This window comes from Natronolimnobius baerhuensis (assembly GCF_002177135.1).
Taxonomy (GTDB): domain Archaea; phylum Halobacteriota; class Halobacteria; order Halobacteriales; family Natrialbaceae; genus Natronolimnobius; species Natronolimnobius baerhuensis.
This window is the reverse complement of sequence record NZ_MWPH01000002.1, coordinates 341002-394292: the sequence shown is the minus strand read 5'-3', so window position 1 is coordinate 394292 and position 53291 is coordinate 341002. Positions and strand designations below refer to the sequence as shown.

General features: G+C 59.8%; 65 protein-coding genes, 1 tRNA gene and 1 pseudogene (2 of these 67 only partly in view). 43 read left to right on the top strand and 24 right to left on the bottom strand.

Features of this window, described 5'->3' with window-relative positions; translation table 11 throughout:
- The 4 genes from B2G88_RS08295 to mce form a co-directional block, all read left to right on the top strand.
- On the top strand, positions 1-414 hold the final stretch of the coding sequence (locus B2G88_RS08295) for an acyl-CoA mutase large subunit family protein (protein ID WP_087714502.1). 1266 nt of this gene lie to the left of the window's left edge; the window shows 414 of its 1680 coding nt (coding positions 1267-1680); the start codon falls outside the window, past its left edge; the stop codon is at positions 412-414.
- Between the two features lie 106 nt (positions 415-520).
- Complete coding sequence (locus B2G88_RS08290) at positions 521-1360, top strand: aldo/keto reductase (RefSeq protein WP_054863346.1); 840 nt, start codon at positions 521-523, stop codon at positions 1358-1360.
- 160 nt (positions 1361-1520) lie between these two features.
- On the top strand, positions 1521-2423 hold the full coding sequence (locus tag B2G88_RS08285) for a DUF6159 family protein (protein WP_054863345.1): 903 nt from the start codon (positions 1521-1523) through the stop codon (positions 2421-2423).
- A 65-nt stretch (positions 2424-2488) separates the two neighbouring features.
- Positions 2489-2878, top strand: coding sequence for a methylmalonyl-CoA epimerase (gene mce, locus B2G88_RS08280; protein ID WP_054863344.1), 390 nt, complete (start codon positions 2489-2491; stop codon positions 2876-2878).
- 5 nt (positions 2879-2883) lie between these two features.
- Here mce and B2G88_RS08275 read toward each other — a convergent pair whose 3' ends face one another.
- Positions 2884-3291: a hypothetical protein gene (locus B2G88_RS08275; RefSeq protein WP_054863343.1), complete on the bottom strand. Its 408-nt coding sequence runs from the start codon at positions 3289-3291 to the stop codon at positions 2884-2886.
- 78 nt (positions 3292-3369) lie between these two features.
- The gene (locus B2G88_RS08270; RefSeq protein WP_054863342.1) at positions 3370-4041 is read right to left on the bottom strand and encodes an FAD-dependent oxidoreductase; all 672 of its coding nucleotides are present in this window, start codon (positions 4039-4041) and stop codon (positions 3370-3372) included.
- A gap of 158 nt (positions 4042-4199) precedes the next feature.
- Between B2G88_RS08270 and B2G88_RS08265 the strand changes: the two genes are divergently transcribed.
- A complete protein-coding gene (locus B2G88_RS08265) occupies positions 4200-5954 on the top strand; it encodes a 2-oxoacid:acceptor oxidoreductase subunit alpha (protein ID WP_087714501.1) in 1755 nt (584 codons plus the stop codon).
- Complete coding sequence (locus tag B2G88_RS08260; RefSeq protein WP_054863341.1) at positions 5954-6820, top strand: 2-oxoacid:ferredoxin oxidoreductase subunit beta; 867 nt, start codon at positions 5954-5956, stop codon at positions 6818-6820. The genes B2G88_RS08265 and B2G88_RS08260 overlap by 1 nt, the downstream gene beginning before the upstream one ends.
- A gap of 125 nt (positions 6821-6945) precedes the next feature.
- Here B2G88_RS08260 and B2G88_RS08255 read toward each other — a convergent pair whose 3' ends face one another.
- Positions 6946-7152 (bottom strand): FmdB family zinc ribbon protein, encoded by a 207-nt coding sequence (locus B2G88_RS08255; protein WP_054863340.1) that lies wholly within the window; start codon positions 7150-7152, stop codon positions 6946-6948.
- A gap of 9 nt (positions 7153-7161) precedes the next feature.
- Positions 7162-7956: an Lrp/AsnC family transcriptional regulator gene (locus tag B2G88_RS08250; protein ID WP_087714500.1), complete on the bottom strand. Its 795-nt coding sequence runs from the start codon at positions 7954-7956 to the stop codon at positions 7162-7164.
- Positions 7957-8178: 222 nt separating this feature from the next.
- On the opposite strand from B2G88_RS08250, the gene trkA reads away from it, so the two are divergent.
- Complete coding sequence (gene trkA, locus B2G88_RS08245; RefSeq protein ID WP_054863339.1) at positions 8179-9513, top strand: Trk system potassium transporter TrkA; 1335 nt, start codon at positions 8179-8181, stop codon at positions 9511-9513.
- A gap of 7 nt (positions 9514-9520) precedes the next feature.
- Here trkA and B2G88_RS08240 read toward each other — a convergent pair whose 3' ends face one another.
- Entirely contained in the window at positions 9521-9952 is a 432-nt protein-coding gene (locus tag B2G88_RS08240; RefSeq protein ID WP_087714499.1) for a VOC family protein, read from the bottom strand.
- 122 nt (positions 9953-10074) lie between these two features.
- On the opposite strand from B2G88_RS08240, the gene B2G88_RS08235 reads away from it, so the two are divergent.
- Positions 10075-10443, top strand: coding sequence for a methylglyoxal synthase (locus tag B2G88_RS08235; protein WP_054863338.1), 369 nt, complete (start codon positions 10075-10077; stop codon positions 10441-10443).
- A 66-nt stretch (positions 10444-10509) separates the two neighbouring features.
- On the opposite strand, the pseudogene B2G88_RS08230 reads toward B2G88_RS08235, so the two are convergent.
- A pseudogene (locus tag B2G88_RS08230) lies at positions 10510-11900 on the bottom strand (RNA-guided endonuclease InsQ/TnpB family protein).
- Between the two features lie 336 nt (positions 11901-12236).
- Here B2G88_RS08230 and B2G88_RS08220 point away from each other — a divergent pair.
- The 3 genes from B2G88_RS08220 to B2G88_RS08210 all read left to right on the top strand — a co-directional run bounded on the left by B2G88_RS08220 (position 12237) and on the right by B2G88_RS08210 (position 17035).
- A complete protein-coding gene (locus tag B2G88_RS08220; RefSeq protein WP_176393202.1) occupies positions 12237-13472 on the top strand; it encodes an MFS transporter in 1236 nt (411 codons plus the stop codon).
- Between the two features lie 97 nt (positions 13473-13569).
- On the top strand, positions 13570-15342 hold the full coding sequence (locus B2G88_RS08215; RefSeq protein ID WP_087714498.1) for a cation:proton antiporter: 1773 nt from the start codon (positions 13570-13572) through the stop codon (positions 15340-15342).
- Entirely contained in the window at positions 15335-17035 is a 1701-nt protein-coding gene (locus B2G88_RS08210) for a cation:proton antiporter (RefSeq protein ID WP_054863337.1), read from the top strand. Before B2G88_RS08215 ends, B2G88_RS08210 begins: the two co-directional genes overlap by 8 nt.
- 28 nt (positions 17036-17063) lie before the next feature.
- Here B2G88_RS08210 and B2G88_RS08205 read toward each other — a convergent pair whose 3' ends face one another.
- The 4 genes from B2G88_RS08205 to B2G88_RS08190 are packed head-to-tail and all read right to left on the bottom strand — an operon-like array spanning position 17064 to position 21254.
- The gene (locus B2G88_RS08205; protein WP_054863336.1) at positions 17064-17516 is read right to left on the bottom strand and encodes a universal stress protein; all 453 of its coding nucleotides are present in this window, start codon (positions 17514-17516) and stop codon (positions 17064-17066) included.
- A 38-nt stretch (positions 17517-17554) separates the two neighbouring features.
- Complete coding sequence (locus tag B2G88_RS08200; protein WP_054863351.1) at positions 17555-17749, bottom strand: hypothetical protein; 195 nt, start codon at positions 17747-17749, stop codon at positions 17555-17557.
- A 39-nt stretch (positions 17750-17788) separates the two neighbouring features.
- Positions 17789-19495: a cation:proton antiporter domain-containing protein gene (locus B2G88_RS08195; protein WP_054863350.1), complete on the bottom strand. Its 1707-nt coding sequence runs from the start codon at positions 19493-19495 to the stop codon at positions 17789-17791.
- A complete protein-coding gene (locus B2G88_RS08190) occupies positions 19488-21254 on the bottom strand; it encodes a cation:proton antiporter (protein WP_054863335.1) in 1767 nt (588 codons plus the stop codon). The genes B2G88_RS08195 and B2G88_RS08190 overlap by 8 nt, the downstream gene beginning before the upstream one ends.
- A 160-nt stretch (positions 21255-21414) precedes the next feature.
- Here B2G88_RS08190 and B2G88_RS08185 point away from each other — a divergent pair, with 160 nt between their 5' ends.
- Both B2G88_RS08185 and B2G88_RS08180 read left to right on the top strand, forming a co-directional pair.
- Positions 21415-22074 carry an HAD family hydrolase gene (locus B2G88_RS08185; RefSeq protein ID WP_054863334.1) on the top strand — a complete coding sequence of 220 codons (660 nt, stop codon included), beginning with the start codon at positions 21415-21417 and terminating at the stop codon, positions 22072-22074.
- Positions 22075-22166: 92 nt separating this feature from the next.
- The gene (locus tag B2G88_RS08180) at positions 22167-22934 is read left to right on the top strand and encodes a hypothetical protein (RefSeq protein ID WP_087714497.1); all 768 of its coding nucleotides are present in this window, start codon (positions 22167-22169) and stop codon (positions 22932-22934) included.
- 64 nt (positions 22935-22998) lie between these two features.
- Here B2G88_RS08180 and B2G88_RS08175 read toward each other — a convergent pair whose 3' ends face one another.
- Positions 22999-24120, bottom strand: a complete 1122-nt coding sequence (locus tag B2G88_RS08175; RefSeq protein ID WP_087714496.1) for a pyridoxal phosphate-dependent aminotransferase — start codon at positions 24118-24120, stop codon at positions 22999-23001.
- 156 nt (positions 24121-24276) lie between these two features.
- Here B2G88_RS08175 and B2G88_RS08170 point away from each other — a divergent pair, with 156 nt between their 5' ends.
- On the top strand, positions 24277-24930 hold the full coding sequence (locus tag B2G88_RS08170; protein ID WP_087714495.1) for a DUF6517 family protein: 654 nt from the start codon (positions 24277-24279) through the stop codon (positions 24928-24930).
- Positions 24931-25131: 201 nt separating this feature from the next.
- On the opposite strand, the gene B2G88_RS08165 is transcribed toward B2G88_RS08170, so the two are convergent.
- On the bottom strand, positions 25132-25398 hold the full coding sequence (locus B2G88_RS08165) for a hypothetical protein (RefSeq protein ID WP_054863395.1): 267 nt from the start codon (positions 25396-25398) through the stop codon (positions 25132-25134).
- A 211-nt stretch (positions 25399-25609) separates the two neighbouring features.
- Between B2G88_RS08165 and pyrF the strand changes: the two genes are divergently transcribed.
- Complete coding sequence (pyrF, locus tag B2G88_RS08160; RefSeq protein ID WP_087714494.1) at positions 25610-26410, top strand: orotidine-5'-phosphate decarboxylase; 801 nt, start codon at positions 25610-25612, stop codon at positions 26408-26410.
- 350 nt (positions 26411-26760) lie between these two features.
- On the opposite strand, the gene B2G88_RS08155 is transcribed toward pyrF, so the two are convergent.
- Positions 26761-27012, bottom strand: coding sequence for a hypothetical protein (locus B2G88_RS08155; RefSeq protein ID WP_054863396.1), 252 nt, complete (start codon positions 27010-27012; stop codon positions 26761-26763).
- Positions 27013-27014: 2 nt separating this feature from the next.
- On the bottom strand, positions 27015-27227 hold the full coding sequence (locus B2G88_RS08150; protein ID WP_087714493.1) for a hypothetical protein: 213 nt from the start codon (positions 27225-27227) through the stop codon (positions 27015-27017).
- Positions 27228-27368: 141 nt separating this feature from the next.
- Between B2G88_RS08150 and B2G88_RS08145 the strand changes: the two genes are divergently transcribed.
- Positions 27369-28970: a GTPBP1 family GTP-binding protein gene (locus tag B2G88_RS08145; RefSeq protein WP_087714492.1), complete on the top strand. Its 1602-nt coding sequence runs from the start codon at positions 27369-27371 to the stop codon at positions 28968-28970.
- 392 nt (positions 28971-29362) lie between these two features.
- On the opposite strand, the gene mch is transcribed toward B2G88_RS08145, so the two are convergent.
- From mch to B2G88_RS08115, 5 genes are all read right to left on the bottom strand, one after another.
- On the bottom strand, positions 29363-30301 hold the full coding sequence (gene mch / locus B2G88_RS08135) for a methenyltetrahydromethanopterin cyclohydrolase (protein WP_087714491.1): 939 nt from the start codon (positions 30299-30301) through the stop codon (positions 29363-29365).
- A 120-nt stretch (positions 30302-30421) separates the two neighbouring features.
- Positions 30422-30631 (bottom strand): heavy-metal-associated domain-containing protein, encoded by a 210-nt coding sequence (locus B2G88_RS08130; RefSeq protein ID WP_054863398.1) that lies wholly within the window; start codon positions 30629-30631, stop codon positions 30422-30424.
- A 45-nt stretch (positions 30632-30676) separates the two neighbouring features.
- Positions 30677-30988 carry an MTH1187 family thiamine-binding protein gene (locus B2G88_RS08125; protein ID WP_054863399.1) on the bottom strand — a complete coding sequence of 104 codons (312 nt, stop codon included), beginning with the start codon at positions 30986-30988 and terminating at the stop codon, positions 30677-30679.
- A 104-nt stretch (positions 30989-31092) separates the two neighbouring features.
- Positions 31093-31458, bottom strand: a complete 366-nt coding sequence (locus B2G88_RS08120; RefSeq protein ID WP_087714490.1) for a HalOD1 output domain-containing protein — start codon at positions 31456-31458, stop codon at positions 31093-31095.
- 180 nt (positions 31459-31638) lie between these two features.
- Positions 31639-31821, bottom strand: a complete 183-nt coding sequence (locus B2G88_RS08115) for a hypothetical protein (RefSeq protein ID WP_054863427.1) — start codon at positions 31819-31821, stop codon at positions 31639-31641.
- 122 nt (positions 31822-31943) lie between these two features.
- Between B2G88_RS08115 and B2G88_RS08110 the strand changes: the two genes are divergently transcribed.
- Complete coding sequence (locus B2G88_RS08110) at positions 31944-32354, top strand: GNAT family N-acetyltransferase (protein WP_054863400.1); 411 nt, start codon at positions 31944-31946, stop codon at positions 32352-32354.
- Positions 32355-32541: 187 nt separating this feature from the next.
- Here B2G88_RS08110 and B2G88_RS08105 read toward each other — a convergent pair.
- Positions 32542-32612, bottom strand: a tRNA-Gly gene (locus B2G88_RS08105).
- A 292-nt stretch (positions 32613-32904) separates the two neighbouring features.
- Between B2G88_RS08105 and B2G88_RS08100 the strand changes: the two genes are divergently transcribed.
- Genes B2G88_RS08100 through secY form a run of 25 tightly spaced genes read left to right on the top strand, consistent with a single transcriptional unit; the run spans position 32905 to position 47483 of the window.
- On the top strand, positions 32905-33780 hold the full coding sequence (locus B2G88_RS08100) for a putative RNA uridine N3 methyltransferase (RefSeq protein WP_087714489.1): 876 nt from the start codon (positions 32905-32907) through the stop codon (positions 33778-33780).
- Positions 33781-33784: 4 nt separating this feature from the next.
- Positions 33785-34807: a 50S ribosomal protein L3 gene (locus B2G88_RS08095; RefSeq protein ID WP_087714488.1), complete on the top strand. Its 1023-nt coding sequence runs from the start codon at positions 33785-33787 to the stop codon at positions 34805-34807.
- A 3-nt stretch (positions 34808-34810) separates the two neighbouring features.
- Positions 34811-35563, top strand: coding sequence for a 50S ribosomal protein L4 (gene rpl4p, locus B2G88_RS08090; protein WP_054863402.1), 753 nt, complete (start codon positions 34811-34813; stop codon positions 35561-35563).
- Positions 35560-35814: a 50S ribosomal protein L23 gene (locus tag B2G88_RS08085; protein ID WP_054863403.1), complete on the top strand. Its 255-nt coding sequence runs from the start codon at positions 35560-35562 to the stop codon at positions 35812-35814. Before rpl4p ends, B2G88_RS08085 begins: the two co-directional genes overlap by 4 nt.
- A gap of 2 nt (positions 35815-35816) precedes the next feature.
- Positions 35817-36539, top strand: coding sequence for a 50S ribosomal protein L2 (locus B2G88_RS08080; RefSeq protein ID WP_087714487.1), 723 nt, complete (start codon positions 35817-35819; stop codon positions 36537-36539).
- Positions 36536-36961, top strand: coding sequence for a 30S ribosomal protein S19 (locus tag B2G88_RS08075; protein WP_054863404.1), 426 nt, complete (start codon positions 36536-36538; stop codon positions 36959-36961). Before B2G88_RS08080 ends, B2G88_RS08075 begins: the two co-directional genes overlap by 4 nt.
- A gap of 7 nt (positions 36962-36968) precedes the next feature.
- Positions 36969-37448 carry a 50S ribosomal protein L22 gene (locus B2G88_RS08070; RefSeq protein WP_087714486.1) on the top strand — a complete coding sequence of 160 codons (480 nt, stop codon included), beginning with the start codon at positions 36969-36971 and terminating at the stop codon, positions 37446-37448.
- Entirely contained in the window at positions 37448-38434 is a 987-nt protein-coding gene (locus tag B2G88_RS08065; protein WP_087714485.1) for a 30S ribosomal protein S3, read from the top strand. The genes B2G88_RS08070 and B2G88_RS08065 overlap by 1 nt, the downstream gene beginning before the upstream one ends.
- Positions 38434-38646 (top strand): 50S ribosomal protein L29, encoded by a 213-nt coding sequence (gene rpmC / locus B2G88_RS08060; RefSeq protein ID WP_054863407.1) that lies wholly within the window; start codon positions 38434-38436, stop codon positions 38644-38646. Before B2G88_RS08065 ends, rpmC begins: the two co-directional genes overlap by 1 nt.
- 6 nt (positions 38647-38652) lie before the next feature.
- The gene (locus tag B2G88_RS08055; protein ID WP_087714484.1) at positions 38653-39117 is read left to right on the top strand and encodes a ribonuclease P protein component 1; all 465 of its coding nucleotides are present in this window, start codon (positions 38653-38655) and stop codon (positions 39115-39117) included.
- Positions 39108-39554, top strand: a complete 447-nt coding sequence (locus tag B2G88_RS08050) for a 30S ribosomal protein S17 (protein WP_087714483.1) — start codon at positions 39108-39110, stop codon at positions 39552-39554. The genes B2G88_RS08055 and B2G88_RS08050 overlap by 10 nt, the downstream gene beginning before the upstream one ends.
- Positions 39554-39952 (top strand): 50S ribosomal protein L14, encoded by a 399-nt coding sequence (locus tag B2G88_RS08045; protein ID WP_087714482.1) that lies wholly within the window; start codon positions 39554-39556, stop codon positions 39950-39952. Before B2G88_RS08050 ends, B2G88_RS08045 begins: the two co-directional genes overlap by 1 nt.
- 2 nt (positions 39953-39954) lie before the next feature.
- Complete coding sequence (gene rplX, locus B2G88_RS08040) at positions 39955-40323, top strand: 50S ribosomal protein L24 (protein WP_054863410.1); 369 nt, start codon at positions 39955-39957, stop codon at positions 40321-40323.
- Positions 40320-41018 carry a 30S ribosomal protein S4e gene (locus tag B2G88_RS08035; RefSeq protein ID WP_054863411.1) on the top strand — a complete coding sequence of 233 codons (699 nt, stop codon included), beginning with the start codon at positions 40320-40322 and terminating at the stop codon, positions 41016-41018. The genes rplX and B2G88_RS08035 overlap by 4 nt, the downstream gene beginning before the upstream one ends.
- Positions 41015-41551: a 50S ribosomal protein L5 gene (locus B2G88_RS08030; protein WP_087714481.1), complete on the top strand. Its 537-nt coding sequence runs from the start codon at positions 41015-41017 to the stop codon at positions 41549-41551. The genes B2G88_RS08035 and B2G88_RS08030 overlap by 4 nt, the downstream gene beginning before the upstream one ends.
- Positions 41544-41741, top strand: a complete 198-nt coding sequence (locus tag B2G88_RS08025; protein WP_054863413.1) for a 30S ribosomal protein S14 — start codon at positions 41544-41546, stop codon at positions 41739-41741. The genes B2G88_RS08030 and B2G88_RS08025 overlap by 8 nt, the downstream gene beginning before the upstream one ends.
- A gap of 1 nt (position 41742) precedes the next feature.
- On the top strand, positions 41743-42135 hold the full coding sequence (locus B2G88_RS08020) for a 30S ribosomal protein S8 (protein ID WP_054863414.1): 393 nt from the start codon (positions 41743-41745) through the stop codon (positions 42133-42135).
- Between the two features lie 2 nt (positions 42136-42137).
- Positions 42138-42674 carry a 50S ribosomal protein L6 gene (locus B2G88_RS08015; RefSeq protein ID WP_054863415.1) on the top strand — a complete coding sequence of 179 codons (537 nt, stop codon included), beginning with the start codon at positions 42138-42140 and terminating at the stop codon, positions 42672-42674.
- Positions 42675-43403 carry a 50S ribosomal protein L32e gene (locus B2G88_RS08010; protein ID WP_087714480.1) on the top strand — a complete coding sequence of 243 codons (729 nt, stop codon included), beginning with the start codon at positions 42675-42677 and terminating at the stop codon, positions 43401-43403. It abuts the gene before it with no gap.
- A complete protein-coding gene (locus tag B2G88_RS08005) occupies positions 43396-43845 on the top strand; it encodes a 50S ribosomal protein L19e (protein WP_087714479.1) in 450 nt (149 codons plus the stop codon). Before B2G88_RS08010 ends, B2G88_RS08005 begins: the two co-directional genes overlap by 8 nt.
- Positions 43845-44393 carry a 50S ribosomal protein L18 gene (locus tag B2G88_RS08000; protein ID WP_054863418.1) on the top strand — a complete coding sequence of 183 codons (549 nt, stop codon included), beginning with the start codon at positions 43845-43847 and terminating at the stop codon, positions 44391-44393. Before B2G88_RS08005 ends, B2G88_RS08000 begins: the two co-directional genes overlap by 1 nt.
- On the top strand, positions 44390-45046 hold the full coding sequence (locus B2G88_RS07995) for a 30S ribosomal protein S5 (RefSeq protein WP_087714478.1): 657 nt from the start codon (positions 44390-44392) through the stop codon (positions 45044-45046). The genes B2G88_RS08000 and B2G88_RS07995 overlap by 4 nt, the downstream gene beginning before the upstream one ends.
- Positions 45046-45513 (top strand): 50S ribosomal protein L30, encoded by a 468-nt coding sequence (locus B2G88_RS07990; RefSeq protein ID WP_087714477.1) that lies wholly within the window; start codon positions 45046-45048, stop codon positions 45511-45513. Before B2G88_RS07995 ends, B2G88_RS07990 begins: the two co-directional genes overlap by 1 nt.
- Before the next feature lie 2 nt (positions 45514-45515).
- Complete coding sequence (locus B2G88_RS07985; protein WP_087714476.1) at positions 45516-46019, top strand: uL15m family ribosomal protein; 504 nt, start codon at positions 45516-45518, stop codon at positions 46017-46019.
- Positions 46020-46022: 3 nt separating this feature from the next.
- Positions 46023-47483 carry a preprotein translocase subunit SecY gene (gene secY / locus B2G88_RS07980; RefSeq protein ID WP_087714475.1) on the top strand — a complete coding sequence of 487 codons (1461 nt, stop codon included), beginning with the start codon at positions 46023-46025 and terminating at the stop codon, positions 47481-47483.
- A gap of 660 nt (positions 47484-48143) precedes the next feature.
- Here the strand turns inward: secY and B2G88_RS07975 are convergent.
- From B2G88_RS07975 to coxB, 3 genes are all read right to left on the bottom strand, one after another.
- The gene (locus B2G88_RS07975; RefSeq protein ID WP_054863420.1) at positions 48144-48410 is read right to left on the bottom strand and encodes a cytochrome C oxidase subunit IV family protein; all 267 of its coding nucleotides are present in this window, start codon (positions 48408-48410) and stop codon (positions 48144-48146) included.
- A gap of 325 nt (positions 48411-48735) precedes the next feature.
- Positions 48736-51234, bottom strand: a complete 2499-nt coding sequence (locus B2G88_RS07970) for a cbb3-type cytochrome c oxidase subunit I (RefSeq protein WP_087714474.1) — start codon at positions 51232-51234, stop codon at positions 48736-48738.
- A complete protein-coding gene (coxB, locus tag B2G88_RS07965) occupies positions 51231-52250 on the bottom strand; it encodes a cytochrome c oxidase subunit II (RefSeq protein WP_087714936.1) in 1020 nt (339 codons plus the stop codon). Before coxB ends, B2G88_RS07970 begins: the two co-directional genes overlap by 4 nt.
- Before the next feature lie 410 nt (positions 52251-52660).
- On the opposite strand from coxB, the gene B2G88_RS07960 reads away from it, so the two are divergent.
- Complete coding sequence (locus B2G88_RS07960; protein WP_054863421.1) at positions 52661-52951, top strand: amphi-Trp domain-containing protein; 291 nt, start codon at positions 52661-52663, stop codon at positions 52949-52951.
- A 7-nt stretch (positions 52952-52958) separates the two neighbouring features.
- On the opposite strand, the gene B2G88_RS07955 is transcribed toward B2G88_RS07960, so the two are convergent.
- Positions 52959-53291, bottom strand: partial view of a hypothetical protein gene (locus tag B2G88_RS07955; protein ID WP_087714473.1) — the 3' portion only. 126 nt of this gene lie beyond the right edge of the window; the window shows 333 of its 459 coding nt (coding positions 127-459); its start codon lies off the right edge, out of view; the stop codon is at positions 52959-52961.

The window sequence follows — 53291 nt, the reverse complement described above, 5'->3', positions numbered from 1 at the left end:
TACGAGATTCTCGAGGCCGTCGACGACCGCGGCGGGATGCTCGAGGCGGTCGAACAGCAGTGGGTCCAGCGCCAGATTCAGGACACGGCCTTCGACCGCCAGCGAGAGATCGACGAACGCGAGCGCATCATCGTCGGCGTCAACGAGTTCGAAGTCGACGAAGACCCCGAAATGGACGTCGAGGAAGTCACCGACGAGGACCAGCAACGTCAGATTGACCGCCTCGAGTCGGTCAGGGACGACCGCGATGACGAGGCGGTCGACGCGACGCTCGAGGCGCTGCGCGAGGCGGCACAAGGGGACGACAATCTGTTGCCGTACATCGTCGATGCGGTGAAGGCGTACGCGACGGTTGGTGAGATCTGTAACGTCCTGCGCGACGAGTTCGGCGAGTATCAGCCCGGCGCGGTCTGAACCCGGCTTCGATCAGCGCGCGGCTGTCGACCGCGAACAATGTGACTCTCTCGAGAGCGAAACTGCCGCCCGGATGTTCAAGCCCCGCGGGGCCGTGTCTCAGCGCATGGAACTCGGTCCGGACGATCCGACGGCGACCGTTACGGCCGGCGGTGCGGAGATTCCCGCCCTTGGCTTCGGAACCGCACGAATGACCGGCGACGAGTGTCGGCGCGCGGTCGAAACCGCACTCGAGGTCGGCTATCGCCACATCGATACCGCGCAGATGTACGACAACGAGGCGGCAGTCGGCGAGGCCATCGCTGCGAGCGATGTCGACCGCGATGACGTCTTCGTCGTCACCAAGGTCCATCCCGACAACGCCGCCGTCGACGACGTGCTCGAGTCGACTCGCGAGAGCCTCGAGCGCCTCGGGCTGGCAACCGTGGACCTGCTCCTGTTACACGCACCGAGCGAGGAGGCACCGCTCGAGGAGACGCTCGCGGCGATGAACGACCTGCAGACCGACGGCGCGGTCGACCACATCGGCGTCAGCAACTTCTCGGCGAGCCAACTCGCGGACGCGACCGACCACTCGGAGACACCCATCGTCGCGAATCAGGTGAAGTATCACCCGTATTATCACCAGGACGACTTGCTCGAGTTCTGTGCCGAGCACGATATTTGCCTGACGGCCTACAGTCCGCTCGCAGAGGGTGCGGTGCCGGGTGACGACCGACTCGCCGAGATCGGCGATACACACGGCAAGTCCGCGGCGCAGGTCGCGCTGCGCTGGCTGATCCAGCAACCGCCCGTCGCGGCGATTCCCAAGGCCTCGAGTCGAGCACATATCGAGACCAATGCGGACGTGTTCGACTTCGAACTCTCCGACGACGAGATGGAGGCGGTAACTGCGGTCGGCGACGGCGTCTGGAACCAGCTCGCTGCGAAGTTGGGGCTTCGCTGACGGCGGGCTCGAGGGTGGCTCGCGTACAGACTGGTGACGCACTCGAGGTCAACTGGTTGGAGGGACGACCTCGAGCATCGGTCGTCCCAGATCGTCATCTCGATTTCTTCGTCGGAAACTCATCGTATATTTTAACACATGATACCCATATAGAGCACCCATGCTATCGAACGCGAACGGAACGAAAATCGGCTTCTTCGGTCGGCTCAAAACCGGCTGGACGTTGACCAAAGACAGTATCAGTGTGATTCGACACCATCCCCGACTCCTGGTCCTTCCGGCACTCGCAGGTGCCTCGAGCCTGCTCTTTTTCGCGCTCTTCTTTGGCCCGCTGTTGATCGCCGACGCGCTCGGCAGCGGCCTCGAGTACGCCGTCCTCTTCGTCCTGTATCTAGTGACGACGTTCGTCAGTACGTACTGTTCGGCTGCGCTGGTCTACGGGACGAACGAGGCGTTTCACGGGCGCGAACCGGCGGTGCGAAAGTGTCTCAGCGCAGTCAGTGACCGGCTCGGTCCAATCATGGTCTGGTCGGTGATCGCTGCGACCGTCAGCGTGATCCTCAAGAGTCTCGAGGGATCGGACAACCCCGTCGCCTCGCTGCTCGGGGCGTTGTTCGCCGTCGGCTGGTCGATTATGACCTTCTTCATCGTGCCGGTGATCGTCTTCGAAGACGTCTCTATCAAGTCGATGTTCACGCGCAGTGGCTCGACATTTAAGGAGACGTGGGGCGAGACGCTGGGTGCCGGCTTCGGCATCACGCTGATTACGGCGCTCATCGGGTTCGTGTTCGTCGGTGGCGCACTTGCGATTTCGCTCGCCGTCGCCTCCGTCGTCCCCGCACCGGGATTCGTCCTCGCGGTCGTCCTCGTCGGCGGTGCACTCGCGTTCACCTACGTCCTCGGCCAGACGATCTGGGGCGTCGCAAAGACCGCACTGTACGTCTACGCCGTCGAAGGCACCGCTCCCTCCGAGTTCGACAACTTCGACTTCGAGACGCTCGGCGGCCGCACCGAACAGTCGGCGTCGACCGGCTCTCGAGAACTTTCGCCTCGAGCGGACTAACTGCAACTGTTTGCCGAGGGCCGACTCGCCCAGCGATTTTTGAAGGCCGTCCGCGAACGGACAGTATGAACACGCATTTCGATCACGCCGGTGTCGCGACCGACGACGCGGCCGAACTCGCCGATCTGTACGCAGACCTCTTCGGCCTCGAGATCGCCCACGAAGAGGAGTTCGACGGCATGCGCGTCGTCTTTGTAGACTGCGGAAACGGCTACTTCGAACTGCTCGAGCCACTCGAGGACGGGACAATTGCGCAGTATCTCGACTCACACGGTGCGGGGATTCACCACCTCGCGCTCGCGACTGGTGATCTCGAGGGCGCGCTCGAGCGTGCGCGCGCGAGTGATGTTCGATTAATCGACGAGGAGCCACGTCCCGGTGCGTGGGGACACACGGTGGCCTTTCTCCACCCGGCGGATACGGGCGGCGTGTTGCTCGAGTTCGTCGAGTACTGACCGCGCTACTGGGACGTCGAATCGTCTGGGCCGTCGGGACTCCCTTCCTCGATGTTGATACGATGCGGTTCGGGCGGGTCGTCAGGCTCACGTTGTTGCTCGCTGTTTCCCCCGCCGACTGGCAGTTTCGTCCGCAGATCGGCCGCGAACGATTGGACCTGATCGACGAGCGTCGCGACTTCCTCTTCGAACTGCTCGACGGAGCGCTCGACGTAGTGCACTCGCTGGGCGGGGACGCGACGGACGATATCGTGGCCCTCCTCGTCCTCGTCGGTCTTGATTATCCAGTGGTCCTGAAAGTAGGCGATGTGTTCGTTCGGGACTGTCTTTCTGACCGTCCCTTCGTCCGGTTCGTCGTAGACAATCGTTGCCTGGCCGATATCACGCTCGAGTTCGAGGTCGTCATCCACCATGTGGTGATGTACAACGCGTGCGAGCGTAGGTACTGTGCTTGCAAGTATCACGCGGAGACAGGCAAACAACCGAGCAGATTAGCCGAAGTTCTCGATGTGTGCACCGTCGGCGTCGCCGCCAGCGTCCTCAATTGTCTCGGCGACGGTCGTCACGAACGCATCGAAGCCGAACGCGTACACCTGTCCTGCCTCGAGATGCGTCTCGATTGCGTCGGTAAGTGCCTCGCGGTCGTCGCCCGCGACGAGTTCGACCGGGACATCATCGTCCGCGAGGGCCTCGAGTCGCTCGCGGTGAGCGGGCGCGTCGTCCTGATAGATCACGACGGCGTCGTGACCGGCGTCGTGGGCGGCTTCGGCGATGGCGATTGCGGGACCGACGCCCGGTCCGCCTGCGATAGCGACGACGTCGCCGTCTTCGTCGCCGTCGTAGGTAATCGTCCCGAACGGGCCGTCGATATGGACGGTTTCGCCGCCCTCGAGGTCGGCGAGCCACGGCGAGAGGTCGCCCTCGGGGTCGACACCGACGGTGATCTCGAAGGTGTCCGCGACGGACGGCGAGGAGAGCGTATAGTGGCGCTCGACGACGTCGTCATCGTCCGGGTCATCGACTGCGCCCTCGCCGGGAACCGCGCGCAGCAAGACGAACTGTCCCGGTGCGGCGTCGAACTCAGCTGGCGTCTCGAGGTCGAGTGCGACGGTTTCTGGGCCGACATCGCGTACCGATACAACAGTGACTGGCGTTCCGTCCATGGCTTCGGATTCGGCTGCTGTGCGAAAAGGCGTTCCGTTCCGGTTGTTGGAAACGCGGGTGCCGTATGTCCACACACGGGGATCGATGGCACAACGCAGGTGACCTGGTAGGGGTTTCAGAAGCCTTTTCATTTACTGGGGGCAAGGTCCGGCATAACATGGCTGAGGACCTCAACTGGGCGGTCGGAGGCGAAGCCGGAGACGGCATCGACTCGACCGGAAAAATCTTCGCACAGGCGCTCTCGCGTGCCGGCCGACACGTGTTCACGTCGAAAGACTTCGCGTCGCGAATCCGCGGCGGTTACACTGCCTACAAGATTCGAACATCTGTCGATGATATTCAAAGTGTTGTCGACCGACTCGACATTCTCGTTGCGCTGACGCAGCGAACAATCGACGAGAATCTGGATGAACTCCACGAGGGTAGTGCCGTCATCTACGACGGTGAGCGCTCGTGGGAAGCCGAAATCCCCGACGAGATCACCGCCGTCGACGTACCACTGAAATCGCTCGCCGAAGACGCCGGCGGCGCAATCATGCGCAACGTCGTCGCACTCGGTGCGGCGTGTGAAATCGCCAACTTCGATGTCGAGTACCTCGACGAATCCCTCGAGAAACGCTTCGGCGGCAAAGGCTCGAAAATCGTCGAGAACAACAAGGAAGCCGCTCGACTCGGCCAGGAATACGTCCAGGAGAACTACGATCTGGACCACCTCGGCTACAGTCTCGAGACGACGGACAACGATTACGTCCTCTTGAACGGCAACGAAGCGATTGGCATGGGTGCCATCGCCGCTGGCTGTCGCTTCTACGCCGGCTACCCGATCACGCCCGCAACCTCCATCATGGAGTATCTGACGGGCCGAATCGAAGAGTACGGCGGGCACGTCGTGCAGGCAGAAGACGAACTCTCGGCGATCAACATGGCGCTTGGTGGTGCACGCGCTGGCGCGCGCTCGATGACCGCAACCTCCGGTGCTGGGATTGACCTCATGACCGAGACGTTCGGCCTCGTTGCAACCAGCGAGACACCGCTTGTCATCACTGACGTCCAGCGTTCCGGTCCATCGACCGGGATGCCGACGAAACAGGAACAGGGCGATCTCAACATGGCGCTGTACGGTGGCCACGGTGAGGTGCCACGCTTCGTCGTCGCGCCGACGACGATCACCGAGTGCTTCTGGAAGACCATCGAGGCGTTCAACCTCGCCGAAAAGTACCAGACGCCGGTGTTCCTGATCTCCGATCTGGCAATGTCCGTCACCGAACAGACGTTCCCACCGGAAGCGTTCGACATGGACGACGTCGAGATCGACCGCGGCAAACTCGTCGACGACGACACCGTCGACCAGTGGCTCGACTCGCAGGGTCGGTTCCGCGCACACGCTGCCACCGAAGACGGCGTCAGCCCCCGTGCCATCCCCGGCACAACCGACGGCGCACACATGTCCACCGGCTTAGAGCACGACGAACTCGGTCGCCGAACCGAAGAAACCGACGTGCGCGTCCAGCAGGTCGACAAACGAAATCGAAAGGTCGAGACCGCCAAAGAAGAAGAAGGCTGGGAGTACCGTGAGTTCGGGAACCCTGACTCCGAGAACCTCATCCTCTCGTGGGGATCGAACGAAGGTGCACTCGTCGAAGCCCTCGAGTATCTCGAGGAAGACGATGTTGATCTGCGCGTGATTTCGGTGCCGTACATCTTCCCGCGTCCGGATCTGACCGACGAGATCGAGGCGGCCGAGGAAGTCATCGTTGTCGAGTGTAACGCAACGGGACAGTTCGCGGATCTGATCGAACACGACGCCCTTACCCGCGTCAAACGCATCAACAAGTACACCGGTATCCGCTTCAAGGCGGACGAACTCGCCGAACAGATCACCGAAAAACTCTCCGCAGAGGTGCCAGCATAATGAGCTCCGACGTTCGATTCACAGACTTCAAATCCGACAAGCAGCCAACGTGGTGTCCCGGTTGCGGTGACTTCGGGACGATGAACGGTATGATGAAAGCCCTCGCCGAAACCGGAAACGACCCGGACAACACGTTCGTGGTCGCTGGAATTGGTTGTTCCGGCAAGATCGGGACCTACATGCACAGCTACGCCCTTCACGGGGTCCACGGCCGTGCGCTTCCGGTCGGACAGGGTGTCAAGATGTCCCGCCCCGACATCGAAGTGATGGTCGCCGGCGGTGACGGTGACGGCTACTCAATCGGTGCCGGTCACTTCGTCCACGCCGTCCGCCGAAACGTCGACATGTCCTACGTCGTCATGGACAACCGCATTTACGGACTGACGAAAGGGCAGGCCTCGCCAACGTCGCGGTCTGACTTCGAAACCTCGACGACCCCAGAAGGACCAAAACAGCCGCCGGTGAACCCACTCGCACTCGCACTCGCCTCCGGCGCGTCCTTTATCGCCCAGTCGTTCGCTTCCGACGCCCTGCGCCACCAGGAGATCGTCCAGGAAGCCATCGAACACGACGGCTTCGGCTTCGTCAACGTCTTCAGCCCGTGTGTCACGTTCAACGACGTCGACACCTACGACTACTTCCGCGACAACCTCGTCGACCTGCAGGAAGACGAAGACCACGACCCGACCGATTACGAGGCAGCCAAGGAAGTCATCCTCGACAGCGACAAGGAGTATCAAGGTGTGATGTATCAGGACGACGAGTCCGTGCCGTACCACGAACAACACGGCGTCACCGAGAACATGTCCGAGATTCCAGACGGTGCGCCTGAGGACGCGATGGACCTCGTCCGCGAGTTCTACTAACCTACCGACCGCCTTTCGGTTGCAGTGTTGTTTTTGTTTGCAGTTTTCACTGATAGCGTCGAGGTACTCCGCTCTCACTCGAGGTCGGTCGACCGGGGACCCGTCTCGAGGCAAGCGTGACTGTCTTACTCCGCGTCGTCCGTGAGTTCAGCGCCAGTATCGAACGTGTACGTCGCAATTTCTGTCGACTCACAGACTGGGCAATGATCTAAGTCTTCGTCAAAGTCAGTTCCGCAGTGACGGCACTCGTAGATGATCGTCGCGTTCGGGTCCGCCTCACGCTCGTCGTCATCCCCCTGCAGGAACTCGGGAAGATATTTACTGAGTGACATGGATGCCAATTACTGCTGTCGCGTCCGCAGGTCTGGCTCTCTGTCAGGGCCGTGAAAGCCCTGAACGGTCGGCCCGTCGGTCTCGTTCGGTGCAAACACGGTCACGATATCGTGGGCGTGAATTTCTGTATCGCCGTGTGGTGTGATCACGTCGTCGTCGCGCTCGATTGCAATCACCAGCGTCCGATCATCGAGCAGTCCCTCCGCCGCTGCCTCCTCGAGTGTACAGTCGGCGATTGGGGCGTCCTCGTGGACGTTCACTTCGACGACTTCCGCGCCGCCGGTGAGGCTGATGTGATCGGTCAACTGCTCTCGAGGCTGCCCATCGGCGGGTCCGTAGGGCGTATACGGGAAATCGTGTTCGGTCTGTAAGAGGAACTCGTCTTCGATTTCGACGTCCAGTTTCGCGAGGTCGCGCCCAATGCGGCGTAGATCACTCGTATCGGTTCCGACTGTAAGGACGTGTAAGTTTATGCGACCGCCCATTAACTCTCTGACGTTGATCACGCCGGGGATGGTGCCGATCCGTCTGGCAACACCCTCGATTTCGTCAAACGAGACGTGACAGAGAAAGAGGTTCATCAGCGAGCCATCGGCGTGTTCGAAATCGACAGTCGCGTGATAGCCCTCGATAATCCCGTGTTCCTCGAGTTGTGCGATTCGATTGCGGACCGTCGCGCCGGAGACGCTTACCTGCTCAGCGATAGTCGGTGCCGACGTATTGCGCGCGTCGGCCATCAACGCGTAGATGATCCGACGGTCAATCTCGTCGAGTCGATAGCTGCTGCCGGTCCCGTCTCCCATAGATACCTGTGCGTCATACCGGACTATATATCCTCGGTACTTCGTATTCGATAGTTCTCGAGGGGGTCCTTTCCGAATCGAAAATCACTCGAGCGGTCGGCTATGTCGGGACGGTCCATTTGGACGGTCTCGAGAAGGGATTTGCTACTGGGACCAGAGGGGAGCAATTATTAGCCTGAGTCCAGACACAGTAGACACCAACCAGCAGTTGCGAGCCACTGTATGCACGTAATAATCGTCGGCGCAGGTGACGTTGGACAGGCAATCGCCAGCAACTTAGAGGACTCACACGATGTCGTCGTCATCGACCGCAATCAAGAGATTGTCGAGGAGTTGACTTACTCGATGGATGTCCTCGCGTTGCACGGTGATGGAACCGAACTCAAGACCTTACAAGCCGCGGATGTCGAAGAAGCCAGCCTCGTAATCGCCTGTACGGACAACGACGAAGTAAACGTCGTCGTCTGTGGCGCGGTCAAAACGGCGAGCAACGCCTTTACGATTGCCCGTGTCCGGCGACGAACACTCCTCGAGACCTGGGAGGGGTCACAGGGTGCATTCGGCGTTGATTTCATGGTCTGTACGGATCTGCTGACTGCGCGAACGATTTTCCGTATTTCAGGGCTTCCTGCGACACAAGATGTTGATACCTTTGTTGGCGGTCTCGTCAGAATGGCGGAGTTCGAAATCAACGCCGAAAGCCCCGTTGTCGATATGACCGTCCAGGAGGCCGACTGCTACGATTCGATGACGTTTGCTGGGATCTTCCGCGATGACGAGATGATCGTTGCCACCGGTGATACCGTTATCCGGGCAGGGGACCGGGTCGTCGTTATCGGCAGCCCCGGTTCTGTCGTCGACTTCGCAGAAGACGTTGCGACGCTCGATACCGACGATGCCGACGAAGTCGTCATCGTTGGTGCGAGTGAAATCGGCTTCCAGGCCGCTCGAGAGTTCGAAGAACACGGCTATCGGCCGCGACTGATCGAGCAGGACCACGACCGCGCGCGCGAGGTCGCCGAAGCGCTGCCGAACACGCTCGTGATGGAAAGCGACGCGACTGACGCCGAGTTCCTCGCGCGCGAACACATCGACGAGGCCAACGTCGTCATTGCTGCACTCGATGGCGACGAAAAGAACTTGCTCGTCTCCCTGCTTGCCCGCCGACTTGGCGTCGACCGGACGGTCGCAGTCATCGAGAACCTCCAGTACGCCGAACTGTTCGAAACGGTTGGCATCGATGTCGCAATCAACCCGCGCGAGGAGACCGCAGAAGAGATCGTCCGCTTTACTCGTGCCGGCCACACCGAGAAAGTCGCCATGCTCGAGCACGACCGGGCGGAGGTAATCGAGTTCGAAGTAAACGATAGCAGCGTCTTAGCGGGTGAGACGATTGTCGAAGCAATGAATGACTTACCCGACGGCGTCGTTATCGGCGCAATCTCGCGTGGTGGCGATCTGGTGACGCCACGTGGTGAGACGATGATCTATCCGGGCGATCACATCGTCGTCTTCGTTGATGCTGACGTGTTAGACGAAGTCGTCGAGACGATGTGAGTTTGGCTCACTCGCTAATCTCGAGCACTTCGACCAGATTCTCCTCCGGATCTCGGACGAAGAGAATCGAATTGCCGGTCGCAGTCGTCTGTGGCTCGCTCAGCGTCTCAGCATCGGCTGGCAGGTCCTCGTAGAACGCCTCGAGGTCGTCAACGGTGAAGCCAAAATGCATGCCGCCGGGCTGGTTGAGTTGTACACTCGAAATCTCCTCACCTTCGGGTTCGTACTCAACGAGTTCGATACGCACGCCATGTCCGTCGAGGTGGACAAACGTGCCCGCCGCGTCCGCGACGTCGACAGCGTCCGAAAACGCCTCGCCGGAGACCTCGAACTCGCCGGCGAGTTCGAAGCCGAGAACGTCCTGATAGAACGGCAGGACGGCCTCGAGATCGGCGACGGTGAGTCCAACGTGATGTGCCGTAAGCGATTGTGTAGACATGTCTCGAGTGGGGTGGGCGAGCGGTGATAATGGTTCTGTTGTCCGTCTGCCACTGTGTGCAGTCAGTGCGCTGACGCGCGGAAGTGACACACGCTTATTTTCCCGGCAGCCGACCACTCGGTATGACCCGTGTTGCACTTATCGCCCACGACGAGAAGAAAGCGGATCTAATCGAGTTTGCACAGGCCCACGAACAGCAACTCCAGGAGTACGACCTGCTCGCGACTGGCACCACGGGACAGCGACTGATGGACGAAACCGACCTCGAGGTCGAGCGAAAGCAATCGGGACCGCTTGGTGGCGACCTGATGATCGGCGGCGAGGTCGCAGAAGACATTATTGACGGCATCGTCTTCTTGCGAGACCCACTTCGTGCCCAGCCACACGAGCCGGATATCTCTGCGCTGTTGCGGATCTGTGACGTCCACGACACTGCGCTTGCGACAAACCTTGCTTCTGCGGAATTCCTCATCGAGGGCCTCGCAGATTGACATCCTCCCCGCGCTGAAGCGCGAGGATTCCCACGGCACCGCGCCGCTGGGTTGGGATATTGTGGTTTACGACGTGACTTGTTCTTGAGGCTCGAATGCGCCAGTTTCCTTGTCAAACAGGTACGTCGATGGCTGTGCCAACCAGCCGTTACTCCTATCTCCCCCATCGCAGGCAAGACTCGGAGATACTTTTTGTCGAATGTTCTCAGCACCGTTCACATCAGCGTTCGCCACCGTCCCGCAGTCATCGCACACGTACAACCCGCGTTCAACACGGTTCGCGTCACGCTTTCGTCCACAGCACGAACACGACTTCGACGTATCACGCTCAGATACCTCCTCAACCGTGATGCCTTCCATCTCGGCCTTATATTCGAGCAGATTGGTGAACCGGTCGAATGCCCACGAGTGTAGGTCGAGGTTGCCGTGTGTGCCCCAGTTCTCCGCTTCACCGCTCTCCTCATCCTCGCGGACACCGGAGAGATCGCCTACCACAATCGTGCCAACTCCTTCGTCCACACACCGTTGAACGATGTGTTTTGAGAGTGTGTGGAAATAATGGGTGCGGCGAGCCGACTTTTTTTGGTTCAACTGCGTGGCTTGCTTGGAGTCGGAGTCGTCACACCGGGCGATCCGCTTGCTGAAGTAGTAGTCGTCCTGCTTCAGACAGTTCAACGGATACAGTTCGCTGTGGCCATCTTGGTAGGCGAGGGCGGCGAAGTTGTTGATACCGAGATCAATACCCACCGTCTTCTCGCCGGGAGAGTCGACCACCTCAATCTCGACTTTGCACACGAAGTGCAACTCCCACTCCTCTCCCGTCCACACCGCTCGAACCTGTTGGACGCTCTCCACGCTGGAGAGGTCAACGTCGGGGCGGGTCTGGTACTTACAGAGGATGAAGTCCGACCAGTAGTCCTTGAGGTTTGAGCCTTGGGAGAACCGGACGCGGTTGTACTGGGTGTCGAGTTTGAAGCCAGCGGCTTTGAACGTGACCGTACTTCGTGGGTGGTTGTCGTTGTGTTTGCGGTAGCCGGGCGGGTTTGCTTGTGTGTCTCCGTTGCGTCGTTTGCCGTACCAGCCGTTGAACGCCTCAGCGAGTTCTTGAAGGACTCGCTGTGCTCAATGAGCGAAGCTCATTGGCATCACGAGACGGCTCGCCGTCTCGAACGAACTTGACTGAGAATGCAGGTCATCGTAGCGTTCGTGCGACTTCAGGTAGGCGGTGAGTTCGTCGTGTTCTGGGATGTAGTCGATTTCATCCCAGACGCGACTGATTGTCCACCGTCCGACGCTCACAAGAGCGGAGCTCTTGTGCAGCCCATCAGAAATCTTCGATTTCTGAGGACGTTCCAGAGTTTACTGGCAGTGAACCCGAGCGAATCGAGGTCGTCAGACACCTGTGGCTGGTTCCTGATGGAAGCAGTGTAGGTGCGCGTAACGACCTGTTTCGCCATACGTAATCTATGTTGACAAACCTACTTGGAGGTATGGATTATGCAGCGTGGAATATCCTGCCGTGGCATGAACGGTGGTTTGTGAAGGGGAGTGTCGGATTCATCCCCGCCCTGAAGGGACGGGGCTTTCTCCTTGACTCTCCGTAAGCCCATTACTGCCTCGAGACCTGCTGCGGTCTCCTGTCAGTCAGTAGCGCCGGACTCAGCCGACAGCTCTCGAGTGCGGTGGGGCACAGTTACAACAGCCCCGAACCGCTCGAGCGAAAGCGGAAAGCGCTGTGGGAGACGCGAGGCGATAAGGCCGCCCGACGATGAGGTAGTGCTAGCGAGTACTGAATGGCAGTGTGGACTCTCTTACGGCAGGAAGCGACGGCGTTGTGGGGTGGCGGCAAAGGGATTTCACTGATCGCCGTTGCGACGACCTGGGGGTTGTTGGTCGGGGCGCGGATGATCTACCCCGTCATCCTCCCGTATCTACAGAGCGATTACGGACTGAGCCTGACGGTTGCTGGCTCGCTCGTGAGCGTCCTCTGGCTGTTCGGCTCGATTGGCCAACTTCCCGGGGGGATTCTTGCGGACCGGTACAACGAGCGGACGCTGCTGGGCCTCAGCGCACTCGGCGTGGCAGTGGCACTCGGAATCGTCGTCACCTCCTCGTCGGCGATCATCCTGTTCGCTGCGACCGCACTCTGGGGGCTTGCCCACTCGCTGTATCCCATCGCTCGAATCACGTTCCTCTCGAAACGGTACGAGGAGCGCCTCGGAAGTGCCCTCGGCGTGACGATGGCGACGGGCGATATTGGCCAGACCGTGTTACCGCCCATTGCGACCGTGATCGCGGCTGGCGTCGCTTGGCAGGCCGGACTCGGCTTCGTCGCGCCCCTCCTGTTGGTCGCCGGGATCGTGATTTTCATCGCCGTGCCACCGCTGCGAACGTCGACCGGTGAGACGAGCGAGACGGGCGAAACAGACGAGACGGACGATCCTATCTCACTCCGTGACACACTTGGCGTGTTTCGAACGCTCCGGCGACCGGAGATGGCGATGATGTCGCTTATCCTATTTCTCTACATCTTCATCTGGCAATCGTTTACGGCGTTTTACCCGACGTATCTGACCAGCGTGAAAGAGATCGATCCGGCGATTGCGAGCCTGCTGTTCGGGTTTTTCTTCGCAGTTGGCGTCATCGTCAAACCCGTCGGCGGCGCAGCGTACGACCGAATCGGCATGCGTGGCTCGCTCGTCGGCGTCTTGCTCCCACCAGTCGCCGGCTTCCTGCTCTTGCCGCTGGTCGACCAGCTCTGGGCGCTCGTCGTCATCACTGCCCTGATCAGTACGATGCTCGGCTCCGGTGCGATCACACAGTCGTATCTCGCTGACTCGTTTTCCGATGCGATGCAGGGAACGGGCCTCGGCGTGATTCGAACGACGACCGCGACGCTCGGCGCAGGCGGCCCGCTCGTCTTCGGAATCGTCGCCGATTATGGCTACTTCAACGAGGGCTACATCGTACTGGCTGTAATCATGGCGACGGTTATCCTGCTGACACTGCGGATGCCACAGACGTCGTAGCCCTCGAGCGTCGAGACAGGTCGATTCGAATCCTCGAGTTCCGAGAAGCCAACGTATAAACGCGAGATGGGGCAAAACAAGAGTACCTACATCGCCGATGAGTGAAATTGCTCTCGCGGCCGACTTTGCGATTATCGTCGTCGTTGCGACCATAATCGGTCTCATTGCCCGTCAGACAGGGCAACCGACGATTATCGCCTACATTCTGACAGGGATTATCCTCGGCCCGGTTGCGTTCGATATCGTGACCAACGAGGGACTTGTCGAGTTGATGGGCGATCTCGGGTTTGCGTTCTTGCTGTTCTTGCTCGGGCTGAAGATGCGTTTCGAAGACATTCGCGAGATTCTTCCCTCCGTTACGAACATCGCGTTCGGGCAGACGGTGATGCAGACCGCGCTGGCGTTTCTGGTTGCGCTGGCGCTTGGCTTTGGCACGACTGAAATTCTCGTCATCTCGCTTGCGACCGTCTTCGGTGCGACGCCGATCATCGTCAAAATTCTCACCGACAAAGACGAGATCACCAGCCTCCCGGGCAAAATCGACGTCGGCGTCCTCATCGTGCAGGACATCTATCTCGTCATCGTCCTTGCACTGTTTACCGCCGACGAACTCGGTAACGCAAGCGAGATCGCGTCCACGCTCGCCGTGATCCTCGTCATGATGTCCTTTATCGGCATCTTCTCGCTGTTTTCCTCGCGATACATTCTGCCAGGACTCTTCCGGCGTATCGCAGACAACAAAGACGTCTTCCTCATCGTTGCTATCGCCTGGGCGTTCCTGTTCGTCGCCATCGCAGAGGGCGCTGACCTTGATCCGAAAGTCGGTGCATTCCTGGCCGGCATCAGCCTCGCCCAACTCCCCTACAGCAAGGAACTCGAGGATCGGATCACGCCGATCACCGACTTCTTTATCCTCGTCTTCTTCGCCACGATTGGGCTCCAGATCGACGGCCTCTCGAGTCTGCTTGCCTACTGGTGGCAAGCAATCGTCGCCTCGATCATCCTCATGGTTGGGAACTTCTGGATCATGTTCTACCTGATCGACCGCGAAGGGTTCGACGTCGAAACCTCCTTCCTCGGCTCGATCAACATGGTTCAGGTTAGTGAGTTCTCACTGATTGTCGGCGCGCTCGCAATCGATCAGGAACTCATCGGTCCAGACGTACTCGGCTACCTGAGTCTGATGGCGCTGCTGACGATGAGTCTCTCGACGTACATCATCGCGTACAATCACGCACTCTACGAGCGCCTCGAGCCGTGGTTCCGGCGGTTCGAATCCGACGACGAGAAAGACGCCGACATTAGCAAGTATGAGAATCACGCGATTGCCATCGGCTACGACGAAATTACCGAGCGTGCGCTCCCGCTTCTCGAGGAGCACTTCGAGGAGGTGGTGATCATCGATAGACAAACCGATCACATTGAAGAACTCGAGGAAGAAGGCCGTTACGAGTATGTCTTCGGCGATTTCAGACACACCGAAGTTCGGAAGGAATCAAACCTGAAAGGCGCGGAGTTCGTGTTGAGTTCGAGTGTCGAACGCGAGGTCAACAAGGCGCTGCTGGCAGAGGTAAATGAGGACGCGACGGTGTTCGTCGAGGCCGAGCGAATCGATGATGCACGCACACTCTACGACCGCGGAGCGACCTACGTCATCATGACATCCCATCTCGCCGCCGAGAAGCTAAGCGAGTACGTCGAGTTGTACGTCACCGACCAGACGTCCTTCGACGAGGCAATCAGCCGCGATATCGACGCGATTGAAGCGCGCCAACACCGGGCAGTCAGACGATTCGAGGACGACTCCGATGACGACACCGAGCCACTCGAGGACCCCAATCGGCGCCACGGAGGTGAGTCCGATGGCTGAGGAACTCGTCATTACGCTGGCGGTCGTTTTCGTTTCCGCTGGCGTGCTCTCGCTAATCGCGAATCACTTCGGCCTCTCGCCGATTCCGTTTTACATCATCGCCGGATTGATCGCTGGTAGCTTCGAGTCTGTAACGCAATCTGAAATAATCGTTCTCGCACAGTGGGGAATCGCGTTCCTCGTGTTCGTCTTTGCGATTCGCATCGATTTCGGCGACCTCGAGTCGGTACTCCGAGATGCAGAAATCGCAGCACTGACACAGCTGATCATCGTCGCGCCGATTGCATTTGCTGTTGGCTATCTGTTTGGCGACCTGTTCGGCTTCGACTACCAACTTCGAAACGCGGCGTACTTCGCCGCGGCCGTCGTTCTGAGTTCGTCGCTCGTCGGCGGCGTCTTGCTTGGCTCTGAAAGTCGGGCGAACCTCGTTCACGGTCGGCTCGCGTCGTCGATTCACTTTTTCGACGATCTGGTCGCGATTGCGCTCCTGTTGATCCTCAGTACCGAAGTCGTCACAGCCGACGGCATCGCTGCACAAATCGGCTACGGCGTGTTGTTCGTCGTCGCGGGACTGGTGATCTACCGCCATGGCTTCCCGCTCCTCGTTCGACTCGCTGACGGAGACGGCGAACTCATACTCGTCGGCAGTATCTCGATTCTGATCGCGTTCATCGCTGCAGCAGAGTACGTTGGCCTCTCGCTCGTCATCGGTGCGTTCGCCGCCGGCATCTCGATCCGAAGCGACGGGACACAGGCCCTCGAGGTGCAAAACGGAATTAGTTCGATCACCGATTTCTTCGTTGCGATCTTCTTCGTCACTGTCGGTGCGCTCGTTGCGATTCCGTCACTCGAGGTCCTCGTCATCGCGGGTACGATTACGCTGCTCGTGCTTGTGGTAAACCCGGTCGTGCACATCATCTCGTTCATCTACGAAGGCTACGATGCTCGAACGGCGTTTCTGGCTGGCTCGAGTCTCAATCAGGTCAGTGAGTTTGCACTCATCATCGCGATTCAGGCGCTGTTGATGCAAACGATAGCCGATGCGCTGTTCGACGCGATCATCCTCGCTGCTGCGGCAACGATGCTGTTGACGTTCCTCGGCCGACGAACCGAAGACGTCGTCTACCGGGTCGTCGTCGCACGGCTGTTTCGGAGCCAACGAACGCGGAAAGTCGACGACCGAAGCAGTGTCGGCGACCTCGAGGACCACATCATCATCGTCGGCTACGGCCGAATCGGTCGCCAACTCGTCGAAACGCTCGAGACACTCGATCACCCGTACGTCGTCATCGAAAACGACCCGGTCCTCTGGGACGAACTCGATACCGCCTGTCAACACTACGTGCTGGGCGACGCGTTAGCAGACTATCCGTGGGAGAAAGCACAGGTCGAAAACGCCGCGCTCGTCTGTTCGACGGTCGACCATCAGGGCGTCTCAGAGGCACTCCTCGAGCGCGAGAGTGACGCCGATATCGTCCTTCGAGCAGAGTCGACCGGCGATGCAGAATCGTATCTCGAGGCGGGCGCAACGCACGTTGCTGTGCCGAACGTCCTCGCGGGCGAACAACTCGTTTCAACTGTCGAGGCGCTGGCGGCCGGTGAGACGGATCCCGAAACGCTTGAGCAAGAGCACATGGCGTACTTCCAAACGCTCGAGCAGGACGGGTTTGCGAGTCGTGACGAGCGGATATAACCTGTGTCTGTTGGGTCCGCAAGGCGGACTACGAGTCTGCGTCCGATGGTACCTCGTCTCTCGTTGGGAGAGCAATGACGGGGCGGTTGGCACCGGTGACGAGTTTCCGTGAGCGGTCACCCGAGAGAAACTGAACCACACGATTCCCGCCGCGCGGGCGGAACGCGATAGCGCTGGCATCGAGTTCGTCTGCGGCCTCGAAAATTGCATCGACAACGCGACGTGCGTACTTGACCCGCTCATCGGCGTCGGGAAACACGGTTCCTATCGCCGCAAACGAGTCCGCAGCGATTGCTTCGGATTGCTCGACTGGTGTTTTGTCTGGGGCACCGTCGGCTTTTTCGACAATGTGGATCGCCGTGACGTGAACGGGATCGTACGGCTCGAGCGCGAGTGCGGTTTGCGTGGCGTCGTCTTCGTGTGCCACCGGAACCAGAACGTGATCGAGTATGTCTCGAGAGTGTGGTGTTGGAGCGTCCATACTCCCGCTAGTGAGACCACGGACAAAATAGATGCCCCTCAGACTGGGCCATCGAAATACTCGTGGACGACGAGGACGAGGGCAAGCCCAACGACAAACAGTGGGACTGCAACGAGCGCCTCGAGTTCGATGGCGTCTGCAAGTCCAAGTGCGGCGACGATTAACAGTCCAACACCAACGGTGTAGACGACGAGGTTTCGTCCAATTCGAAGCACTTGCCCGAGTTCAAACACAGCAAGTTCTTCGCACAGACAGACCAAAGACTTGCTGATTCACTGTAAGTGCGGCTGCGTTGCATCCGCCTGTAGCTCCAGATCCTGCTGGCGCGCTGCTCGAAGTTGTTCGGCAGTCAGGTCACCCTCGAGCAAGTCTTCGACGTGTTCGACAAGTTGCTGGCCGGCGAGGAGTTCGGGGACACCGACGTACAACGCACCTGCCTCGAGCAACTCGAGCGCCGTTTCCTGCTCGCTCGCACGGACGATACAATCAGCGTTGAAATCGGCGGAGAGAATCTGTCTCGAGACGGAATCGGATTCAATCGTCGAGAAGACCAGCCGCGCTTGCTCGACGGTTGCTTTCTCCCACGTGTACTGTTCCATCGCGTCGCCGACGACGAGTGCGTTACACTCCTTGCGGACTGTTTCTCGACGAGCGGGATCGTTTTCGATGACGACGTAGGGGTGGTCGAGTTCCTCGCAGGTTTCGACCAGTCGCTTCCCCTGTCGCCCGTAGCCGACGATGACGACGTGGTCAGAGAGGTCCGTTGGCACGTCGCTCCACGCATCAATCTTGCCGTGTGCACGTGGGAGGAGCCCTCGGTTGACCAGCCCGCGATACAGCTGTTCGTCGTAGCGTTGACTCAGACTCGAGGTGATCATCGTGACGGCTGCAGCGAGGATGATCGCGTCGAACACCGTCTCGGAGATTGCACCGATCAACAGCGCCTGAATCGCGATGATGAGCGCGAACTCGCTGACCTGATCGATGCTGAGGCCGGTCAGCGTTGCCGTGCGTCGCTCATAGCCTTTCGCCAGCAAGATCGCCGTCGTAAGCGCTGGTTTCACGACGACTGTGAGCACAACGAGACCGCCGGCAATCAGCACCTTCTCGACGGACTCGGCATGCCCCGTCTCGAGGAATGGGAACGTGATGAGCGCGCCAATGGTTACGAAGAAGATCGCGACAAAGAAGTCCCTGATCGACTCGAGGCCGTTGAACAGACCGAGATACTCGATTGGATCGTGTCGAACCGCGAGACCGGCGGCAAATGCGCCGACGACAATCGAGACGCCAGCGAACTCGGCAGCACCAATAAATGCCGCGAGCAAGGAGACGACGCCCAGAATCATGAGTTCGTCCGACCCATCGGCGAGTCGACCAATGATGTCGAACAGGTATCGGTTGACGAGGAACGCGAGGGCGATCAAGGCCAGCCCGTAGCCAATAGCGGCCGCGACTGGGCCGAGTTCGAGCGTTCCCGTCCCCAGGATGAGCACGAAGACAATAGCGAGTAGGTCCTGGACGAACTGGATCGTACTCGCCAGTCGACCACGGATCAGCCGCAGATCGATCTCGGTCTGTAACAGCGCTCGGCCGACGATTGTCGAGGAGAGTGCGGCCGCAATCCCCAGATAGATCGCTTCAGTGGGGGCAACACCGAGGACGATGCTGATCCCGATGCCGAGCGAGCCAACGATGAAAATCTGGCCAAGTGCTGCGATTTCGCTGTCGCCGAGCACCGACCGAACGGCAGCGAAATCGATTCCAACGCCGAACGAGAACACGAGCAGCGCAATCCCGTACTGAGCTATCTCGAGGGTCAGTTCCTCGTCGAGGCCAAAGCCGTCCATCGCGAATCCGGCGATAACGCCCGCGAGGATGAAAAACGGCACTGTCGGGAGGTCGTACCGGTTTGCCGCCAGCAAGAGCGGTCCGGTGATGATGAACATGATCGAGACAGCGGTGAGTAACTCACTCATCGAGACCACCTCCGAATCCACCGTCGTGGTCCGGGAACGGCTCATCAGTGGCCAGCAACTCGATGTCCGACTCGAGCGTTCGCTCGAGTCGGTCCGTAACGCGACCGTCCTCGAGATACGTGTGCAGGTACGCAGCAAGTCTGTCCGCGGCGAGGTATGGGGTCATCAGTACACAGTGGACGCCGCTATCGTAGAGGGTACGTGCGTCTTCGATTCGATCCGCCTCGACGAGGACCGTCGCGTCCTCGCTGACTGACTCGAGCAACACCGAGTTGACCGCCGGGTCGACCGACGACGAGAGGACGAAATCCGCTCGTTTTGCGGCGACATCCTTCCGGATCGTTGCGTTTCGGAAGTCACCGTAGACGGCGTCGTACCCCTCTTCCTCGAGCGTTTCGACGTGTTCGACGGTTCGGTCGACGACGACAACATCCTCGTAGTGATCCGCGAGCAACGGCAGGACGTTTCGCGTCACGTCGTCGTAGCCGATGACGACTGCATGATCGCGGTACTCCTGTTTGTCACCCTCGAACGACCCCTCGCCGGCGAATCGCGTGATCGGCGACTCGAATCGCTCGAACAGCGTATGGCTGAACTCGATGAAGTACACCGAGACGGCCATCGTGAAGATTGCAAGCAGCGTCATGAAGCCGAGCACCTCGGCCTCGATGAACCCGCCTGTGACCGCGACGGCAGTGACGATAATCCCGAACTCGCTGACCTGTATCATGTTGAGACTCCCGAGGAACGTCGTTTCGGACCCGAAACCCTGCCAGTCGAGCAGGTAGAAGAAGATCAGGAACTTTACTGGCATCAACACCAGCGCAGCGATGAGTGCCTCCTGGGTGTACGCAAACAGTTGCGCGGCCTCGAGGTCGAGTGCGACCGAGACGAAAAAGACCATGACGAACAGATCAGTCAGCGGATTGACCCGGTCTTGCAACTCCTTGCTGTAGGGGAGTTGGGCGATGGCGACGCCGGCCATGAACGCACCCATCTCAATCGAGAGGTACGCCTCGATGCCAAACGGCTCGAGAAAGAGGTTGATGTTGTCGGAGACGAAGACGAACAGAAACGCCCACGAGATAGCGACGAGGAAGAAGATTTCCTTGTTATCTGCGATCCGACGGAAGACAATCGGGAGGACCGTTCGGGAGGCAACAAGCGCTGCGACCGTCACGAGCGCAACGAGGACGAGCACGACGGCGAGCGTCGTCGCGACCTCTGTGAAACTCTCCGGCTGTCCGGCTGCGAGCACGGCCAGAATAATGACGACGACGACGTCCTGTACGAGCAGGATGCCAACATCGATTTTGCCGTGCAATGAGGTTGCTTCGTCCTTGTCGTTTAACATCTTGATGACGACGGCCGTCGAACTATACATTACTGCAAGGCCGATGAGAAACGCCTCGAGCAGACCGAACGGGGGAAGCGCATACGCGATTCCCGCCCCCGCGAGAAAGACGAGCGCCATCTGCGGGAGCGCAATTTTGACGATTGGTGAGAGGACGTGTTGAATCTCTTCGAGACGCATTTTGATCCCGAGCAAGAACAGCAAGAACGCGAGACCGAGTTCCGAGAGCAACTCGGTTAGTTCGCTGACCTCGACGATGCCAAGCACTGCCGGTCCGATCACGACGCCGGCGAGAATGTACGCGATGATCGTCGGTTGGCCAGTCTGTTTGGCGAGGAATCCTGCAAATGTCGCACAGAACAAAATAACAGCGAGATCAACAGTAAGCGCTGTTTCGGTAACCATCTGCCCGAATCTTCCTAGGCGACTGAATTAACGGTGTCGGAACCCGGCATCGATACGTCGTGGTGTCGTCAGAACTGACTCCCACGCGAGGCGACATCACTGGGTGATCGGTGTATCCAGAAGGGATAGTTTCAACCCCCTCGAGTCCGCCTTGACTGCTATGACACAGGCGGTCGTCTTCGACCTCGATTATACGCTTGCGGTTCCGACGCGGGACCGCGAAACGCTGTTACAGGAGGCCGTCGACACTGCTGACGCGCCGGCACTCACGCGCGAGGACTATCTCGAGGCCCATGGAAACCACCTCACCCAGCGCTCGCGCGAGCCGATTTTCATCGACTTGCTCGCCGAGTACGATACCACAGCCGATCCGGCCGCCGTTGCCACGGCCTACCGCGAGGCAATCGCAGACGCACTCGAGGCGCTGCCCGGTGTCGAATCCATGCTCGAGGATCTCAAAGCCGACTACCGAGTTGGGCTGTTGACCAACGGGCCAGTTCGGGCCCAGCGGGACAAACTCGAGACGCTCGGCTGGGAGGACCGCTTTGATGCCGCCCTCGTCACGGGCGAACTCGAGGCGGGCAAACCCGACCCGCGTGCGTTCGAAGCGATTGCAACTGAACTGGACGTCGAACCGGCGGAAACGGTCTACGTTGGCGACGACGTCGACGCCGACGTCTACGGCGCGAGCAACGCCGGAATGGCGGTCATACAGGTACTCCTCGAGGGCGGCCCTGAGCCCGATTCGCGGGCTGTGGCCCACGTCGAGCAGGCCGACATTGCAACGGCGCTGCCGGAGATTCTCGCTGGCCTCGAGTGAGCGAGTAAGGCTGCAACGGCCCATCGAGACGGTGCTGGCTGTAGTTGTACCTGACGACTAACAAAGCCGACTGCGGGTGAGCATCGGGCATAATGTCTGCTGGAGAGTCGCCCGAGAAGCGACCGGAATCGGAGGCTGCACCTGGTCCGGACGCAGGCCCAGACCCACGCGCGAATACGGGAGACAGTGCAGATCCTGGCCCGTCTGGCGTTCAGGTGCTCGGGCTGGTCGTTCTGATTGCGGCTGCGATGCTTGCGATGACATGGCTCCTGACACCGGAGATGATCCTCGGTGGCAGTGCCGGCCCCGGCGAAGACACCGATGGAGAGACCGCGCTCGAGGAGTTTGGAGACGACGTTGCAGCCGAGGCCAACGAGAGCGACAGCGAGAGCGGCGACGATGACGAGGGCGAATCCGACGATGACGAGGACGATGAAAGCGATGGTGATGCCGACGAGTTTGACGACGAAAGTGAGGGCGAGGACGACGCCGAGCCCGACGACGATAGTGCCGACGAGTTTGACGACGAAAGTGAGGGCGAGGACGACGCCGAGCCCGACGACGATAGTGCCGACGAGTTTGACGACGAAAGTGAGGGCGAGGACGACGCCGACTCTGACGATGAGAGCGATGGCGGTGAAGGCGCTGAGTCCGACGACGAAAGTGAAAGCGATGACGACACCGAATCAGACGACGATATTGGGGACGATGGTGACTCTGCGTCACCAGTTGACGATCCCGGCTGGCCGTTCGATGACGGCTCACCAGCCGATGACGCTGGTCCGCCGGACGATATCCCAGGATTAGATGATGATGGCGATGACGATTCCGTCGATATTGATATCGATATCGGGGAGTGAACATCCCACTCCAAAATATGACTGCCTCGAGTGACACTCCACCCCGTCGAAGACGGGCAATAGATCAGCGAAGCGCTGCCGTCGCGTCGGCCATGATCTCGAGTGCCTCTTTCAGTTCCTCCATGCCGGTCGCGTACGACAGTCGGGCATAGCCCGCGCCGTTCGCGCCGAAGGCGTCGCCGGGGACGACGACCACACCGCGGTCGATCACTTCGTCACACCAGCCGTCGGGTACCTTCGGCATCGCGTAGAACGCACCCGAGGGCGTCGGCACCTCGAGTCCGGCGTCCTCGAGGCCGTCGACGACGACATCGCGGCGGTCCTCGAACGCGGTGACCATCTCCGAAACGGGGTCTTGCGGTCCGGTGAGGGCGGCCTCGGCGGCGTACTGGGCGGGCGCGGAGGCACAGGCCTGGCCGTACTGATGGACGCGCAGCATGCGTTCGATGCGTCGGTTTGAACCAGTCACCCAGCCGAGTCGCCAGCCAGTCATCGAGTAGGTCTTCGAGCAGGCGCTGACGACGACGACGTTGTCCGACTCGGCGAACTCGAGCGGCGAGCGGTGTTCGCCCTCGAAGACGATTTTCTCGTAGACTTCGTCGGAGACACAGAGCACGTCGTGTTCGTCGGCTATGCGTGCGAACTCGCGCATGTCTTCTTCGCTCTGGACGGCTCCGGTGGGGTTGGCCGGGCTGTTGACGATGAAGACAGCGGTGTCGTCGGTAATTGCCTCCTCGACTGTTGCTGGATCGAGCGTGAGATCGTCGCGAAGCCCGACCGGCTTGGGCGTCCCGTCGGCGAGTTTCGTCAGCGCGTCGTAGGAGACAAAGCCCGGATCGGGGAAGATGACCTCCTGTCCGGGATCGACGTGGGCCTCGAGTGCGATATGCAGGGCTTCGCTGCCGCCCGAGGTGGCGATGACGTCGGCCGGATCGATCTCGAGGCCGTAGTCACGGTCGTACTTCGTGGCGATAGCTTCGCGGAGGGTTTCGGTGCCTTTGTTCGACGTGTAGGCGTCGGTGTGACCGTTTTCGATGGCCTCGATTGCGCCGCGGCGGGCGTGTGCCGGCGTTGGAAAGTCCGGTTGGCCGAGTCCAAGATTGATCGCGTCGTCACTGGCGGCTTCGAACACTTCGCGAATGCCACTGATCGACACCTGTTCGACCCGCTGTGAGAACTCTGTCATGGCTGTATGAGGGCAGCCAATCCGGATAACTCTTGATGGTTCTCCGACTCCCACGAAAGTCCCATCTCGACTGAACAGTCAGTCCGGACAGACGCTCTTGTCTCCGAAATTGAACGATCCGCAACTAATATACGGGTCCTGTCGAACTATGCAGTGATGACTCTCTCTCGGCGGTCGCTCCTTGGTGCGGGGGCAACTGGGGCAGTTGCACTGACAGCCGGCTGTCTCGACTTCGTGAGGGGCGAGGGCCCACTCGAGTTCGAGGCCAATCAGGTCGTTCCGAGCGCGTCCGCGCTCGCAGAAACCGGGTACGAAGAAGACGAGATTGAACACAAAGAAATCGACGAGGAAGTCGATATCGGGGTCGAACGAGAAATCCGAGCCTCGCTGTGGGCAGGCCTCTACACGAAAGAGCGGGAACTGCAGGGCCAGACACAGGATGCCGGCCTCTTCGCAGCGGTTTCGATCCCCGGCATCGAAGTCCTTGGCCGCTCGTTCAACCCACTTGCAGACCTAAGCGGCGAGGAACTCCTTGAGGAACTTATGTCCCAACTTGATGGCGAACAGGACATCGACAACATCAGCCACGAGGACTCCTTTGGCCTCGAGATTCTGGGCGAGGGCCGCGAAGTCACTATTTTCGGCGGCGAAGCCGAATACGGCGATGAGGTTCTCGAGGTCGAAATCGCGTTGACATCCTTTATTCACGAGGACGATCTGCTCGTCTTACTTGGGACACATCCCCGCCTGCTGGCCGGCGAAGCGGCGAACATCGAGCGCTTGATGGAATCTGTCGAACACCCTGTGTGAGCGGCCGCCGCTGATTCTATCGTAACAACTGACACTGTGTACGCACCAATCGCATAGCTGTCGTGTGATTGGGTGTGCACTGACGTTCAGTGGCTACTCTACTTGTACTCGACTCTCAAGTACGATTCCCAGAACGTAGACCGTGGTTCTGTCAAACAGTTTTGACTCTCCAGTACTACCTTCGCTGTCGACCTCGAGTTGTTACCGACAGGAGAGCGTCGACCGAACCTGCTCGACGTCGGTTTCACACGTCGTACAGGATTGTTTTGCTGTGGCGATGTAGACGACACCACAACTCGAGCAGTGAAAGAGATTTCCTGAGGCGTCCGTTTGCCCGGTGGCGTCATCGCGGTCTCGAACAGATTTGGGAGCCTCTTGAGGAGCGTGTGAGAGGCCGAGTGCTGACCGGACCTGCTGTCCGACCGTTCCGAAATCAAATCGTTCTCGCAGTTGATATCGAATGCTCATACACAGGCCAACAACGATACGTGAAAAGTAGATACTCTCTAATATATTTGGATGTCAGTATCACAAGAATTAGGTCGATATCGACCGATTTGCTGTCCGAGCGCTCCCACAGCGTCCGACCTGCTCGCACTTGTTACGGGTGCGTGAGTGCGTTCGAGTTTCAGTGGTGACGATAGCAACCTTTTCGACAGTTGCGGCGTCACTCGTGTCCATGAACTTCTTTGATCGGTTGCACGACCGCATTCGGATGGTCAACAGCGTCGTTAGCGTCGGACTCGACCCGGATCCCGCCCGTATCCCGAACCATTTGTCGGACTACGACCTGCCGCGATGGGCGTTCAATCGGCGGATCATCGACGCGACACACGAACACGCTGCGGTCTACAAACCCAATGCAGCCTTCTATGAGGACCCAGACGGGTGGGCCGCCCTCGAGGAAACCATCGCGTACGCCCACGGGAAGGACGTTCCCGTCCTCTTGGATGCCAAACGCGCCGATATCGGCAACACAACCCGCCAGTACGCCCAGATTCTCGAGACCGTCGATGCGATCACGGTCAACCCCTACATGGGCCGGGACTCGTTGCAGCCGTTCCTGTCGAACGAGGAGGCTGGTGTCTTCATCCTCTGTCGAACCTCGAACCCTGGTGGCGAGGATCTGCAGGATCTCGAACTCGAGAGTGGCGAACAAGTCTACGAGCGCATTGCCGCACTGGCGGACCTCTGGAACGATAACGACAACGTCGGCCTCGTCGTCGGCGCAACGAAAGCCGAAGAACTCGAGGAATTACGCGAACAGGTACCGGACCTCCCCTTCCTTGTCCCCGGCGTGGGCGCACAGGGTGGCGACGCGGAGGCTGCAGTTGAGTACGGGCTCTCGGGAGAAGTCGGGCTTATCAACTCCTCGCGCGGGATCATCTTCGCTGGCGAAAATCAGGGTACTGAGTTCGCAACGGCAAGCGAACAGGCAGCCAAACGGCTCAAGAAACGACTCAATCAGTATCGGGAATAACGAACACGTGTTCTCATTCAGACGGTTTCCTGTCCGTCAGTTCCGGCGCAACCGCCAACAGGTCGTGGTTATGCCGGTACAGCGGTACAGCAATCCGTCTCAGTCGAACAGTTCGCTGTTGAGTCCGGTGTCATCGTCCCAGTACCAGCGGAGATACGAGTAGCCGACGCCGAAGAGAGCCACGATGGCGATGACTGTTCCAAGTGATCCCATACGGTGAGTTGACGACCCGAGGTGATAAATCACCACCAGACCACCATCTGAGACGGTTGTTGTTCTGATGGTCCGACTCACTTGATAGAAGACAGAGTGACCGAATATGGCGTATACCAGTCCGCATGACGGCGGATTTACGCTGACTCAACGATGCGTCCCGCAACGCGTCCATCGACCACTTCCCCGATAATTTCGACCGCTACTGGTTCGGTCGGCGGCCACTCCTCGAGTAACTCCTCGCCGTCGACAATGACGATATCCAGTGGACTGCTCTCTCGAGGATGAGCCGCGACGAGAGCCTCGCCGTCGTCGGTCTGCTCGAGTTTGACCGGTACTGTCTCGCCGATTGCCAGCGATTCGGCGAGCAGATCGCGCAGTGAGGTCACGATTAGAACCGATTGACGTCGACGTCGTCGTGACTCGTATCGACGTTTGGCTCGGATTCACTGTCGCCCATTCCAGGCTGCGCTTGCGTCGCGCAGTCAGCACACAGCCCCATCGCCCGCTCGTAGTGTTGTTCACAGGCGAGCGTCCCACAGTTCTCACAGCGCTCCTCGGCCGGCCGGGACTCACAGATCTGACAGAGGCCACTGACGCTCATACAGGTTGTAGGCGCTCGAGCGTCTTGAAACCGGGGTGGGAAGACACACGGTAGCATGGCACACGTAGTTGGCACCAGTACTGTGTTCCGAGTTATCATGTGACGAGAAAGCTTTTGCTGCGTGAGGCGCTATCGATGTGTATGAGCCGTGACCGGGCTCTCCTCGAGCGAGCCCTGGACCGTGGCGAACAGGACGGAGGCAACGTCGAATTCAAAGAGCGGCTGTCACGTGATGTCCACCTCGAGGGTGGACGACGCGAGAGTCTGGCAGCCCAACTTCGACATCGCTTGCTGTCTGGCGACGGTGAAGCGACCTACGTCGTCGGCGTCACTGACAGTGGTGGCCTCGCTGGCATCGACCCTGATACCTTTTCGGAGACGATGGACGTTCTTTCCTTGCTCGCTGAGGAAGCCGACGCCCACATCGACGACGTCCAGACCTGGGGCGTCAACGACGGGTTAGTGGGTGTCGCGTTGGTCCACGAAGGCAGCGTCCTCGAGACCGATGATGAACACGTCGTCGTCGGGACGGCAGGCCACGTCGATCACGGCAAGAGTACGCTCGTGGGCTCACTTGTGACTGGCCAGGCCGACGACGGCAACGGCGCGACCCGGTCGTTCCTTGACGTCCAGCCCCACGAAGTCGAACGCGGGCTTTCAGCGGATCTCTCGTATGCCGTCTACGGCTTCGATGACGACGGTCCCGTTCGCGTGCGAAATCCGAACCGGAAAGCAGACCGTGCAGCCGTCGTCGAGGAAGCCGACCGACTCGTCTCGTTCGTCGACACCGTCGGCCACGAACCCTGGTTGCGCACCACGATCCGCGGCCTCGTCGGCCAGAAACTCGACTATGGCATGCTCGTCGTTGCCGCCGATGACGGCCCCACGCGGACCACGCGCGAACACCTCGGCGTCTTGCTCGCGACGGAACTACCGACCATTGTTGCGATCACGAAAACTGACGCCGTCAGCGACGACCGCGTCGAAGAAGTCGAACGCGAAGTCGAAGCCCTCCTCCGGGAAGTCGATAAATCGCCGCTGCGGGTCGCCCGCCACGGCGTCGACGCCGCCATCGAGGAAATCGGCGAGCGCGTCGTCCCCATCGTCGAAACCAGCGCGATCACCATGGATGGCCTCGAGACGCTGGACGAACTGTTCGACCGGCTGCCGAAAACGTCCCAGGATATGGGCGAGTTCCGGATGTACGTCGACCGCAGCTACTCCGTGACCGGCGTGGGCGCGGTTGCCTCGGGGACCGTCATGTCCGGAGAAGTCGAAGCCGGCGACGAACTCCTACTCGGGCCGATGCCAGACGGGCGATTTCAGGAGGTCGAAGTGCGCTCGATTGAGATGCACTACCACCGCGTCGACCAAGCTCAGGCGGGCCGAATCGTCGGTATCGCCCTGAAAGGAATCAAAGAGAGCGCCATCGAGCGCGGCATGGTCTTGCTCCCGCGGGAGGCAGATCCCCAACCTGTCCGCGAGTTCGAAGCCGAAGTGATGGTACTCAATCATCCCACCAGAATCGGCGACGGCTACGAACCCGTCGTCCACTTAGAGACCATCGGCGAAGCCGCCGCCTTCCATCCCGAAGACGGTCGTCTTCTGCCCGGTGACACCGGCGAAACCACCGTTCGGTTCAAGTTCCGCCCGTATCTCGTCGAGGAAGGCCAAAAGTTCGTCTTCCGTGAGGGCCACTCCAAGGGCGTCGGCACGGTTACCGATGTCCACCCGATGGAGTAACGCTCTCTCGGTGCATTCGTCACTTCGGTAGAATTTTACTCGAGAGGGACTTTCTGCTGCTCGATGATCCCTGAATCCCCGCAGGGCCGCTTTCGGTGGGCGTTGTCGGAATCGCTTATCCTCGTTGGCATCTTTGCTGCTTGGGCCGTGATTACCGCCCTCGTTGGTATACTCTCTCAACTGTCACTTGCGCTTTTACGACCCGTTCTCTCACTGCCACATCCTCTGTTTGAACTGCTACAAGCAACTGGAGGAGTATGGCGTATCGCGTTCTCAGTTGCAACACTCACTGCCTGTCTCTCCGTCCTCGTTCGCGCTGGTACGCTCATCGTCTCCCACTACGTCGAAACCACTGAACGAACCACACCATCCGAGACCCAGACCCTCGAGGGTTAGAGATTGAACGACTCTGCGACCAGTTCCTCGTCAGTCTCGCCGTAGACGTACGTTGGCCCACCGAGGACGTCGATTGTGATGGTCGCTGGCGCGAACAGATCCGACGGAACTTCCGAAAAGTCCCACTCGAGGTCGTCGAAGACCTCGCCGAACGGCCGGCCGTGGTCCTCGGCCGCTGTCGATGGTACTGACTCGAAGACCTCCGTGTCGGCATCCTCGCGGACCGTCACATGTGCGGTGCCTCCGTAGGCAATCGCATCGTTGGTCCGGGCAATCGCAGTCTGTTCGTCGTCTGCAACCGGCGCAACCGGCGCACGACCCGTTGCGGAGACAATATCGAGCGGGTCGTAGCCGAGTTCAACCAGCCGGAAGGTTGCGAGTTCGGCGACGCGTGCAGCGTTCGTGATACTTCCGACGAGGCTCGCCGTCTGATACGCGAGCAAGAAAACGCTGCTCGTCTCGACTTCCGCGAGATCAGCGACCTGCTCGGCTGCTGCCTCGGTCGGATGGACGTCCGTTTCGACCGCCAGCGCAGTCAGATCGAACGCATCCGTGTAGCCGACGCGCCGGAACTCCTCTTCTTCGGCGACGAGCGCCCGTGCGGGGCCGCTTCCCAGTCCCTCGAAATCCTCAGTCGTCAGCTCCCAGCCTGCCTTCTGGGAGCACAACAGCGAGAGTGCCGGCTGGTCGGTCGTGAGTTCGACGTGTGGAATCGGAACCCCATCGACGTCGCCGAGTTCATGGCTCGGCGTCGCCAATCCCGCCGTCTGAATCTCCGTCAGCAACAGTCCCGCTTCGACGCCACCGTCGAACTCGAGGCCGAAATCAAGCACCGTCGCCTCGTTTTCGAGATCGTAGCCGCCGACGTTAAGCTCCTCGGCGTAGTCGAGGGCCTCGTCGACCAACTCGATAGCCATGCGATTGAGACTTTCCATACCCCCAGTTCAGCCTCCGGCGTAAAACAGTTTGTCAGTTCGTGTCAGACGTGCGTCTGACTCGAGCAGCTGTTCGGTGATTTCACCTTCGATATCGAAGTCGCGTCTGCCGACTGTCGATCAGATCGCTGGCTCGTAGCCGGCGTCCGCGACCGTCGTTGCAATCGTCTCCTCGTCAATGGTCTCCCCATCGTGTTCGACGCGGACCTCGTCGTCCTCGTGGCTTGCCCGTGCCGCCGAGACGCCCGATAGCGCCTCGAGTGCCTCAGTGACGTTTTTCTCGCAGCCGCCACAGGACATGCCGGTGACCTCGAGTGTGGTCTGTTCCATACGAGCGCTTTGGGCTCGAGGGAAGTGAGCGTTGTGCTCGCCGTCTTACTCGTCGCTTCGGGCAGGTCGCCCTAAGGCGTCTTCGACGGCGTCGACTTTCCGGTCGGCCGACTGCTCTTGGCCACGTTTGTCGTCGATTTTCAACACCGTACTCACGCGGTCGCCGTCGACTGCCTCGTGGGCTGCCTGGGCGGCCGCGAACAGCTCGTCAGTGTCGTCGGCTTCGATCACCGTCCCCATCGGGTTCGTCTCGTAAGTCACGTCGTATGCCTCGAGGGCGTCGACTGCCTTCGCGACTTCCGACGCCATGCTGTCTTCGATAACCGGTGCGACGCTCAATAGTGCGATAACCGTCATACCGACACCGATGGCCGGGAGCTACCTAAACTCGAGGGCTGTCGGTACTGGAGCGTGAACGCCTCGCAGGAGACAGCGACGGAAAATACCGGACGGACTCGCCGTCAGTTCGACTGACGATGGCGACCGCGACCCGGACTAGTCTCTGACGGTGGGTAAATGATGACGTCGCCGTTCGCGTAGACGAACACCTCGTACTCGAGGGCGGTAAACGCGACGTGGCCCCCAGTTCGCTCGGTGCCGTCTGCTTTCGGACGGAAGAGTCGGTCAAGCGCATCGGGGTCGATGCTATCGTAGAGCGAGAACTCGCCCTGGGAGACGTCGGTCTCTGCAATCGACGCTAGCGCGTGGACGATGGTGGTCGTAATCGTCGCCGTCCCATCGACGTCGTGGTGGAAGACATAGCGGTCATTGGTCTGGTCATATTGTGGCTCGTCCGTCTCTGTGGCGTGTGAGGTTTCCGTTTGCATTGCTATCTCTCGTCGGTCAATCGTCTATTGACGCATAGTAATCCCTGCTATAAAAGTAAACCGCCACCCCTATTAGTTCACATTCGTGAATTACGGATTCTGGAACCAGTCGTCAAACGAATTGGATACAAGACTCCCTCGAGAGCCTTCCCTCGGGACCCACAGGCACTGTTTCAGCACTCACTTCTTCTGCTCCCGGTCGCGATCTTCTGCGTGCTCGCTCAGTCGCTCGAGTTCCCGATCCGCCTCGAGCGAGCGGCGATGCTGCGGTGAGACAATGGCCTCACCGGAGCCGTCGATTCGCTCGTCTGGGTCCGCAATGGAAACCCATTCGCGCACGCGGGCGAGGAAACGGCGAAACATACGCTGGTGTTCTCGCTCGAGGACCAAAAGTCGTTGTCCGGCTCCCACTATCGCAAACCGGCGTTGATCTCTCCCACCTGGCTCGCCAGCACACATTTGTAGCTGGTCTAACAGTATTTCATATGGATATTCGACACCTCTCCAGTGACGCTGACCGACGCCTGGCAGTCCCGATTCTCCAGCAGTTGTGGACCGACACGTCCCCGGCGGAGATTATGGCCTGGACAGCTCAGGAGGAGTACACGCTTATTGGCGGATTCCTCGAGGATGAGCTGGTCGCCGTCGCCGGCGTCAGAATCGATGACTTTCTGCATCACACCCGCCACGCCTGGCTCTATGATTTCGTCGTCAACGAACCCCATCGAGGCGAGGGCTACGGAACAGCACTCTTGGAATACGTCGAGGAGTGGGCGTCGTCGAACGAGTGCGACGTCATTGGACTGGCCTCGCCGCTGGCCAAATCGCAGGTGCACCAGTACTACACTGCCCGTGGATACGAACAGTGGGGCTACATCCTCGAGAAGGAAGTCTAATTGTGGGGTGCTCGAGGGTGTTGAGTACGCGCTGGCTGGGATTTGAACAACGCGAAGACATTCCAGCTCGCTCACTGCGTTCGCTCTCGGGCTGTGACTTCTCTCGTTCAAATCCAGTGCGACTTCACGACTCACGGATGACGAGCACACGCTACGCGGTGCTCGTCGAAGTTGTTCGTCGTAGAAGTGCGCTGGCTGGGATTTGAACCCAGGTTGTGACCATGGCAAGGTCACGTGATACCACTACACTACCAGCGCCCTGTTGCATTCATACCTACTGCCGGGTGGATATATAAGGCCTACGAATTGTTCCGGCATCGCCATACGGCACCACGGTGGGTGCCCCCATCACGAATACACACTGCCGGCAACTCTGTCTGTATTCAGCGACTGTCACTCGTTTCTGATCAACGCTCGAGAGTGTGTGTCTGTAACACACGAATTCGAGGGTGTGAGAGCGTCACAGCCGGGATCGAATCCGCTATCCTTTTAAGACCTTGTCCGCAACAAAACGCTACAGTCTAGTGACGCGGCGCCGAAGCGTTTCGGCATGACCGTCAACGTACTCGTGCCGTCGTCACTCTCCCGTGAAGCCGAGGACAAACGCGAGGCAACTCGCAAACTTGGATACGTCGCCCGCGCGGCGACGATCTTCCGGGCGGATCGCCTCATCGTCTACCCAGATCGGGACGGCGAAACCGGGCGATTCGATGATGGGTTCGTCAGTACCGTTCTGCGGTACGCCGCAACCCCACCATACCTCCGCAACGAGGCATGGGGGATGCGAGACGAACTAGAGTACGTTGGGGTCTTGCCACCGCTGCGCGCGGTGTCACAGACCGGCTCCGAATCGAACGGTTCGGGGTCGACAAGACAAGGAATCGTGACCGAGGTCGGACCTGAAGGGCGCGTCCGGGTCAATTGCGGCTTGCAACACCCGATCTCCCTCAATACGCCTCCATCGATGGAGGTCGCCGAGGGGGAGCGCGTGACCGTCAGGATCTCTTCGCGACGACCGGTCCGGGCGAAACTCGTCGACGGCCCCCTTCCGGGGCTCAGCGTCGAGCGGACGGACCTTTCGACAGCTCTCGGCCGTGAGGACGCCGGCGTTTGTATCGCGTCGTCTCGCCATGGTGCGGAACTTACCGTGGGACGACTCGAGACGCTGGCCGGACGCGTCGACCGTGACGGAATGACCGTTGCGTTCGGTGCGCCCGAGAGAGGGCTGCCGGAAATCCTCGGAATCGAGGCATCCGACGTTGTGGCTGCGTACGACGCAGCTGACGTGGATGACAGAGTCGACGTCGAACCCACCGATCTAGGGTTCGACCTCTGGCTGAATACGGTTCCGAACCAGGGCAGCAAGGTGGTACGAACGGAAGAAGCTCTGTTCGCCACCCTCGCTCCCCTCTCACTGCAAGAGTGATAGAATGCCACAAGCAAATTCACCACGCAAAGGCTCACTCGGTTTCGGCCCACGAAAGCGTGCGACCAGCGAGGTCCCACGCTTCAATTCGTGGCCGGAAGACGATGGACAGCCGACGCTCCAGGGTTTCGCGGGCTATAAGGCCGGCATGACCCACGTCGTTATGGTCGACGATAAAGCGAACTCGCCGACCGAAGGGATGGAACAGACCGTCCCTGTAACGATCGTGGAGACGCCGCCAATGCGCGCCGTTGCTCTGCGTGCGTACGAAGACACGCCGTACGGAAAACAGCCGGTTACCGAGGTCTGGACCGACGAGTTCGTTTCCGAACTCGACCGTGTTCTCGACCTTCCCGGTGACGACTACAACACCGACGCATCCGCAGACGAACTCCGTGGCCTTCTCGAGGAAGGTCGCGTTGACGACGTCCGCGTCATCACGCATACGGTTCCGGGGGACCTTCCCTCGATGCCGAAGAAGAAACCGGACGTGATGGAGACGCGCGTTGGCGGTGGCTCGATTTCCGACCGCGTCGACTACGGCCTCGAACTGCTCGAGGAAGACGGTGGCGAACACGTCATGAACGACATGTTCCGCGCCGGCGAGTACGTCGACGCAAGCGGCGTCACGAAAGGGAAAGGGACTCAAGGACCCGTCAAGCGATGGGGCGTCCAGAAACGAAAGGGCAAGCACGCCCGGCAGGGATGGCGCCGCCGCATCGGGAACCTTGGCCCCTGGAATCCGTCCCGTGTTCGGTCGACGGTCCCACAGCAGGGACAGACCGGGTATCACCAGCGGACGGAACTGAACAAGCGCCTCGTCGATATCGGCGATGGCGCAGACGCGACGGTCGACGGCGGTTTCGTCAACTACGGCGAAGTCGACGGCCCGCACGCGTTGATCAAGGGCTCGCTCCCCGGGCCAAACAAGCGCCTCGTGCGCTTCCGCCCGGCGATCCGACCTGGAGACCAGCCACGCCTCGATCCCGAGGTTCGGTACGTCTCCACCGCATCTAACCAGGGATAACACATGGAAGCAACAGTACGCGACCTGGACGGCTCCGACGCAGGGTCGGTCGATCTTCCGGCGGTCTTCGAGACCCAGTACCGCCCGGACCTGATCACCCGTGCCGTCAACGTCGCCCAGGCAAACCGGAAACAGGACTACGGTGCCGACGAATTCGCTGGCAAGCGAACGCCAGCCGAATCGTTCGGTAGTGGCCGCGGGATGGCCCACGTCCCACGACAGGACGGACGCGCACGACGCGTTCCCCAGGCTATCAAAGGACGAAAGGCTCACCCGCCAAAGGCCGAGAAAGACCAGTCCGAATCGATCAACACGAAAGCAAAGAAACTGGCCGTCCGCAGCGCCATCGCGGCAACGACGGACGCCGAACTCGTCGCCGAGCGCGGTCACCAGTTCGACGACGACGCCGAGATTCCAGTCGTCGTCTCCGATGAGTTCGAAGACCTCGTCAAAACGCAGGAGGTCGTCTCCTTCCTCGAGGCAGCAGGCCTCGAGGCTGACATCCAGCGTGCAGACGACGGTCGCAACGTCCGATCCGGACAGGGGAAAGCCCGTGGCCGGAAGTACCAGACGCCGACGTCGATTCTGTTCGTCACCTCGAGCGAGTCCGGCCCGTCCCGTGCGGCACGGAACCTCGCTGGTGCGGACGTGACGACGGCTGCAGAGGTCAACGCTGAGGACCTCGCACCTGGCGCACAGCCAGGTCGACTCACCGTCTGGACCGAAAGCGCACTCGAGGAGGTGGCAGACCGATGAGCACGATCATCGAGCACCCACTCGTGACCGAGAAGGCGATGAACGACATGGACTTTGAGAACAAGCTCCAGTTCGTTTGCAACCCGGATGCCTCCAAACCCGAGATTCGGGATATTGTCGAGGAGCGCTTTGATGTCACGGTCGACAACATCAACACGCAGGTAACGATGAAAGGCAAGAAGAAAGCAATCATCAGACTCGCTGAAGAGGACGACGCGCAGGAAGTCGCCTCTCGAATCGGGGTGTTCTGACGATGGGACGACGAATTCAAGGACAGCGTCGTGGTCGCGGTACGTCCACGTTCCGTGCCCCGTCGCACCGATACAAGGCGAAACTCGACCACAAGAAGGCCGAAGACAACGATGTCGTCCGCGGAACGGTCGTCGACATCGAACACGACCCTGCACGCTCCGCACCGATTGCGGCCATCGAGTTCGAGGACGGCGAGCAGCGTCTCGTTCTCGTCCCCGAAGGCGTCGCCGTTGGTGAGGAGATTCAGGTCGGTGTCTCTGCGGAGATCAAGCCGGGGAACACGCTTCCCCTCGCTGAGATCCCCGAAGGGGTTCCGGTCTGTAACGTCGAGTCCAACCCAGGCGATGGCGGCAAGTTCGCCCGTGCCGGGGGGACCAACGCAGACCTGATCACCCACGACCGCTCGGCTGCGGTCGTACAACTCCCAAGTGGCGAGGTCAAGCGCCTCGATCCACAGTGCCGAGCCACCGTCGGCGTCGTCGCCGGCGGCGGACGGACGGAAAAGCCAATGGTCAAAGCAGGGAACAAGTACCACAAAATGAAAGCGCGCGGGACCAAGTGGCCTCGCGTCCGCGGTGTCGCAATGAACGCCGTCGACCACCCATTCGGTGGCGGTGGCCGCCAGCACCCCGGAAAACCAAAATCCGTCTCGCGGGACGCCCCGCCGGGACGCAAAGTCGGTGACATCGCCTCGCGCAGCACCGGCCGAGGTGGAAACAAATGAGCCAAGAGTACCGAACCGGCCGTGAAGGTGAAGACTTCACCTACCGCGGTCATACACTCGACGAGCTGCAGGATCTGGAGCTCGAGGAAGTCGCAGAACTGCTGCCCGCACGCAAGCGGCGAAGTGTCAAGCGCGGCCTCTCCGTTGAGAAGCAAAAGCTTCTCGAGAAGGCCCGCGGCAAAGGCGAAGAGGAGACGGCGAACGCGCCGATCCGAACGCACCTGCGCGACATGCCGGTGCTGCCGGAGTTCGTTGGACTGACCTTCGAGGTCTACAACGGACAGTCATTCGAGCGCGTCCGCATCGATCCCGAGATGATCGGTCATTATCTCGGAGAGTTCCAGCTGACCCGTAACTCCGTCGAGCACGGACAGGCTGGTATCGGTGCAACTCGTTCGTCGAAGTTCGTCCCACTGAAGTGATCATCGTATGGGAATCAACTACTCAGTCGACGCCGACCCGGACACAACCGCGAAAGCGATGCTTCGGGAGCGTCACATGAGCAACAAGCACAGCAAGGAAGTCGCCCGTGCAATCAAAGGCCGCACCGTTGCGGACGCACAGGCGTACCTTCAGGACGTCATCGACGAGGAACAGTCCGTTCCGTTCAAGTCCCACAACTCCGGCGCGGGTCACCGCTCGGACATCGAGGGCTGGGACGCCGGCAAGTACCCCGAGAAGGTCTCGGGTGAATTCCTCGATCTCCTCGAGAACGTCGAGGCCAACGCGGACCAGCAGGGCTTTGACGGTTCGTCGATGGAGATTACCCACGTCGCCGCCCACAAGGTCGGCGAATCGGTCGGCCGCAAGCCCCGTGCAATGGGGCGTGCCTCGGCGTGGAACACGCCACAGGTCGATGTCGAGATCATCGTCGAGGAAGTCGACGAAGAAACGGAGGACGAGAACTAATGGCTGACGAACACCAATTCATCGAAAACGGCCTGCAGCGGTCACAGATCGACGAGTTCTTCCAGGAAGAACTCGGTCGTGCAGGCTACGGTGGCATGGACGTCGCCAAGACGCCGATGGGAACCCAGATCGTCCTCAAGGCCGAAAAGCCCGGGATGGTCATCGGCAAAGGCGGCGAGAACATCCGGAAGGTCACGACGGCCCTCGAAGAGCAGTTCAACCTCGAGGACCCACAGGTCGACGTTCAGGAAGTCGACGAACCGGACCTGAACGCACGAATCGTCGCAGACCGACTGGCTAACGCACTCGAGCGTGGCTGGTACTTCCGGAAAGCTGGTCACACGACGATTGACCGCATCATGGAAGCCGGTGCACTCGGTGCCGAGATCGTCCTCTCCGGAAAGGTGACGGGCGCTCGCTCGCGCGTTGAGAAGTTCAACCGCGGCTACATCAAGCACAACGGCGAGCCCGCCGAAGAGGTCGTCGACCACGGCCAGGGCGTCGCAGTGATGAAACTCGGTACCATCGGGGTTGACGTCAAAATCATCCCGCCAGGAGCCGAGTTGCCCGACGACTTCGGCGTTCACGAAGATCTGGACCCCGAGGAACTCGTCCCTGACGCCGTCGAGGCCAACGAGGCCGAGGGTGTCGAGGAACTGCTCGAGGGCGAACCAGAGGAGGCCGAGGCAACCGCGGAGGGTGTCGAAGCGCCTGCTGAGGACGCCGTCGAGACCGCTGCTGACGACGAGGGCGACCTTGACGAAGAGGTCGTCGAGGAAGTCATCGAAGAAGAAGTCGAGGCTGACGCCGACGACGACTTCGAAGACGTCGAGGTCCCTGAGGAAGACGACGAAATCGAAGAGGAACTCGAGGAACTCGAAGAGGATGTCGAAGCGGAAGCAGAAGAACTCGTCGCGGAGATGGAAGACGAGGACGCTGATGCCGACGCAGACGACGAAGACGCAGACGAGGGAGGTGACGCCTGATGGCAATTCTCCACGTCGCAGAGATCCGCGATATGACGCCTGCCGAACGGGAGGAAGAACTCGAGGAACTCGAGACGGAACTGCTGAACCAGAAGTCCGTCCTCGCAGCTGGTGGTGCTCCGGAGAACCCGGGTCGAATCGGCGAGATTAGCCGCACCATCGCTCGGATCAAGACGATCCAGACGGAAGAAGGCGACTTCGACGACGAATAACACACAATGGCACTGACACCCGAGACCCTACCGCGACACGAACTCAACGGATTGGCGGTCCGCGTCGTCGAGAGTACCGACGATTCGCGGGTCGGCATTTCGGGGCGTGTCGTCATCGAGACGACGAAGACTCTCTCGATAGAGATTCGAACGGATGGCGAATCTCGGGTCGTTACAGTGCCAAAGTCGGGCTCGACGTTCGAGTTCGCGATCACAGATGAAGCCGCCGACTCCGCGAAGGAGTTGGGGACTGCGTCCAAACTGGCCGACACTCAACCTGCATCGGCGGACAAAACGTCCGCTGACGCAGACCGAGCCGACGGCGATGCCGTTGGCTGTCGTGGCGATGGTTCATCTGACCATCACCACGCTGCTGGCGAGGGCGTAGCCTACGTTACGGTCGATGGTTCGCGATTGCTCTCACGACCCGCCCGACGCACGGAAACTAGTGGTGATTCACCATGGCAATAGGATTAGACGTTGAAACCCCTCCGGAACCAGATAATCCGGAGGAATACGACTACGAGAAGTGTCCGTTCTACGGCGAACTCTCCGTTCGAGGGCAGGTCCTCGAGGGGACCGTCGTCTCGACGGGCATGGACAAGACCGTAGTCGTCGAACGAGAGTACGATGTCGCGGTTCCGAAGTACGACCGCTACATGAAACGACGCTCGCGCATCCCGGCACACGTGCCAGGCGTGCTCGAGCCGCTCTCGGTTGGCGACTCGGTCAAAATCGCAGAGACCCGACCACTGTCGAAGACGAAATCGCATGTGGTCGTCGAAATAACTGAAGAGGCAACCGCAGAGGATATCGCCGAGTTGACCGGTCAGGCAGAGCCTGAGCCGGAACTCTCCGCCGATGATCTCGCTGCGGATGACGCAGACACAGCCCAGGGTGAAGAGTAATGGAGGCAATGAAAGCCGACGTCACTCAGGGACTGAAGAAAGGCTCGCTGATCACGTGTGCCGACAACACGGGCGCACGCGAACTCAAAGTCATCAGCGTAGCAGGATACCACGGCACCAAGAGCCGCCAGCCAAAGGCGGGTCTCGGTGACAAAGTGACCGTTTCGGTCACGAAGGGTACCCCGGAGATGCGCCGACAGGTCCTCGAGGCAGTCATCGTTCGTCAGCGGAAATCGGTCCGCCGACCGGATGGCACCCGCCTCAAGTTTGAGGACAACGCGGCGGTCATCATCGACGAGAACGAAGAGCCCCGCGGTACGGAAATCAAAGGGCCAATCGCTCGCGAAGTCGCAGAGCGCTTCGGTGCAATTGCCTCCACCGCGACGATGATCGTCTAACTATGAGCAAGCAACCACACAAACAGCGGATTCAGACGGAGCGCGCACCGCTTCACAAGCGGCAGAAACAGCTCCACGCAACGCTGTCCGACGAACTCCGCGAGGAGTACGACACCCGTCGAACCCGCGTCAACGCGGGCGACACGGTCGAGGTCATGCGTGGGGACTACGCCGGCGACACCGGCGAGGTTCTCAAAGCAATCCTCGAGAACGGCACGATTCACGTTGAGGACGTCACGGTCGAGACGGCCGACGGCGAGGAAGTTCCCCGCCCGGTCGATCCGTCCAACGTCCGCATTACGGAACTCACGCTCGAGGACGAGCGCCGAGAGGCCCGTCTCGAGGGCGAGTCCGAAGGTGATAACGAATGACGAAACACCAGAAACGACTCTCAGTACCAAAGACCTGGCCGGTCGAGCGCAAGACCGACACCTTCACCGTCAAGGCCGGAGCTGGCCCGCACGGTGAGGAAGGCGTGCCACTGGTCGTCCTGCTTCGGGACGTCCTCGAGTACGTCGACTCGACGAAGGAAGCACGGTATGCGCTCTCGGAGGACGCAATTCTCGTCAACGGACAGCCGATCAACGACGAGCAGCGTCCAATCGGGATCTTCGACATTCTGGCGTTCCCCGGCCGCGAAGAATACTATCGCGTCTTCCCTGACGAGGGCGGTCGGCTGTCGCTGACCGAGATCGATGCTGATGCGGCAGACAGCCGCCTCGGCAAGATCGACGGCAAGCAGCAGATTCCGGGTGGCGATACCCAGCTGACGCTGCACGATGGCACGAACGTCATCGTCGACGACGATGAGTACTCCGCGAAAGATTCGATTGTCGTCGACAACGACGACAAGTCGATTGTTGCTCACTTCCCGTACGAAGAGGGCGCACTCGTCACCGCTATCCGTGGTAACCACGGTGGCAAGATTGGCGAGGTCGACGCAATTGACGTGACACTCGGCAGCGGCTCGAACACTGTCACCGTCTCGACTGACGATGACGAGTTCGAAACCGTCGAAGAGTACGTCGTTGTTATCGACGAGAACTTTACGGGTGATGATGAATGAGCGAAGCTGACAGCGGCTTCCACGAGATGCGCGAGCCAACCGTCGAAAAGGTCGTCGTCCACATGGGCGTCGGTCAGGGTGGTCGCGAACTCGGAAAAGCCGAAGACATCATCGAGGAAATCACGTCCCAAGAAAGCGTCCGTACCCAGGCTCAGCGAACTGAGCCTGACTTCGGTATCCGCCAGGGCGACCCAATCGGAACGAAGGTCACCCTCCGTGGCGAGGACGCCGCCGACTTCCTCGAGACAGCACTTCCACTCGCTGAGTTGTCGCTCAGTCAGTTCGACGACACCGGCAACTTCAGTTTCGGCGTCGAGGAACACACCGAGTTCCCAAGCCAAGAGTACGATCCGAGCGTCGGGATCTTCGGGCTGGACGTCACCGTCAACCTGGTGCGTCCGGGCTATCGTATCGCCAAACGCGACAAGGCGACACGCTCGATCCCATCGAATCACCGACTCACGCCCGAGGACGCCGCTTCGTTCCTCGAGTCGACATTCGACGTCACCGTGGAGGACCCTGAGGATGAGTGAAAGCGAAACCGAAACCGAAACTACCGCCGCTGATCGCACGGGTGAGCACACGGCAAAGCGAACTGGCCAGATGGAGCAGTGCCAGCGCTGTGGCCGTAAACAGGGGCTTGTCGGCAAGTACGACATCAACCTCTGTCGCCAGTGCTTCCGTGAAATCGCCCGCGATATGGGATTCAAGAAGTATCGATAACATGACCGGAAATGATCCACTCAGTAACGCGCTTTCGGGACTCGACAACGCCGAAAGTGTCGGACATCTGACTCACGAGGTATCACCCGCCTCGAACGAAATCGGCAGCGTACTCGAGGTCTTCTATGACCGCGGGTACATCGACGGCTTTGACTTCGTCGATGACGGTAAAGCCGGACAGTTCGAGGTTGAACTAACTGGAGCGATCAACGAGTGTGGCCCCGTCAAGCCCCGCTACAGTGCCACTGCCGAGGAGTTCGAGAAATGGGAGAAACGGTTCCTTCCCGCTCGAGACTTCGGTGCGCTCGTCGTCACGACGAGTAACGGCATCATGAGCCACTACGAGGCTCGTGAGCTGGGAATCGGTGGTCAGGTTATCGCATACGTCTACTAACAATGCGAGTCGAACTGGAAATCCCTGACAACGTAACCGTCGAGACAGACCATCTCGATGTGACCGTCGACGGTCCAGAAGGCAGCGTTACCCGCCGCCTCTGGTACCCCGACGTGACCGTCGATGTGGAAGACGACAGTGTGGTAATCGAAAGCGAATCCGAGGACGCAAAGACGAACGCGACCGTCGGAACCTTCGAGAGCCACCTGAGCAACGCTTTCCATGGCGTGACCGAGGGCTGGGAGTACACGATGGAAGTCTACTACTCTCACTTCCCGATGCAGGTCCGCAATGAAGGCGACGACATCGTCATCGAGAACTTCCTCGGCGAAAAGGCACCGCGACGTACGACTATCCATGGTGACACCGACGTCTCCGTCGACGACGAACGACTCGTCCTCTCCGGCCCGAACAAAGAGGACGTCGGTCAGACGGCGGCAGACATCGAGCAGCTGACACGCGTCAGCGGCAAGGACACCCGCGTCTTCCAGGACGGGGTCTACATCACCGAGAAACCCGCCAAAGGAGGTGTCTACTAGATGGCAGACGATAACGCAAACGACGAACCACAGGAACTCGAGGACATCAGTGGTGTCGGCGCGAGCAAAGCCGACGCACTGCGAGAGGCTGGCTTCGAGTCCATCGACGACGTCAAAGAGGCCGACCAGGACGACCTGGCCGAAGCCGAGGGCGTCGGAAACGCACTCGCTGCCCGTATCAAGGCTGACGTCGGTGACCTCGAGGTAAGTGAGGACACCGAAGCCGAGATCGAAGACGAAGGCGGCGACGAGGAAGCCGATGAGGCTGCCGAAGATGTCGAAACCGAACTGCAGGCCCGCGGCCTGACCGAGAAGACGCCGGAGCTTTCCGACGAGGAAGCACGTCTGCTCGAGCGCCGCAAAACCGAGGGCAAGCCGCAGTTCAACCGCCAGGACTACCACATGAAAAAGCGGACGCCAGAATCCTGGCGTCGCCCACGCGGACAGCTCTCGAAGCAGCGCCGCGGTATCAAAGGCAAAGGCCCGAAGGTCGAAGCCGGCTACCGAACGCCGACCGCTGTTCGGGGCAAACACCCAAGCGGTTTCGAAGAGGTCTACGTTCAGAACACGGACGACCTCGAGGGTGTCGATGGCGACACGCAGGCAGTCCGCATCGCCTCGGCCGTTGGTGCACGCAAGCGCGAACGGATCGAGGAGCAGGCCGAGGAACAGGACGTTCGCGTCCTGAACCCAACCTACGAGGAAGTCGAGGTGGAATCAGATGACTGATCTTTCCGCACAGAAGCGACTGGCAGCTGACGTCCTCGACGTTGGCGAGAACCGCATCTGGCTCGACCCTGATGCCCAGGGCGACATCGCCGAAGCGATCACCCGCGACGAGATCCGCGAACTCGTCGATGACGGTCGCATTCAGGCCGAAGATGCCAAAGGCAACTCTCGTGGCCGTGCTCGCGAACGCAACGCAAAGCGTTCCTACGGTCACCAGAAGGGCCCAGGAAAGCGCCGCGGCAAGAAAGGCGCACGCCAGAACGAGAAAGAAGACTGGCAGGCAAAGATTCGTGCACAGCGCCGGAAACTCCGCGAACTCCGCGACAAGGGCGAACTGACGCCCACGCAGTACCGCGAGCTTTACAAGAAGGCTGGCGGTGGCGAGTTCCGAAGTGTCCGGTACCTGTTGAACTACATTGACGACAACTACGGTGACCAATAATGGCAACAGGACCACGATACAAGGTGCCGATGCGACGTCGGCGCGAGGTCCGGACGGACTACCACCAGAGGTTGCGCCTGCTGAAGTCGGGTAAGCCCCGTCTCGTCGCTCGAAAGAGCAACAAGCACACTACGGCGCAGCTGATCGTTCCCGGACCCAACGGCGACGAGACGCTCGCAAGCGCACACTCGAGCGATCTCGAGGAGTACGGTTGGGAAGCCCCCACGAGTAACATTTCCGCGGCATATCTGACCGGCCTGCTGGCCGGACAGCAAGCCGTCGAGGCCGGACTCGAGGAAGCAGTCCTCGATATCGGTCTCAACACGGCAACGCCTGGTAACAAGGTGTTCGCCGTGCAGGAAGGCGCAATCGACGCCGGTCTCGAGATTCCACACAGCGACAGTGTGCTCGCAGACTGGGAGCGTACGCGTGGCGAGCACATCGCTGAGTACGCAGAACAGCTCGATGAGCCGCTGTATAGCGGTGACTTCGACGCAGCGGACCTTCCAGAGCACTTTGACGACGTACGAGAGGCGATCCTCGAATGAGTAACTACAACGACAGTGGATGGGAACCCGTCACCCGTCTCGGCCGCAAAGTCCAGGAGGGCGACATCGATTCGATGGACGTCGCTCTCAACTCGGGGCTCCCGCTCAAAGAGCCCGAAATCGTTGACCAGCTCCTCCCCGGACTGGACGACGAAGTCCTGGACATCAACATGGTCCAGCGCATGACCGACTCCGGACGACGCGTGAAGTTCCGTTGCGTCGTCGCCGTCGGCAACCGCGATGGCTACGTTGGCTATGCGGAAGGACGAGACGATCAGGTCGGCTCTGCCATCCAAAAGGCAATCGGCATCGCGAAACTGAACATGATCAAGGTCCCCCGCGGCTCCGGGTCGTGGGAAGACCGTTCGGACCGACCACACTCGCTGACCCGACGAACGACCGGCAAAGCCGGCTCCGTCGAGGTCGAGGTCATCCCAGCCCCTGAAGGGCTTGGACTCGCCGCGAGTGACACCGTCCACGCCGTCCTCGATCTGGCCGGCATCGAAAACGCCTGGACCAAGAGCCACGGCAACACCCGAACGACTGTGAATCTCGCAAAGGCAACGTTCAACGCCCTCGAGAACGCATCGCAGTCGCGCCAGCCACGAGAGCGCGGGACAATTAGCTCCGAGGAAGCGGAGGTGTCTGAGTGATGAAGGCAATCGTGCAAGTCCGCGGAGAAGTCAACCGCAATCAGGACATCCAGGACACCCTGGAGATGCTCAACATCCACAGCGTCAACCACTGTGCACTCGTCCCCGAGACGAGCGCGTACACGGGAATGGTCGACAAGGTCAACGACTACGTCGCCCACGGCGAACCCGAAGCCGACGTGCTCTCGACGCTGCTTGCAAAGCGTGCTGAACCACTCGAGGGTCGACAGTCCGATGTCGATGCTGAGTGGCTCGCCGAGAACACCGACTACGACGACTTCGACGCACTCGCAGAGGCACTGCTTGCCGAGGAAACAACGCTCCGTGATGAGGGACTGTCGCCAACGCTGCGACTGCACCCACCGCGTGGTGGCCACGGCGGCATCAAGAAGCCGACGGTCGAGGGCGGCCAACTCGGAAAGCATACAACGGACGAGATTAACGACCTCTTAGAATCGATGCGATAACCATGACGAGCAAAAAACGACGCCAGCGCGGATCGCGCACGCACAGCGGCGGCTCCCACAAGAATCGACGTGGTGCGGGCCATCGCGGTGGTCGCGGACGCGCCGGGCGTAGCAAACACGAGTTCCACAACTACGAACCGAAGGGCAAACACGGCTTCAAGCGACCGGACGGCATTCGCGACAACGTCGCGGAAATCGACGTCCAGAAACTCGACGAGGACGCAATCCTCTACGTCGCTGAAGACGTTGCCGACGAAACCGACGACGGCTATGCAATCGATGCACGCGACGTCGTCGAAGATGGCCACGAAGTCGACACCGTGAAAGTGCTCGGCTCCGGCCAGGTCCGCAACGCACTCGAGATCACGGCAGATGCCTTCTCGGACGCAGCCGAGGCAAAACTCGAGGACGCCGGCGGCGAGGCAGTCCTTTCGCAGCGAGCCCAGGACGCAGCCGAGGCAGCGGCCGACGCCGAGGCTGACGACGACGAACAGAGCGAGGACTAACAGATGGGATGGAAGGAAGCCGCTGAACCGGTCCTGACGCGGATGCCCGCAGTGCAGCGTCCGGAAGGGCACGTGCCGTTCAAGCGCAAGCTCGCCTGGACGGCAGGGATCCTCGTGTTGTACTTCTTCCTGACGAACGTCACCCTCCTGGGGACGGCAAGTGGGGCGACTGACCTCTTCGGCGAGTTCCGTGCGATCCTCGCCGGTGAGCACGGCTCGCTGTTGCAGGTCGGTATCGGCCCAATCGTCACGGCGAGCATCGTCATGCAGTTACTTGGCGGTGCAAACCTCCTCGGACTCAACACCGACGATCCTCGAGATCAGATCCTCTATCAGGGACTGCAGAAGCTGCTCGTCATCGTGATGACGGCCCTGACAGCACTGCCGATGGTGTTTGCCGGCGGCTTCCTTCCAGCACAACCAGCCCTATCAATCGGTGGGCTGACGCTGGGAAGCTTCGAGGTCCAGTTGCTGATCTTCCTCCAGGTGTTCATTGGCGGGATCCTCATCCTGTATATGGACGAGGTCGTCAGTAAGTGGGGGATCGGCAGCGGGATCGGCCTGTTCATTATCGCCGGTGTGAGCCAGCGCCTCGTCGCTGGATTCCTCTCGCTGAACGAAGAGGGATTCTTCTACAGCTGGTATCAGATCATCACCGGCCAAATGAACGTGGACGTGCTCTCGAGTGATGGGCTGTTCTTCTTGCTCTCACACGAGGGTGGACAGATCGTCGCGCTGTTTACGACGGTCCTGATCTTCTCGGTCGTCGTCTACGCCGAGTCCGTCCGCGTGGAGATTCCACTCAGCCACGCCCGCGTCAAGGGTGCCCGTGGACGCTTCCCAGTGAAGCTCATCTACGCGAGCGTCCTGCCAATGATCCTCGTTCGCGCCCTGCAGGCGAACATCCAGTTCATGGGTCAGATCATCTACTCCCAGATGGGAGAGAGCATGCCAGCCGTGCTTGGAACCTACACTGACGATCAACCCGCCAGTGGGTTCTTCTACTACACCGCACCGATCTACAGTCCGGATGATTGGATGTGGTGGACTGCTGCCGTTTCGCAGGATGCCTGGCAGGTCATGATCCGCGTCTCCGTCGACCTGACGTTCATGATCGTCGGCGGCGCGATCTTCGCGATCTTCTGGGTCGAGACGACGAACATGGGTCCAGAGGCAACGGCCCGACAGATCCAGAACTCCGGGATGCAGATCCCCGGATTCCGACAGAACGTCGGCGTCATCGAGAAGGTTATGGAGCGGTACATCCCGCAAGTGACCGTCATCGGCGGCGCACTGGTCGGCCTGCTCGCCGTCATGGCGAACATGCTCGGCACCATCGGAGCTGTTACCGGAACGGGTCTGCTGCTCGCTGTCTCCATTACGTACAAACTGTACGAGGAGATCGCCGAGGAGCAGATGATGGAAATGCATCCGATGATGCGCCAGATGTTCGGCAAGGAGTAACCGCGCTGGGAGCAGCTCCCGGCTGAACACGTTCGTTTCTTTCTCTTCGTGTGAACAACCCGTCTCTAGGCACCTGTATGGGGTTGTGTTGTACCAATCACTCACCTCCTGAGAGCAACACAGTCCGTTCTGATCGGTTCGAACGGCTCTCGCGTGCCTCGAGTCGGACAGTGACGACAGCGTAGTGTGACGCTCGCTCGAGGTCTCGAGTGTGCCGACCACATACATGCCGGCTGTCTCGAGACATTGGTCACTGCACAGGTCGTGGTTGTCGACTGTGACCTCGATGACCGCTGTTGTGTGCCGTGTCGTCGTCTAGCCAAGTGGGAGTTCCTCACTGTGCGGTGGCAGTGCAGCACTGACTGTGTGATGAGTACCGTACGCAACACCGCAGACAGTTAGCCGTGCACGTGGCCCATACGTCGCTACCGATGGGGGAGAGATAGAGTGACTAAGTGGCCATCTGTACCAGAGAGTGATGGGGGTCGTCACTCGAGGCGATATCCCGTTCGGCTCAGAACTGCGTGTGAGTGTCTCGAGATCGCGACGTAGCTGTAATACTGACTCGGTAGCGTCCTGCAAAGTGAGTTGAAAGCTCCAGCCGAAAACAGTGTGTTCGGTTCGGTTTGCTCGCTGGTCTGGTCTCCCTGCGAGACGGGCTTACTGGATCGAGTAGCCCGCAGCGATGGTCAGCAACAGGACCATGAACACGGCGACGCTGACCATGTACGTGATTGCTCGAGGCTCTTCGATCAGGTGCTGGAAGTACGCGGCAATCAGGAGGGACTTGATGATTGCAAGGACGATTGTTCCCGCGAATGCCATCCAGTAGGAGAAAATCTCGGGGAACGAGAAGAAGACGAACTTGCCCGTCCCCAATGCCAGCAATGCAACGTAGATCAGGGTGTATGTTCGAATGTCAGCCATTGCTATTCTATGTGGGTGTCGCCCACTTATACCTTCCTCATGTCTCCGCTCGAGGGCAGAAACATGGCTTTTGGTGCAGTGACTGTCTGAACATGTACGGGTGGACGATTCGCGCTCCGTGCCATCACAACGGTACTTCTCTCGAGTTGTTCATAACCGGTCCGAGTCGGTGCTGATCAGTCGGCTCGGCGACCGAGAACACATAGTTGTGGATCATCGAGACGGCCTGTCTGGGCACACATTCCACTCAGAGTGTGGGCCATCGAGAGGTGTCACTAGTGTCTCGGACAGGAAACAGCAAAAAGACGACTGCGACGCGAGGTCGCTAGAACAGGTAGAACAGTGGGAACAGGAAGACCCACACGATGTCGACGAAGTGCCAGTAGAGCCCGAAGAACTCCACTGGACGGTGATCCTCGAGGTAGGCATCGATGCTCAGGATCCGGTAGATCATGAACACAGCGATGAGCATTCCGAGGAGGACGTGCAGCGCGTGCAGTCCCGTCGTCACGTAGTAGATCGAGTACTCGAGGCCGTACCACCAGTACTCGCCTTCGGCGAATTTGGCGCTGTACTCGTAGGCTTTGACGCCCATGAACGTCGTTGCGAGCAACAGCGTTGCGCCCATCGTCGCAAGCAGGCCTGTCTTGTTCTTGCGTTCAGCGAACACCAGCGCCAGGATGACCGTGAAACTCGAGGTCAACAGGATGTACGTGTTCAGGAGGCCGGCCCACTGGATCGTCTCGAGCGCCCAGGCGTCCCAGCCCATGTGGATGCGCATGAAGACGAACGCCCCGATTGCGGCACCGAAGACGACGATGTCCGAGGCGAGGAACACCCAGACACCAAGCTTCGTGTTGCCGACGCCTTCGAACGGCCAGCGTTCCGCGATGGCCATCTCAGGGGCGTTGAAGTCCTCAACACCGAACTTGAACAGCACGTAGGCGAGGATCACGATACCCAGTCCGATCAGGATTGGGTAGATGATGTTCGGCTCGTTCGACATGCCGACGAGGTTCTGTAGTGCGTCCTCAGTTCCGGTATCGGCAGCCGCTTGTTCTGCGAAGTTGATGACGTACGGCGTCAGACCGGAGAGTCCGAGGAACAACACGAATGTCCCGAAGCCGATCCCGAGTGGCCAGATGCTGGCGTGGTCGGCGTGTTCGCCGTCGCCGTGTGCGATCTCCTCGCCGGTCGCGTCGTGTTTCTGTGCGACGCCACCGTCAGTTGCGGCCGGCGAGTCCTCGACGAACTCGAGGCGGCCACTGGCGTAGCTTGGGCGGCCGGACCAGTTGTCAAGCGGTGGTGGGGATGGAATCGCCCACTCTGCGGTGCGGGAGAACTCCCATGGGTTGTCCGGTGCGTCGGGACCGGAGACCCAACTCTTTGCGAAGGTGTAGAACATGATCAGGAAGGACGCGCCGAGGATGAACGCCCCGACGGTCGCGACCTGATGGTAAGTCTGCATGCCGCCGTCGAAGTGGAAGACACGTCGTGGGGTTTCCCAGGCGAGGAACAGCGGGAAGTACAACATATTGAAGCCGATGAAGTAGACGGCGAAGTTGAGTTTCCCGAGTGCCTCGGAGTACATCTTTCCGGTGATTTTTGGCCACCAGTAGTAGAGGCCACCAACCAACGCGGTGACCCCGGAGACCATCACGTAGTGGAAGTGGGCAACGACCCAGTAGGTGCCACGGAACTCGTAGTCGAGCACGACGGCACCGAGGAAGACCCCGGTGATGCCGCCAAGGATGAACAACACGAGCGCGCCGAGGCTAAAGAGGAACGGCGTCGTAAACCGGACGCGTCCCTTGACCATCGTGTAGATCAGCGCGAAGACCATCAGGTCAAAGGGTAGCGAGATCCCGATGGTCGTCGCCATCATCAGCGTCTTGATCTCGAGGTTGATCGTCGTCAGGAACATGTGGTGCATCCAGACGAGGAACGACTGGACGGCCACGAGAACCATCGCGATGATGACCCACTTCCGACCGACGAGACGCCGACCACAGAAGGTCTGGAACGTCTCGAACATGATCCCCAGCGCGGGGAAGAAGACGATGTACACCTCCGGATGGCCGAAGAACCAGAACAGGTGTGCCCACAGCAGGCCCGAGCCCTGTTCGGTCGCGAAGTACTGCGTGATGAGCAGTCGGTCTGCAGAGAGCAAGAGTAACGCAGCGAGCAGTGCTGCGAACGCAAACAGCATCATCCAGACCGTCAGCAGCCACGACCAGGTGAACATCGGCATGTTCCAGAGGCCGAGGCCCTCAGCGCGCGAGCGGTGAATCGTTACGAGGAAGTTCACCGTCCCGACCGTGATCGAGAAGACAAACAGCATCAACGCAAGCACTGTTGCGGTGCCACCTGCCGTTGCTTCCATCGCGGGCGTGTACGTTGGTACGTTCAGCGGGGCGTACAGTGTCCAGCCACCGCTGTATGCGCCACCCTGGAAGAACGAAATCGCGAGGAGAATCCCCGAGAACAGGTAGAACCAGTAGCTCAGTGCGTTCAGTCGTGGGAACGCGAGGTCTTTCGCACCGATCTGGAGCGGCACGAGATAGTTCGCAAACCCGGTTGCGATTGGCGAGAGGAACCAAAAGACCATCAACAACCCGTGTGCCGTGACGGCCTGGTTGAACTGGTTCCCAGTCAGGAGGCCGATTCCGCCCGGCTCCCAGAGGTGGACGCGGAACAACAGCGCCATGACCCCGCCAAACAGCAGGAAGAACAGCGAGGTGGCGAGATACATGATCCCGACATCCTTGTGGTTCGTCGTCACCAGCCACCGTTTGATTGTGGTCTGTGGTGGAAGGTCACTCATTCGTCGTCACCCTCCTCTGTGTCCGATTCATCGTCCGTTTCCTCATCGTCTTCGTCATTCTCTTCTTCGTCATCCTCCTCTTCTTCCGCAGCGTCTGGGTCCTCGAGCGTGTAGCTCTCACTTGTTGCGCTCGTGAAGTCAATCGTATCCTCGACCGGTTCGAGGTCGCCGTCTTCGGGCGTAATGACGAGGTCGTAGTCGCCACCCTGACGGAACTCCGTAATCTCGAGGGTACCGTTCTCGAACTCGTCGGACTCCTCGGTGTAGGTGCCACTCAGGTCGTCCTCGAACTCGTCGTTCTCGACGTGTGCGAGTTCAAGTTCGAAGCCGTCGGTGAACGGCTCTTCGGCAGCGTCCTCGAGATCGATTGTCAGTGTGAACTGCTCGTCGAGCCACTCCTCGTAGCTGTCCTGACTCATGACTTCGACGTCATCGTCCATGCCGGAGTGACCGAAGCCACACAGCTCGAAACACTCAGCGCGGTAGTCGCCCGGTTCATCAGCCATGAACCAGGTTTCGTCGTACTCACCGGGGATTGCGTCAGCTTTCACCCGTAAGTCAGTAATCCCGTAGCTGTGCCAGACGTCGATTGAGGTCACCTCGAGCCAGACTGGGGTATCAGCCGGAACGACAAGGTGTCCGGGCTCGAGGCCGTTCTCGTACTCGTAGTTCCACGAGAAGGCTTGCCCTTCGACTTCGATTTCGATTGCGTCTTCGGGGTCCATGTCCGGCCCGTCTTCGACGTACAGCAGCATGCCGTACGTCCAGACGACGAGCGAGATAACGATGATGGCACTCAGCCCGAACGAGAGAAACAGTTTTTTGCCGCCCTTTCCACCTGTCGGTAGCTCCCCGACGGTTGGTAGGTCCTCGTCGTCGGGACGCTCGTCAGTGTCTCGGTACTTATACGCGTTATAGAGCGTATACGAGACCACGACGATACCGACGAGTGCACCGAGTGCGAGGAAGACCAGGAAGATATCCTCGAACACATCGATACGCGTCCGAACCTCCATCGGGATCATAATTGCACTGTAAATTGTGTTCACCTCTATTGAAAGCCGCTTATATGTCGGACGATGGTTGCCCGGGGCACTTATCTATTTGGAAACGGCCGTGTGTTCGGCCGACTCATCGGGTGGCCCGCAGCGATTTCGTCCGCGCAGTTCGATTCCCCGTTGTCTGTGCCTCGGGCGTTGAGTAGGAGTCAGTCCTCTTTTTTCTATCGGTGGGCTGGACTCATCATGGCGCTCCAAGGGAGTATTACGGGCCACAATCCGAACCTGTTCGGGACTCTCTCTTTCAAGTACTCAAAGACCCATCATATGTCCCATCAAAGACCCCGCTCAAAGTGTCCTCCCGCACTCGCGCGCAACACTATGACACTGATCGAAAGATTGTATAGTGTAACTCCCGTCTATTCAGTATGGCCGAAGAAGTACTCTTCAAGTTCGAACAGGACATGGACCGCAGTGATATCGCGAACTCGCTTCGAACCGTCGCCGACAGCCTCGAGGCCGGTGAACCAATCTCACTCGAGGCCGGCGGTGACTCCGTGACCGTCTCGCCACCACCGCGTCCAACGTTCGAGATCAAAGCCGAACGCGAGACCTCGAGCAGCGGTGGCGATGCCGAGCGAAGCATCGAGTTCGAACTCGAGTGGGACGAAGGCGATGACGGGTCTGCGGGTGGAGATAGCGGACTGACTATCGAGTAATTCGCTGTTAGATCTCAGTCACCCAGACGCGGCCGTTCTCGGGGAGGCCGTATACCTGACGGAACACCGCCTCAATGAACTGTGCAATTCGGTTCTGGTCGGCGTTTGCGCTGATTCGAACATTGATGCCGTCGATATCATTGGGACGAACGATATCATCGATTGTAAACGCTGCAAACTCCTCGAGAACCGTTTTGAGTTCCTCGAGTTCGTCGGCCGTGCAGTCGAGATTGATCGTTCCGTCGCCGAATTGTACCCAGGGGACGCCAAGTTCTGGGTCGAACGTGTGTGTACTCGAATCGTCGCCGTCACTCTCGCTTCCGTCTGCGTCCGTCTCGCC

What these genes read in the sequence shown, in the direction of transcription:
- B2G88_RS08290 (WP_054863346.1), top strand. Translation starts at nt 521, where the DNA reads ATGGAACTCGGTCCGGACGATCCGACGGCGACCGTTACGGCCGGCGGT.
- B2G88_RS08285 (WP_054863345.1), top strand. Translation starts at nt 1,521, where the DNA reads ATGCTATCGAACGCGAACGGAACGAAAATCGGCTTCTTCGGTCGGCTC.
- mce (WP_054863344.1), top strand. Translation starts at nt 2,489, where the DNA reads ATGAACACGCATTTCGATCACGCCGGTGTCGCGACCGACGACGCGGCC.
- B2G88_RS08275 (WP_054863343.1), bottom strand. Translation starts at nt 3,291, where the DNA reads ATGGTGGATGACGACCTCGAACTCGAGCGTGATATCGGCCAGGCAACG.
- B2G88_RS08270 (WP_054863342.1), bottom strand. Translation starts at nt 4,041, where the DNA reads ATGGACGGAACGCCAGTCACTGTTGTATCGGTACGCGATGTCGGCCCA.
- B2G88_RS08265 (WP_087714501.1), top strand. Translation starts at nt 4,200, where the DNA reads ATGGCTGAGGACCTCAACTGGGCGGTCGGAGGCGAAGCCGGAGACGGC.
- B2G88_RS08260 (WP_054863341.1), top strand. Translation starts at nt 5,954, where the DNA reads ATGAGCTCCGACGTTCGATTCACAGACTTCAAATCCGACAAGCAGCCA.
- B2G88_RS08255 (WP_054863340.1), bottom strand. Translation starts at nt 7,152, where the DNA reads ATGTCACTCAGTAAATATCTTCCCGAGTTCCTGCAGGGGGATGACGAC.
- B2G88_RS08250 (WP_087714500.1), bottom strand. Translation starts at nt 7,956, where the DNA reads ATGGGAGACGGGACCGGCAGCAGCTATCGACTCGACGAGATTGACCGT.
- trkA (WP_054863339.1), top strand. Translation starts at nt 8,179, where the DNA reads ATGCACGTAATAATCGTCGGCGCAGGTGACGTTGGACAGGCAATCGCC.
- B2G88_RS08240 (WP_087714499.1), bottom strand. Translation starts at nt 9,952, where the DNA reads ATGTCTACACAATCGCTTACGGCACATCACGTTGGACTCACCGTCGCC.
- B2G88_RS08235 (WP_054863338.1), top strand. Translation starts at nt 10,075, where the DNA reads ATGACCCGTGTTGCACTTATCGCCCACGACGAGAAGAAAGCGGATCTA.
- B2G88_RS08220 (WP_176393202.1), top strand. Translation starts at nt 12,237, where the DNA reads ATGGCAGTGTGGACTCTCTTACGGCAGGAAGCGACGGCGTTGTGGGGT.
- B2G88_RS08215 (WP_087714498.1), top strand. Translation starts at nt 13,570, where the DNA reads ATGAGTGAAATTGCTCTCGCGGCCGACTTTGCGATTATCGTCGTCGTT.
- B2G88_RS08210 (WP_054863337.1), top strand. Translation starts at nt 15,335, where the DNA reads ATGGCTGAGGAACTCGTCATTACGCTGGCGGTCGTTTTCGTTTCCGCT.
- B2G88_RS08205 (WP_054863336.1), bottom strand. Translation starts at nt 17,516, where the DNA reads ATGGACGCTCCAACACCACACTCTCGAGACATACTCGATCACGTTCTG.
- B2G88_RS08195 (WP_054863350.1), bottom strand. Translation starts at nt 19,495, where the DNA reads ATGAGTGAGTTACTCACCGCTGTCTCGATCATGTTCATCATCACCGGA.
- B2G88_RS08190 (WP_054863335.1), bottom strand. Translation starts at nt 21,254, where the DNA reads ATGGTTACCGAAACAGCGCTTACTGTTGATCTCGCTGTTATTTTGTTC.
- B2G88_RS08185 (WP_054863334.1), top strand. Translation starts at nt 21,415, where the DNA reads ATGACACAGGCGGTCGTCTTCGACCTCGATTATACGCTTGCGGTTCCG.
- B2G88_RS08180 (WP_087714497.1), top strand. Translation starts at nt 22,167, where the DNA reads ATGTCTGCTGGAGAGTCGCCCGAGAAGCGACCGGAATCGGAGGCTGCA.
- B2G88_RS08175 (WP_087714496.1), bottom strand. Translation starts at nt 24,120, where the DNA reads ATGACAGAGTTCTCACAGCGGGTCGAACAGGTGTCGATCAGTGGCATT.
- B2G88_RS08170 (WP_087714495.1), top strand. Translation starts at nt 24,277, where the DNA reads ATGACTCTCTCTCGGCGGTCGCTCCTTGGTGCGGGGGCAACTGGGGCA.
- B2G88_RS08165 (WP_054863395.1), bottom strand. Translation starts at nt 25,398, where the DNA reads ATGAGCATTCGATATCAACTGCGAGAACGATTTGATTTCGGAACGGTC.
- pyrF (WP_087714494.1), top strand. Translation starts at nt 25,610, where the DNA reads ATGAACTTCTTTGATCGGTTGCACGACCGCATTCGGATGGTCAACAGC.
- B2G88_RS08150 (WP_087714493.1), bottom strand. Translation starts at nt 27,227, where the DNA reads ATGAGCGTCAGTGGCCTCTGTCAGATCTGTGAGTCCCGGCCGGCCGAG.
- B2G88_RS08145 (WP_087714492.1), top strand. Translation starts at nt 27,369, where the DNA reads ATGAGCCGTGACCGGGCTCTCCTCGAGCGAGCCCTGGACCGTGGCGAA.
- mch (WP_087714491.1), bottom strand. Translation starts at nt 30,301, where the DNA reads ATGGAAAGTCTCAATCGCATGGCTATCGAGTTGGTCGACGAGGCCCTC.
- B2G88_RS08130 (WP_054863398.1), bottom strand. Translation starts at nt 30,631, where the DNA reads ATGGAACAGACCACACTCGAGGTCACCGGCATGTCCTGTGGCGGCTGC.
- B2G88_RS08125 (WP_054863399.1), bottom strand. Translation starts at nt 30,988, where the DNA reads ATGACGGTTATCGCACTATTGAGCGTCGCACCGGTTATCGAAGACAGC.
- B2G88_RS08120 (WP_087714490.1), bottom strand. Translation starts at nt 31,458, where the DNA reads ATGCAAACGGAAACCTCACACGCCACAGAGACGGACGAGCCACAATAT.
- B2G88_RS08115 (WP_054863427.1), bottom strand. Translation starts at nt 31,821, where the DNA reads ATGTTTCGCCGTTTCCTCGCCCGCGTGCGCGAATGGGTTTCCATTGCG.
- B2G88_RS08110 (WP_054863400.1), top strand. Translation starts at nt 31,944, where the DNA reads ATGGATATTCGACACCTCTCCAGTGACGCTGACCGACGCCTGGCAGTC.
- B2G88_RS08100 (WP_087714489.1), top strand. Translation starts at nt 32,905, where the DNA reads ATGACCGTCAACGTACTCGTGCCGTCGTCACTCTCCCGTGAAGCCGAG.
- B2G88_RS08095 (WP_087714488.1), top strand. Translation starts at nt 33,785, where the DNA reads ATGCCACAAGCAAATTCACCACGCAAAGGCTCACTCGGTTTCGGCCCA.
- rpl4p (WP_054863402.1), top strand. Translation starts at nt 34,811, where the DNA reads ATGGAAGCAACAGTACGCGACCTGGACGGCTCCGACGCAGGGTCGGTC.
- B2G88_RS08085 (WP_054863403.1), top strand. Translation starts at nt 35,560, where the DNA reads ATGAGCACGATCATCGAGCACCCACTCGTGACCGAGAAGGCGATGAAC.
- B2G88_RS08080 (WP_087714487.1), top strand. Translation starts at nt 35,817, where the DNA reads ATGGGACGACGAATTCAAGGACAGCGTCGTGGTCGCGGTACGTCCACG.
- B2G88_RS08075 (WP_054863404.1), top strand. Translation starts at nt 36,536, where the DNA reads ATGAGCCAAGAGTACCGAACCGGCCGTGAAGGTGAAGACTTCACCTAC.
- B2G88_RS08070 (WP_087714486.1), top strand. Translation starts at nt 36,969, where the DNA reads ATGGGAATCAACTACTCAGTCGACGCCGACCCGGACACAACCGCGAAA.
- B2G88_RS08065 (WP_087714485.1), top strand. Translation starts at nt 37,448, where the DNA reads ATGGCTGACGAACACCAATTCATCGAAAACGGCCTGCAGCGGTCACAG.
- rpmC (WP_054863407.1), top strand. Translation starts at nt 38,434, where the DNA reads ATGGCAATTCTCCACGTCGCAGAGATCCGCGATATGACGCCTGCCGAA.
- B2G88_RS08055 (WP_087714484.1), top strand. Translation starts at nt 38,653, where the DNA reads ATGGCACTGACACCCGAGACCCTACCGCGACACGAACTCAACGGATTG.
- B2G88_RS08050 (WP_087714483.1), top strand. Translation starts at nt 39,108, where the DNA reads ATGGCAATAGGATTAGACGTTGAAACCCCTCCGGAACCAGATAATCCG.
- B2G88_RS08045 (WP_087714482.1), top strand. Translation starts at nt 39,554, where the DNA reads ATGGAGGCAATGAAAGCCGACGTCACTCAGGGACTGAAGAAAGGCTCG.
- rplX (WP_054863410.1), top strand. Translation starts at nt 39,955, where the DNA reads ATGAGCAAGCAACCACACAAACAGCGGATTCAGACGGAGCGCGCACCG.
- B2G88_RS08035 (WP_054863411.1), top strand. Translation starts at nt 40,320, where the DNA reads ATGACGAAACACCAGAAACGACTCTCAGTACCAAAGACCTGGCCGGTC.
- B2G88_RS08030 (WP_087714481.1), top strand. Translation starts at nt 41,015, where the DNA reads ATGAGCGAAGCTGACAGCGGCTTCCACGAGATGCGCGAGCCAACCGTC.
- B2G88_RS08025 (WP_054863413.1), top strand. Translation starts at nt 41,544, where the DNA reads ATGAGTGAAAGCGAAACCGAAACCGAAACTACCGCCGCTGATCGCACG.
- B2G88_RS08020 (WP_054863414.1), top strand. Translation starts at nt 41,743, where the DNA reads ATGACCGGAAATGATCCACTCAGTAACGCGCTTTCGGGACTCGACAAC.
- B2G88_RS08015 (WP_054863415.1), top strand. Translation starts at nt 42,138, where the DNA reads ATGCGAGTCGAACTGGAAATCCCTGACAACGTAACCGTCGAGACAGAC.
- B2G88_RS08010 (WP_087714480.1), top strand. Translation starts at nt 42,675, where the DNA reads ATGGCAGACGATAACGCAAACGACGAACCACAGGAACTCGAGGACATC.
- B2G88_RS08005 (WP_087714479.1), top strand. Translation starts at nt 43,396, where the DNA reads ATGACTGATCTTTCCGCACAGAAGCGACTGGCAGCTGACGTCCTCGAC.
- B2G88_RS08000 (WP_054863418.1), top strand. Translation starts at nt 43,845, where the DNA reads ATGGCAACAGGACCACGATACAAGGTGCCGATGCGACGTCGGCGCGAG.
- B2G88_RS07995 (WP_087714478.1), top strand. Translation starts at nt 44,390, where the DNA reads ATGAGTAACTACAACGACAGTGGATGGGAACCCGTCACCCGTCTCGGC.
- B2G88_RS07990 (WP_087714477.1), top strand. Translation starts at nt 45,046, where the DNA reads ATGAAGGCAATCGTGCAAGTCCGCGGAGAAGTCAACCGCAATCAGGAC.
- B2G88_RS07985 (WP_087714476.1), top strand. Translation starts at nt 45,516, where the DNA reads ATGACGAGCAAAAAACGACGCCAGCGCGGATCGCGCACGCACAGCGGC.
- secY (WP_087714475.1), top strand. Translation starts at nt 46,023, where the DNA reads ATGGGATGGAAGGAAGCCGCTGAACCGGTCCTGACGCGGATGCCCGCA.
- B2G88_RS07975 (WP_054863420.1), bottom strand. Translation starts at nt 48,410, where the DNA reads ATGGCTGACATTCGAACATACACCCTGATCTACGTTGCATTGCTGGCA.
- B2G88_RS07970 (WP_087714474.1), bottom strand. Translation starts at nt 51,234, where the DNA reads ATGAGTGACCTTCCACCACAGACCACAATCAAACGGTGGCTGGTGACG.
- coxB (WP_087714936.1), bottom strand. Translation starts at nt 52,250, where the DNA reads ATGGAGGTTCGGACGCGTATCGATGTGTTCGAGGATATCTTCCTGGTC.
- B2G88_RS07960 (WP_054863421.1), top strand. Translation starts at nt 52,661, where the DNA reads ATGGCCGAAGAAGTACTCTTCAAGTTCGAACAGGACATGGACCGCAGT.